Here is a 57,671-nt window from a genome sequence, read left to right as displayed (position 1 = left end):
CGCGGTCCAGCAGCACGCAGCCGAGCTGGTCTTCCAGCCGGCGCACCTGCTGGCTGACCGTTGACTGAGTCAGGTGCACGCGCTGCGCGGCGCGGGTAAAACTGCCGCTTTCCGCCACGGCGACAAAGCTCTGCAGCAGTACGGGATCGAGGCGAGGGTCCTGCATGGCCGGTTATCCATTAGTTTCTCCACTGCCGGCGATTTCATCATTTAATTTCCCAATTACCAAGCCCCGGCGTACAGTTGCACGCTGCCCCGGCCCGCGTCCCACAACTGCCGGGCAAGCCCCACGAAGACCCATGCCGCCCGACTCGCGAGCATGCACTCACTTCTTTGCCAACCATGACCACTCACCAGGAATTCATGCGCGAGGCGGTTCGCCTTGCCGCGGCCAACCGTGACCGTGGCGCGCGCCCTTTCGGTGCCGTGCTGGTGCTCGACGGCGAGGCCGTCGCCACCGGCGTCAACGACATCGTCCACAGCCACGACCCCACCACCCATGCCGAGATGGAGGCGGTGCGCGCCGCCGCGCGCAAGCTGGGCCGCCCCGACCTGCGCGGCAGCGTGGTCTATGCCAGCGGCCACCCCTGCCCGATGTGCCTGGCGGCGATGACCATGGCCGGCGTGCAGGCGGTCTACTACGCCTTCGACAACCACGATGCCGCGCCCTACGGCATGTCGAGCGAGGCCGCCTACCAGGCACTGCGCCTGTCGCTGAACCCGCCGCCGCTGCCGCTCACGCGGGTGGCGGTCGACCTCTCTGCGGCGCAGCTCTACGGCCCGCGCGCGCCCCGTGGCTGAGGGCGCGCGCGGCACCACCCCGCGCTGGCTGGTGCTGGCCGCGGTCGCGGGCATCGGCCTGAACCTGCGGCCGTTCCTGACCGCGGTGGGGCCACTGGCCCCGGCCATCCGCAGCGGCACCGGCCTGAGCTACCAGGGCATGGCCTGGCTGACCTTGCTGCCGATGCTGCTGATGGGCGCGGGCGCGTTCTTCGGGCCGGCCATCCGCGAGCGGCTGGGTGCGCGCACCGCGGTGCTGGGCGCGCTGGCCTTGCTCGGTGCCGGCTGCGCGCTGCGGCTGGGCGTGGCGGACGGCACCTGGCTGATCGCCTCGGCCGCGCTGTGCGGGCTGGGCGTGGCCGTGGTGCAGGCCGCCTGCCCGGGCCTGGTCAAGCAGGAATTCCCGGGGCGCGTGGCGCCGGTGATGGGGCTGTACTCCGCCGCGCTGATGGGCGGCGGCGCGCTCGGCGCGCAGCTGTCGCCCTACGTGACAGCATTGGCCGGCAGCTGGCGCGATGCGCTGGCGCTGTGGGCCGTGCCTGCGCTGGCAGCATTGGCGCTGGCCTGGGTGGCATTGCCGCGCACCGCGGCGCGCGGCCCCGCGGTGCCGGCAAGCCGCCCGGCGAGGGCAACGCGCGCGCTGTTGCGGCGTCCGCGCACCTGGCTGCTGATGGCCTGCTTTGGCGTGATGAACGGCGGCTATGCGTCGCTGGTGGCGTGGCTCGCACCGTTCTACCAGGACCACGGCTGGAGCGCTTCGGCGAGCGGGTCGCTGGTGGCGCTGATGGCGGTGGCGCAGGCCGCCGCGGCGCTGCTGCTGCCGGTGCTGGCCGCGCGCAGCCTGGACCGCCGCGCCTGGATGGCGCTGGCACTGGCCATGCAGGTGGCGGGCTTCGGTGGACTAGCGCTGTGGCCCGACGCCGCGCCGCACGCGTGGGCCGTGATCGGCGGCGCCGGCCTCGGTGGCTGCTTTGCCTTATACCTGGTGGTGGCACTGGACCACCTGCCGGACCCCGACAGCGCCGGCGCGCTGAGCGCCCTGATGCAAGGCGGCGGCTTCCTGCTGGCGTCGCTGGCGCCCTGGATCACCGCCATGCTGCACGAACGCACCGGCGGCTTCGCCGCCGGCTGGTGGTACCACCTGGCCTGCGCCGCGCTGGTGGGCGTGCTGACCATGCGCCTCGATCCGGCGCGCTATGGCGTGTCGCTTGCGCTGCCGCCCGTGCGCGCGGTCGCCCATCAGTAAGTCTTGTAGGGCAGGAACTTGCCCGACATCTCGATGCGCACCCGGTCCCCGTTGGGATCGGGCTCGCGCTGCAGGTCCATGCGGAAGTCGATCGCGCTCATGATGCCGTCGCCAAACTCTTCATGGATCAGCGCCTTGAACGTGGTGCCGTACACGCTGATGAGTTCGTAGAAGCGGTAGATCAGCGGATCGGCCGGCACCTGCGTCGGCAGCGAGCCCTTGTACGGCACCTCGCGCAGCCAGGGCTCGGCCTCGGGCGGCAGCCCGAACAGCTCCATCACCGCGCGCGCGCCGGCGGCGTCGAATGCCATCTGCCCCAGGCACGCCGCGGTTGTCCATTCCTTGCTGCGGCCGACGCGTTCGGCCACCTGCGCCCAGGCAATGCCGCGGGTGACCTTGGCTTCGATGATGAGGTCGGTGACGTCGCTGCGGTTCATGCTGACTCCATGACAGGGGTAGGTTGGATGGAACCACTCGGACTGCCACGGCGGCAGGGTAGTCATACCACCCCGGCGTCAGCCCATGTCAGCGTGTCAGCGCGGGTTCGACGATGGCCGCGGCATCCGCGGGCGCCATCTCCTGCGGCAGCGCGAACAACGCCGCGGCGGGCGGCGACAGCCCCTGCAGCCATTGCAGGGCAAGCACGATGAGCATGACCGGCATGACGCCTCCTTCAAGCACACGAGGCCACTTCCGACTGGTATAGCCCATGGCGCAAGCTTCATGCCATTTCCGCCCCACCGATTTGCGCGACTGAACGCACCGTGATGGCGCCGCGACGCCACCAGTGCGCCCCCAACCGGGCCATGCCGAGGCATCGCGCACCGTTGCAGCGTACCCGTTTCTGCGTGCCCGGCCAGGCCGCCCACAAAGGGTGCGGCGCCTGCTCCGGGATCCGTTGCCTTGCGAGAATCATTTCCCGTGTAACGTCACATTACCTCCAACCCGGCACGCGCAGGCCACGCCATGGGCCTGCCGCCATGCGCGCAACGCCTTGATACGCAAGGGCTTCCGGGATGCCGCGCGCCCGGTGCGGGGCTGCGCCCGCTGCAAAACCCCTTGTGAGACAGCCTTACAAGTGCAAGCACGCGCAGCGGGGCTGGCTCGCTACATTGAAGCCATGTCCAACGCGAACCCGCCAGGAGCCCATATGAAACGCGCCCTCTCGCTGCTGGTGCTGCTGTCCACCACGGCCGCACTGCTGTCCGCCTGCATCGTAGTGCCACCGCGCGGCGGCCCGCCGCCGCGCCACCACCACTACGACCGCTATTGACCGAGCCAGCGGCTTCGAACCGCTTCCAACCGCCCCAAGGAGAATCCACATGAAACGCCAGCTCCTGATTGCCGCAGCCGTCCTCGCCACGGTCGGCACCTTCGGACTGACCGCCCCCGCCGAGGCTCATCCGGTGGCGGTCGCCCACGGCTATGACCGTCCGCCCCCGCCGCCGCGCTATGAACCGCACCCCGCCGCGCGCCGCGGCCAGGTCTGGGTGCCGGGCCACTGGACCGCCACCGGCGGGCGCTACGACTGGCGCGCCGGCTACTGGAAGGCGCAGCGTCCAGGCTACCGTTATGTGCCCGAGCGCTGGGTGCGCGGTCCGCACGGCTGGGTCATGCGTCCCGGCCACTGGGCCCGCTGACGCCTGCGCGGACGAACCTGCCGGCCGGCCCCGGGCCCGCCACCCTGTCCTCCCGGCAGGCGGTGGCAAGTCCGGCGCAGGTCGGTGCAGCCGGCGCCGCAGCGCTCATCCCGAGGTGGGAGACGTCTCTCATCCAGAAGCACTAGGCCATGCGCCCGACCTGCCTGAAAATCAGGCAGGCCTATTTCGAAAACACATATGAAAGCGGCGTTTCATGATTGGAGCAATCCGCCGCAGATATATTACCGATACCCCACGATGGGGTTAAGAATACTACTTTCAGGGGGTACAGATAATGCTATCTGTTTCAATGCTGCAACCAAATTAAATCCCGATGTCACATCCGTGAAACCTCCTGGACCCCGCATCAGCGCGGCGTTTGCGGAACCTGGACCGGTGCGTTCGGATGATTTTTGAAAGGATTATGTATGTCCTTTCATTCCCACCCACACTCGTACCAGACCGGCTCGCTTGCATTCCATTCAACCAGCCCATAAGATGAATTTAAGCCGATTTAGGAGCGAGAATCTTTCGGGTTCGGGTTCGGGTCAACCTTCCAGCCACCGACAAGTTCCATCCAGAAAAACGGGACTGCCGGAGCATGGAAGCATGGGGGTCAGACAAGCAGCCAGTCGCCGCAGGTGACTGCTGTCCTGCAATGCCCTCCATACGCAAAGCGCCCCGCATTCCGCCCCCGAGTAACGGGGAGTGAAGTCAATGAACGCGTTGCTGATCGAGGAGCATCCACTGCTCCGGCTCGGGCTGTTGCAGATGCTCGAGAACATCCAGGAGTCTGCCCAGGTTGCCGCCATTGCGCCCGCGGACATCGCCAGGCTGGACACCCGGCACCACAACGCAGACCTGCTCGTATTCGGCATGCCCGCCGATGTGGGGTCTGGCTGGCCGCAGCTCGAACAGGCCCGCGAAGCACTGTCGCCGCAACGCATCCTGATCCTGGCAGACATCTTGCCATTGCATGTGCCCAACGCGGACAGCGCCCGCGGCGTCTGCGGCTGCCTGCCGAAATCCGCTTCGCTGGCGGTGATCGAGGCGGCCATCCGGCTGGCGGTGTCAGGCGTGCAGGGGCTGCTGTTCTCGGCCGAAACCGGCTCGATGCCGTCGGCGTCGCGTTCGGCCATGCCGGCCGTGCAGTCGCTGGCCTCGGCCGCGCCGCTTCCGCTGAACCCTGCGCACGCGCTCACAGGCGAGCAACTGTCGCTGGTGGCATGCGCCGGCACGCCCGGTGCCGCACGCACCACCGTGGCGGTGCGCGACCTCACCGGCCTCCGGCCGGGGCAGCCGCTGTCGGCCCCGGCTGCCACCAATGCAGCCCCGCTGGTCGAGGAAGAGCCCAGCTACGACGAAGCCGAAATGCTGAAGATCACGCCGCGCCAGTACGAGGTGCTGGTGCTGCTGGCACGCGGCTACCCGATCAAGACCGTCAGCCGCATGCTCAATATCTCGGTGGCAACTGTCAAGAGTCACGCCTGCACGCTGTACCAGCGCCTGAAGGTACGCAACAAGGGCGAGGCCGTCTATGCCGCCCTGCAACGTGGCGCGACGCTCGAGTGGGTCAGCGGCGATGAACGCTTCACGCGCGGCAGCACCGCGCGCCCTGTGGTTGCGTCCCGCACCGGCGAAGCCGCGCTCCAGGCCGCCAGCCCGGTGCTGTAGTTCAGGACCTTGCGCCGCGCCCGCACCAGACGGGCCGGCGCAGGTGTCTGCCATCTGCCGAACATTGGAGGGGTCACCATGCCGGCAAGCTCGTTCCTGCCCACCGTTTCGGTGTGCATCTACACGTGCGACCATCCCGAGCAGCTGCGGCACACGCTGCAATCGGTCGCTGATTCCACCATGCCGGCGCACCAGCTCATCGTCACGGATGACAGCAGCGGCTACGACACGCGCGAGATGATGCGCCGGGACTATCCGGACATCACCTATCTGGAAGGCCCGCGCCGCTCCAGGGCCGCCAACCGCAACCGCGCCCTGCGCGCGGCCACCGGCTCGCACGTACTGTTCCTGGATGACCAGACGCTGCTGGGCGCAACCTTCCTGCAGCAGATGACCGAGTCCGTTGCCGACGACCATCTCCGGCGGGCCACGGCCGGCTGCGCGACGCCGCTCATCCTGACCGGGACCGAGGTCTGCCAGGGGCGGCGCGGCGTTCCGCGCAAGCCGGCGTTCCTGGGCCACCCGACGCTGGACTACCGCCGCGGCGAGCGCCTGTGCTCGGTGCTGTTGCACAGCGCGGTGTTCCCGCGCGAGCTGTTCGAGAACCTGTCGTTCGACGAGCACCTTGCCGTCGGCTACGACGACCTGGAACTGGCCGGACGCGCGGTGCAGGAATTCGGCTACCGCATCGAGATGGTCCCGAGCGCAGTCAACCAGCGCTTGCCGTCGGTGTCGGCCGACCGGCCATGCTCCGCCAGCGACGCCTCACGACTGTATGTGGCCTGCCGGCGCTATGACCATGGCCCGCAGCACCCACTGAAGACGGCAGTGTTCCTGCTGTTGGCCCTGCCGCACGACCTTGCGCACCATCTGCGCGCAGCGGGTCTGCGCGGCGCCGGCACCTTCTATGACACGGCGACTTGCCTGTGGCAGCTGCTGCGCGGCCCGCGAGCCGCCGGGCGCCAGGGTGCCGCCGGTCTCGGCGCACCGCTGCCGCGCGACTGACAAGCGCACAGGCCCGGGGAGCGTACCCATTTCTGCGCTGCCCGCCCACGCGTGCGCGGCGGCGCACCTACTCGAGGGGTGAGGCGGCCAGCGCCGCGCTGGAATGGTTCAGGGTAGACGAATGCACGACACGCAGCGTGCGCTTCCGCGGAGGCAACCCCGCACGGCGCGAGGCGGTCAGCGGCCTGCCAAACGGCCGGCGCGGCGTTCTGCCCCGGGCACGGCAGGCGCCAGCCCGATACGGCCCCTTGCATATGCGGCCTACCTCATCTCTACCTGATTTTCGTCGGTGCAAAATACCAGATAATTAATGATACTAATGTGCAACCTGTTCTGCCCCACATCACCGCTGTTGTTAGGAATAAAACTGCCATTTTCTGTTTTTAAACTGATGATGAGAGTGCCCAATCATGTAGTTTGCGTCGAGAGCAAGCTTGGTGTCCGGGTAGATGTTCCTGTTTTCGATGGTGTGAGTAAACGCGGCGCCTGCCGGCCCCGCTTCGACAGGCACGACCGCTTGCGCACGGTGATGCGGGTCTCGCCCGTCACCGGATCGGCGTCGATCTGCCGGTAATGCCGCACTGTGCCGTCCTGCCACGGTGCCGCGTGCTCCCACATTGCGGCCTTGACCGGGTACAGCAACCCGCGCACATTGACAAAGACGAAGGCGCCGATGCCAAGCGCAGCCACCAGCACGATCTGCGGCGCCGGCCCGCGGATACGGATGCCCGCATTCAGCCACGCAACCACCAGCCCCACCGCACCACCCAGCAAGGTCTCGGACAGCGTGTGGTAATTGCCGGACACCAGTTTCACCGCCATCGCGAGCCCCAGCGCCAGTCCCGCAAACCAGCCGATGCGTGCCACGCGCGGGCTCAGCGCCGAACCCAGCAGCATCAGCAGCACCGGATACGTCGCCGCGGTCAGCATGGCGTGGCCGCTGACACTGTACAGGCCGAGCTGCGGCAGGTACCAGCCGCCGTAATCAAACGCGAACTTGGCAGCCCCCACCAGCGCGGAGCCAAGGCTGAACGACACCAGCCATCGCAGCGCGCTGCGCCATGCGCCCCCCACGGACAGCGCTAGCGCAATGACCAGCGCAACGGGCACCAGCAAGGTAATGGTGCCAAGCTGGATCAGCGACGGCCAGTGCATCATCGCCGCATGGCGCCCGCGCAGTCCTGCGCCAGGCCGGGCATCACCCCGCCGTCGGCGTCCCGCCCGGCACCGGTCGGCAGCGTTGCACGAAGCATGACCTCGCGCAGCACCTGCGCAGTCAGGGCAATCTCGGCGTCGGTCAGGGTGGGATGCACCAGCAGCATCAGGCTGTTTTCACCCAGCAGCCTGGCGTTGGGCAACCGGTGCGGCGGGCGCCAGCCCGTGTAATCGAACGCCTTCTCGAGATAAGCCTCCGAGCAGCCGCCCGCATAGCAGGGCACGCCGCCTGCCTGGATCTCGGCCACGATGCGGTCACGGCTCCAGCCATCCCTTAGCCATTCCGGGCGGACGAATGCATAGAACTTGTACCAGGCTGATTGTGCATCCGGTGGGCAGGCGGGCAACCAGACCGCAGCACATTGCCGAAGCGCGCCGGCAATGACCTCCGCATTGGCAGTGCGCTGCGCTGTCCATTGCTTCATGCGCGCAAGCTGGATGCGCCCGATCACCGCCTGCATTTCTATCATGCGCCAGTTCGTGCCGAAGGATTCGTGCAACCACCGGAATCCCGGGGGGTGCTGACGCTCATAGACAGCGTCCCAGCTCTTGCCATGGTCCTTGTACGACCACATGCGCAGCCAGAGGTCCCTCGCGCTGGTCGTCACCATGCCGCCCTCGCCGCCGGTGGTCATAATCTTGTCCTGGCAGAAGGACCATGCACCCACGTCCCCGATCGAGCCGACCGAACGCCCTTTGTAGCGCGCACCATGTGCCTGGGCACAATCCTCGATCACCTTGATGCCGTGCTCGCGCGCCAGCGCCATGATCGGGTCCATGTCGCAGGGTATGCCGGCAAGGTGCACGCATATGACGGCTCGCGTCCTTGGCGTCAGAACCTTGCTGATCGTCGCCGCCGAAAGATTGCCGCTCGCAAGATCGACGTCTGCAAATACCGGCTTTGCTCCCGCATTCACCACGCTTGAAATGCTGGCGATGAACGTTCGCGGCGTCACCACGACCTCGTCGCCAAGGCCAATGTCCAGCGCCTTCAGCGCGACATCGAGCGCAAGTGTCCCGTTTGCCAGCGCGATCGCATAGGGCGTCCCGGCCCACCTGGCGAATTCCTCCTCGAACTTCCGGCATTCAGAGCCGGTCCAGTAGTTCACCCGGTTCGACAGCAGCACCTTCTGCACGGCAGCCGCCTCGTCGGCAGTGAAACTTGGCCAGGGAGAAAAACTGGTATCCAGCATGGTGGTCCACCTCAGTAATGAAAGTCGGAGCGGGTGCCCTGCACGAACCCGACCGGGTACCGGGAACGCATCCATCTAACCAGACTTGCATGGGCAGGTGAAGGCCGCCATGTGGCCTGGATCACTCAACTAAGGCGCAAAGGGCGCGGCGGGCGCCACGCCCTTTGCGCCACCTGCCGCTGCGTACGCAAACCCACGTTGCTGCGTTGCCAGGGACGCACCAACAACAATAATTGTTTCAGTCGGGAATGGTGTCGAAAGCACCCAGTCGCTGACGGGTAAACGGGCAAATCGGAAGCCTCTGAAAGGGCATGTCCCTTCCAGAGGCCACCAGCCGGTGGAGCTGCCCATAGAAGAAGCCTTAAGACAATGCATAACCGTGCGCAACCTTCTTTGTCCGCCCCGCAAATGGGGCGTCCCTATCGCAGCCTGGTCGCCGCCAGGCCCCTGCCCGTTCTGGTGCGCGGAGGTTCCGGCCAATGACCAAACCGCTCTCGCGCTGGCTGATTGCCCTGCCAAGACGTCGCAAAGTCGCGCTGATGATTGCGGCGGACCTGCTTGCGCTGCCGCTGTGCTTTGCTTTCGCACTATTCCTGCGCGCCGGCAACTTCGAGTTGCTGGCACAGTACGGCATCACGCCGCCGCTGATCATTGCCGCCTGCACGATTCCCGTGTTTTCGCTCAGCGGACTGTATCGGACCGTCGTCCGGTATTTCGACCTGAAAGTCCTTTGGACCACCGGCACCAGCCTGGCCGGCATCGTCGGACTCACCTATGCGCTGTCGTTCCTCATGCACCTCGACCGGCTGCCTCGCACCGGCCTGCTGATCTACTGGTTCATCGCCTTTTCCTATGTCGTGATCTCGCGCTTCGTGGCGCGCGCCTTGCTGACGCGCACGCGGCAGAGCCTGCAGGCCCGCAACGAGCGCGCCAGCTTGCGCGTGGGGATATTCGGCGCCGGCGAGGCCGGCTTCCAGCTCGCCATCGCCATGCGCGCCAGCCTGGGCCACAAGGCCGTCTGCTTCTTCGACGATGACTTCGCGCTGGAGGGCAAGGTCGTTGCCGACCTTCCAGTCCATCACAGCAACCACGTGCGCAAGGAGATCCAGCGGCACGCCATCAATGAAGTCGTACTGGCCGTTCCGTCCCTGCCAATCGAGCGCCGCCGCCAGATCGTCGACAAGCTGCACCGCTATTCGGTCAGCGTGCGCACGTTGCCCTCTCTTCTCGAGCTTGTGGATCGCAAGATCACCGTGCAATCGATTCGGGATATCAGCGTGGAAGACTTGCTGGGCCGTGACATCGTCCCGCCACGGGTAGACCTGTTCGCCAAATGCACGCAACGCAAGACGGTCATGGTGACCGGTGCGGGTGGCTCCATCGGCAGGGAGCTGTGCCGTCAGATCGCTTCGCAGGAACCCCAGCGCCTAATTCTCTTCGACCACTCCGAATATGCCCTCTACGCGATCGAACAGGAACTGCGCCAGCGCTACCCTGACCTGCAGATCACGGCGCGGATCGGCTCTGTGTGCGACGCCACTGCCGTGTCAGCCGCACTGCGCGGCCAGCAGGTCGACACCATCTATCACGCCGCCGCCTACAAGCATGTGCCGCTGGTCGAAAAGAACATGCCCGAAGGGATCCGCAACAATGTGCTGGGCTCCCTGACCATTGCCGATCTGGCAGACCATTTCGGCGTTCAGACCTGCGTGCTGGTTTCCACCGACAAGGCGGTACGGCCCACCAACGTGATGGGCGCCAGCAAGCGCATTGCGGAACTCGTTTTCCAAGCCGCAGCCACGCGCCCCAACACGCGGACAACGTTCGCGATGGTGCGCTTCGGCAATGTACTGGGCTCATCCGGGTCCGTGGTACCACTGTTCCGCAAACAGATCCGTGAGGGCGGGCCCGTCACGATCACGCATCCGGACGTCATCCGCTTCTTCATGCTGATCCCCGAAGCAGCCCAGTTGGTGATCCAGGCCGGCGCGATGGCCAAAGGTGGGGAAGTCTTCGTGCTGGACATGGGCAAGCCCGTCCGCATCATCGACCTGGCCCGCACGATGATCGAGATGTCCGGCCTGACGGAAAAGACGCGCAAGAACCCCGCCGGGGACATCGAGATCAAGGTCGTGGGGCTGCGCCCGGGAGAGAAGCTGTTTGAAGAGCTCCTCATCGGTGGTGAGGTGACGGCCAGCGAGCATGAGCGCATCTTGTGCTCGAACGAACCGCTCATCGCGGAGGCAGAGTTGCACGAGATGCTTGAGCGCCTCTTTGCCGCCTGCGATACCCGTGACGAACTCGAGATCCAGACCGTCATTCAGAGCCTGGTAGTCGAGTACGCGCCGTACAGCTCACTGGAGTCGCCGGGCCGTAAGGTGGCGGCGCCCTCGCAGCGGGAGCCGAGCCAGCCGTTGCAGCATGCACTGCGCGGGGTTGCATCGCGCCAGCAGCCGCCCCCGGAGATCGGCACCGACCCGCAACTCGCAACACTGTCGAATTCAAGCAAGGCGAGCTGAAGCCGACCGGCATGAGCCAGTGCGAGCCAATCCTGCGTTCGCTGACACACGCGGGCCCGTTGCGACCGCACTACCACGCGGGAATAATTCCTTTAACGAAAAAAGGAAGGCCTCGCAGGCAAATGCTGGGGCCGCCAGGGGCAATATCTCAAGGCGAGTGTTTCTGAGAAACCAACTATGGAGCGTTGTGAGGAATCATGAGCCAAACCAAGCCCGTGCCAGCTATCACCGCTGAAAGCGAGACCAGGAAGGCATATCGCACCATATGCTCGGAAAATCCGCAGATAGCGATCTCATCCAAAGACTGGTGGCTTGACTCAGTCTGCCAGAATGGCGAATGGGACGCGGCGATTGTCATGAAGAATAACAAGCCAATTGCCGCACTCCCTTACTACACCGAACGCAGGGGGCCACTCATAATTCAAAGGATGCCAAAGTTGACGCAAAGCTTTCAGCTCTGGCTAAATTATCCGTCGAATATATCCGAGCACAATCGCATTGATTTTGAAATGGAGGCAGTCAGGGAAATCGTGGCACTGCTCCCAAAATCACATGTCGTTAGCTTCAATATTCATCATTCCCTCAGAAATCTATTGCCATTCTATTGGAAAGGATTTTCCGAGGCTGTACGTTACACTTACGTTATCGATGACATCGCCGATCTGGACGGTGTCTTCAGCCGGTTCAACAGCGCCGCGCGCAACAAGATTCGCAAAGCAGAGAAAATTGTCAAAACACGCTTCACCAATGATGTATCAGAATTCTACGCCATCAACAAAAAGACCTTTGATCGCCAGGGCATGAAAATGCCATATTCCTTTGGCTTTATAGAAAGACACGACCAAGCCTTGCTGGAAAGAAATGCAAGAAAGATTTTCACGGCCGTCGACGATGACAACCAGATACATTCCGCGCTTTATTTAACGTGGGACCAGAAGTCCTCTTATGTCCACATGGTCGGCGAGGACCCGAAGCTGCGCACAAGCGGTGCCGGAATAAAACTAATCTGGGATGCCATTCAATATACCCGGAACGAGTTGAAATTAAACTGCCTTGATTTCGAGGGCAGCATGATTCAGTCTGTTGAATCGGTGAGAAGAAGCTGCGGAGGACAGCAACGCACGTTCTCCAACATCTCAAACCGGTTGTTCGCAGCATTACATATGGCTCGCGGTGTATTTCGCCAGGCAAAATAACAGCCAGAACCGTTGCGCAGAACTCGTGGCCGCCAGGAGACGGATTGGCAAAAAGTCGCGCTACCTGACGCCGGGTGCCCCACGTGCCGCGCTCAGGCCTGCTTCGCCGCGCAGCGGTACTCGTTGAGATAGCGGTACTTGCCGTAGTGATTGTGCGAGCGATACCAGCGGCCCTGGACGTGGAGACCGTTGAACAGCACGCCCTCGACCTCGGCACCCGCCCGGCGGATCGCCTGTTGGGAGGCCCGCAGCTCGCCCGCGGTTGTCATTTCCGCGCGCGCCACCAGAAACACCGCGTCTGCCTTGCCGGCGAGAATGCCGGCGTCGGCAGCAGCCAGTACCGGTGGCGTATCGATCACAACCAAGTCATAGCGCGACCTCAGTGCATCGAGCAGGGCGCCCATGCCCGCGCTCTGCAGCATGTCGGCCGCGTGCGGTGCTTCCATACCGGTCGCGATGAAATCAAGGCCCTTCACCACCTGACGCCGCAACGCCCGGTCCGGCGGCATGCCCATCAGCACGTCGGCCAGACCGGGGCTGCGCTGCACGCCGAAGCAATGGTGCAGGCCACCGCGGCGCAGGTCGGCGTCGATCAGCACCACGCGGCAACCGCTGGCGGCAATGGCGGCTAGGTTGGCACAGATGAAGGACTTGCCGACGCCCGGCGACGGGCTGCTGATCACAACGACACGGTTGTCGCTGCCTGCCAGCGCGGACTGCAGTACGGTGCGGAAAATGCGCAGGCTCTCCATGGCAGGATCCTTAGGCATCACGCGCGCCAGCAGGCCCGCATCCTCCATGCCCGCCGACTGCACCTGTGCCTGCTGTGCGCTGAAGGGAATGGTCGAATAGACGGTCATGCCAGTCTGTCGCTCGACCTCGTCGGCGTCGTTGACGCCGCCATCCAGCGAGTGGCGCGCAATGATCACCAGTAGACCCGCAAAGAGGCCGAGTACTATGGATAGGCCGGTGATCAGTGGGCGGTTGGGACTCTCCGGCTTGACCGGCACGCCGGCGGGATCGACCAGGCGTGCGGTACCGACCTTGCTGGCCTTGATCAGCTTGAGGTGCTGGATGTCATTGAGCAGGGACTGCAGCATTTCAGTGCTGACCTTGACATCGCGCATGAGGCGCAGCACGTGCTGCTCGACGTCGGGAAGCTTCTGGATCTGCCCGGCAATGGCATTGATCTGTGCGTTGAGACGACCGATCTGGCCATCGATGGCTTCAAGTGCCGGGTGGCCGTTGGTAAAGCGCGTGGCCAGCTCCTGGCGCTGCCGGTGCAGCTCCTGCAGCCTGGTCTGGATCTGCATCGACTGAACCAGGACCAGCTTGGATTCCTCGCCCAGGTCGATCGTGCCGCGCTGGCTACGCATCGCGTTGTAGCGGGTTTCGGCTTCCTCCACCTGCTCTCGAAGCTGCGGCAATTGCTGCTCCAGGAAGGCGAGTGACTTCTCCGCTTCGGCGGCTTTGCGGCGAACGTTCTGGTCGACGTACGCACCGGCGATCTCATTGAGGATGGCCGCGATCATCGTCGGCGAATTGCCATTCAACGATACGCCGATCACGCCGCTCTCCTTTCCGCGCTCAGAGATCATCAACTGTTCTTGCAGCCTGGCAATGGCGGTGGCGCGTGGCAGGCGGCGCAGCACAAATTTGCAGCCGGCGCGGCCATCGAGATGGCTGACCAGCAGGGTAACCGTGCCGCGTCCCGTAGCAATCGTCAGGGGCAAGCCCACGGTGCCCGTCACCTTGGTATCGTCGCTGTCAAAGGTGACACGGAACTGGTTGCCCCCCAGCGCGGTGAGGTAGATCTTGCTCCCCTCCATCTGCGGCGGTACTTCGAGCCGGGCCACGCTGATCGATTCCTTGCCCCACGCGAAGCCGCCCCAGCCGAACAGGCCGGGCGTGGACAGGCCGGAACTGAAGCTTGCGAGGCCCCGGCCGATCAGGGGGAAATAGCGTGCTGCGGCCTCGATATCGAGGCGCAGGTCGTCAACCGCCTTTCCTACCACCATCCGGGACCGCAGCAGTTCAATCTCCGCCGCTGCAACCAGCTTGGCGTCGAATATCGGCGAGATGTTGGTTGCCAGCCTGCCAGCGCTGGCATCGCCATTGATGTCTTCCACTTGCACCAGGATGTCGGTGCGATAGAGAGGCGTCGCCAGGAGGGCATAGAGCATTCCGACACAGATGAACATGCCTGCCACAGCGAGAAAGGTCCAGCGGTAGCGCAACAGCACATCGACATGGACGGTCAAATCGAGCGGGTCGCGCCCCTCGTCCCCGGCATCCGGAACGCTGCCATGCATGTTAACGACTTTCATGTTCCCTTCCTGTGACGATGGCTGGCACTACCCCTTTGCTCATTGACCAGATAGTACGGATACACGCTGACGCTGGTGCGCTCTTGTTTACTGCGCATTGCGTCATGCAAGCTGCTCACGCATTCGCCGCAGCACCCATCCCACGATAGCCGCATCCTAGAAAGCCATGTCGCCGGCATCGGTGCGCCTTCGCACATTGATTGGAAGTGGCCCGTCGCATGCAGTCTGGTGCGGCACGGCTCCATCGATTGGACGATAGCCGTCAGAACGATGTCGCTTTCGACTTCGATTCCATTAGTGTTGGCAGCGACATCTGGGCACGCCGGAATTAGCGACAGGAAATGGTTCATGTAATTGCCCGCATATGTGTGGGTCACAACAGTCTTCACCCGTCTGGAGATATACGGACTCCTACAATCGATAACACGGGTCATCCGCCCAGCTCTGTCATCTCGTCGCCGGTCCGACCTTATCGTCCTCTTCGATTCACCACAACGAAGCAGATTCCACCATGCCGAGCCCAATCGCCAAAGACCTCATCGACCGGATCAAGAACCGGGAGTCCATTATCGGCATCGTCGGCCTGGGCTATGTCGGCCTGCCTTTGATGCTGCGCTACTGTGCGATTGGATTCCGCGTGCTGGGTATAGATATCGACGGGAACAAGGTCGACAAACTCAATGCCGGCGAGAGTTATATCGAGCATATCCCCGCACGCGGCATTGCCCATGCCCGCGAGACCGGATTTGAGGCGACTACGGATTTCGAGCGCGTGGGCGAGTGCGATGCAATCATCCTGTGCGTGCCGACGCCGCTCAACAAGCATCGCGAACCCGACATGAGCTTTGTCATCAATACGACGGATGCCATCAAGAAGTACCTGCGCATCGGGCAGGTGGTATCACTGGAAAGTACCACCTACCCCGGCACAACCGAGGAAGAATTGCTGCCGCGCTTGCAGGAAGGCGGGCTGGAGGTGGGCAACAACATCTTCCTGGTCTATTCGCCGGAACGCGAGGACCCGGGCAATGGCAAGTTTGAAACCCGCAGCATTCCCAAGATCGTCGGCGGACAGACGCCGGGCTGCCGCAAGGTCGGCATTGCGCTGTATGAAGCGGCGATCGACCGTGTGGTGCCGGTCAGTTCGACCAAGGCGGCCGAGATGACCAAGCTGCTTGAGAACATTCATCGCGCCGTGAACATCGGCCTGGTCAACGAAATGAAGATCGTGGCCACGCGGATGGGGATCGACATTTTCGAAGTCATCGATGCCGCCTCCACCAAGCCATTCGGTTTCACCGCGTACTACCCGGGGCCGGGCCTGGGCGGGCACTGCATTCCCATCGACCCCTTCTACCTGACCTGGAAGGCCCGCGAGTACGGCTTGCATACCCGCTTCATTGAGTTGTCGGGCGAAGTCAACAAGGCCATGCCAGAGTATGTCGTCGCCCGGCTGACGGAGGGGCTGAACCAGCAGGGCAAGGCGCTCAAAGGCTGCCGGGTTCTGGTGCTGGGCATTGCCTACAAGAAGAACGTCGATGACATGCGCGAGTCTCCCTCTGTCGAGATCATGGAACTGATCCGCGCTCGGGGCGCGACGGTCGCATACAGCGACCCGCATGTCCCCGTGTTTCCGAAGATGCGCGAACACCATTTCGAGCTATCGAGCGTGCCGCTTGACGGCGAATCGCTATGTGGCTTCGACGCCGTGGTGCTGGCCACCGATCACGATAGCTTCGACTATCTTCTGATCCGCCAGCATGCAAAGCTCCTCGTCGACAGCCGCGGCAGGTATCGCTCGCCAGAAGCCAATGTTGTCAAGGCCTGAGCATACGGGGAGCGCTATCGTGAAGCGATTCGCACTGATCGGCGCGGCCGGCTACATTGCGCCCCGCCACATGACGGCCATCAGGGATACCGGCAACCAGCTGGTGTCGGCCTATGACATCAATGATTCCGTGGGCATCATCGACAGCATCTCGCCCCAGAGCGAGTTTTTCACCGAGTTCGAGCGCTTCTATGACCATGCCTGGCGACTGCGTCGCCAGCCCGGCGCGGCGCTGGACTACGTCGCCATCTGCTCGCCGAACTACCTGCACCAGTCTCATATCTCAGCCGGCTTGCGCCTGGGATGTGACGTGATCTGCGAAAAGCCGCTGGTACCGACGCCCGAGTTGCTCGATGAGCTTGCCCTGGTCGAGCGAGAGACCGGTCGGCGCGTGTTCAACATCCTGCAGCTGCGCCACCACCAGGCCATCCTCGACCTCAAGGACAAGGTCGGCCGTGAGCGCAACGGGCACAAGCACGAGGTCGAGCTGACCTACATTACCTCGCGCGGCAAGTGGTATATGGAGAGCTGGAAGGGCGACACGCGCAAATCCTTCGGCCTGGCCACAAACATCGGCGTGCACTTCTACGACATGTTGCACTTCATCTTCGGGAGGGTGCAGCACAATGTCGTGCACCACAGCACGGACAACAAGGCGGCCGGCTACCTCGAGTACGAGAATGCGCGTGTGCGCTGGTTCCTGTCGGTCGATGCCGGCGACTTGCCCGCGGCGGTGAAAGGCAGGAAGCCGACCTATCGCTCGATCACCGTGGACGGCGCGGAGATCGAGTTCTCGGAAGGCTTCACCGACCTGCACACCGTCAGCTACCGGGAGGTACTTGCGGGCCGGGGCTACGGCCTGGATGACGCGCGCCACTGCATTGAAACTGTCAATGCGATCCGCTCGGCACGCCCGGCAGCGCCCCGCGACGGCGAAGCCCATCCTTTCCTGCAGCAACTTCTTGCCTGAGGCTCTAATGACCTACCAGATACATCCATCTGCCGTCATCGATGAGGGCGCACAGATCGGAGACGGATCGCGCGTCTGGCATTTTGCGCATGTTTGCGCCGGCGCGCGCATCGGCAGGCAGTGCTCGCTCGGCCAGAACGTGTTCGTTGGCAACCGTGTCGTCATCGGCGACCACGTCAAGGTGCAGAACAACGTCTCCGTCTACGACAACGTCACGCTGGAAGATGGCGTCTTTTGCGGTCCAAGCATGGTGTTCACCAATGTATATAACCCTCGCTCGCTGATCGAGCGCAAGGGCGAGTACCGCGACACTCTGGTGAAGCGGGGCGCAACGCTGGGCGCCAACTGCACCATCGTCTGCGGCGTGGCGATTGGCGAATATGCCTTCGTCGGCGCCGGCGCTGTCATCAACAAGGACGTGCCCGCCTACGCGCTGATGGTCGGCGTGCCGGCACGTCAGATCGGCTGGATGAGCGAATTCGGCGAGCAGCTCGACCTGCCGGTGCGTGGTGAGGGTGAGGCCGTCTGCCCGAACAGCGGGCAACGCTACGTCCTGGATGGCGCCAAGCTGCGCAAGGCTGCCGCCTGAGGTGCCTGAGGTGCCTGAGGTGCCTGGGACAGTGGCCAGGCTTGCCCGAATGCCGTCTGCAGAGGAGATCAGCAATGATCGAGTTCATCGACCTCAAAACCCAGCAAGCCCGCATCAAGTACAGGATTGACGCCGGCATCCAGCGGGTGCTGGCGCACGGTCAATACATCCTGGGTCCGGAGGTCGAGGAACTGGAGCAGCGGCTGGCGGACTATACCGGCGCCAGGTATTGCATCAGTTGCGCCAACGGTACGGATGCGCTGCAGATCGCCCAGATGGCGCTAGGGATCGGCGCCGGCGATGAAGTCATCATGCCGGGCTTTACCTATATTGCCACCGCTGAAACCGTCGCGCTGCTGGGAGCAAAGCCGATCTATGTAGACGTGGATCCGCGCACCTGTAACCTGGACCCGGCGGCACTTGAAGCCGCTATTACGCCACGCACCAGGGCCATCGTCCCGGTCAGCCTGTATGGCCAATGCGCCGATTTCGACCCCATCAATGCCATTGCCGCGCGCCACGGCGTACCGGTCATCGAGGATGCCGCGCAGAGCTTCGGCGCCTCCTACAAAGGCCGCAGCAGCTGCAATCTGTCCACGATAGCCTGTACCAGCTTCTTTCCCAGCAAGCCGCTGGGCTGCTATGGCGACGGCGGGGCGATCTTTACCAACGACCACGAGCTGGGCAAGCGGATACGCCAGATCGCCCATCACGGCCAGGAGCGGCGCTACCACCATGTCCGCGTTGGCGTGAACAGCCGCCTGGATACATTGCAGGCGGCCATCCTGCTGGCGAAGCTGTCAATCTTCGATGAGGAGGTGGCGATGCGCCAGCAAGTGGCGGCGCGGTACGGAGAGCTGTTCCGCCGCGGGGGAATCGAGGCCACGCCGCATATCGAACCACACAACATCAGCGTGTATGCGCAGTACACGATCCGGGTGCCCGATCGCGAAACCTTGCAGGACCGGCTGAGGGCCGCCGGGATCCCCACCGTCGTGCACTATCCGCTGCCGCTGAACCGACAGCCCGCGGTGGCCACTCCCCATGCCCGCCTGCCGATCGGCGACGCATTGGCGCGGCAGGTGTTGAGCCTGCCGATGCATCCTTACCTCGACATGACGAGCCAGCAGGCCATCTGTTCGGCGATTCTCCAACATGTCATGTGCCAGCCGGAGCGAGTTTTGCCTTGAACAAACAAACGCTTGCCACTGAGCCCAACGCGGCGGCGAAGCCGCGCGTGGGCAGGAGCGTTGGCCTGCTGGTCGGCGGGCAGGCCACCGCGCAGATACTCACCCTTGCGGCAGCGCCGATTCTGACGCGCCTTTATGCACCGCAGGATTTCGGCGCCGCGGCGGTCTTCACGGCCCTGCTGGCATTCTTCGGCGTTGTTGCCTGCCTGCGCTACGACTTGTCGATCGCGCTACCCGCCAACGATCGCGATGCCGAGAACCTGGTGGTGTTGTGCCTGCTATGCGTTGCGTCGACTACCGCGCTATGCGGGCTCGGCGTGCTGTGGTTCGGCGATGCGCTGATCCTGGCCCTGAATTGGTCGATCGACACCAACGTTCTCTGGCTGCTTCCCTTCGGCGTTGCTTCGGCCGGCCTCTACACTGTGATTGAGAGATGGATGGTCAGGATGCAGTACTTCGGCCAGCTGGCGCAGACCAGGCTGCTGCGGTCCTTGATCGGGAATCTGGTTCAGCTGGGCGGCCACGGACTCGGCGTCCTTGCCTTGATGGGCGGAACGGTGATCGGCAATGGCACCGGCGGACTGTTCTTCCTGATAAGGGAAGTCCGGCGCAGGCAGGGCCGCAATATCAGGCTGGTCCGAATCATTGCCCTGGCTCGCCGCTACAAGGACTTTCCGCTGTATTCCACCTGGACGGCCGTATTCAATGTGGCGGGCCTACACCTGGTCCCGTTGATCTTCTCGGCATTGTTCGGTGCTGCCGTGGTGGGCCACTTTGCCTTTGCACTGCGCATGGTGTCAGCGCCGATCACGCTGATCGGCGCCGCTATCGGCAGCGTCTTCTTCGCCCAGGCCCCGGCCGCCAGGCGGGCAGGCCGCCTGCCGGAGGTGGCCGAGGAACTGCGCCGGAAGCTGGCCAACGCCGGTGTCCCGGCGCTGGTGCTGCTCATCTGCGCCGGACCGGACCTGTTCGGCACCGTGTTCGGTGAACGGTGGCGCATGGCCGGCCACTATGCGCGCTGGATGGCACCCTGGATCTATTTTCAGTTCCAGTTTTCCCCGCTGTCGTGCCTGCCTGATGTGATGGAACTGCAGAAGCTGGAGCTGACCGCGCAGTTCAGCACCTTCGCAGTTCGTCTGGCCACGCTGGCGGCGTGTTACGGATTCAGCGTTCCGGCGGATCAAAGCATCGCCGCGTTCTCGGTGGTAAGCGCCTTGGCCTATCTCTGGATGCTGGCCTTGTTCATGTCGCGAGTAGGGGTAGGTCTCAGGGCAATGGTGGCGCACGATACGAGGCGGATCCTCATCTTCTGCGCCTTGGCGCTGCCGTCGTTACTGCTGTACAGCGGCGCGCCCGACTGGCGCTCCCTTGCTTGCGCGATTTACTTCCTGGCGCTCTCGGCACTCTGGCTGCGGCGTGCCTTGCGCGCGCCGCACGCCGGCACCGGTCGGGCATGAAAGGGCGACAACGATGGACATAAGGCAATTGCCGCAACGCGATCTGGATGCAAGTGAGTGCGACGACGCTCCCATCTTCAGGCAAGCATGCCCGTTTGTTCTCGGGTAGGCGATGGCCGGCGTCAAGCCTCGACCCGCGAGCAAAACGGCCGCCCTTTTTTCAGAGGGTGTCGTGGCGATGTTAACGGAGTAAAAACGGAGCAGAAGAAGTGCAGAGTCCTAACGTAGCCCACCTCACCTCCGTTCATCCACGCTACGATGATCGCATCTTTCTCAAGCATTGCCGTAGCCTGGCGGCCAATGGCTATCGGGTCTCGCTGGTGGTGGCCGACGGCAACGGGGACGAAAGCCGCGATGGGGTGCTCATCACCGATGTTGGCACCTTGCCGGGGCGTGTGAACCGCGTCTTCAGGACCACCGCGCGCGTTCTGCGCCGGGCGATCAAGCTGAATGCTGATATCTACCACCTGCACGACCCGGAGCTGATTCCCATTGGCTTGAGGCTGAAGAGCATGGGCAAGCGTGTCATCTATGATTCGCATGAAGATGTGCCCAAGCAATTGCTCAGCAAGCCCTACCTGGGACCGAGGCGCTTACGAGCGCTTGCGGGTGCCTTTTCCATGTATGAGAGGCAGGTCTGTCGCAGATTCGACGGCATCGTGGCAGCCACACCCTATATCAGGGACAAGTTCCTGCCGATTAATCCATGCACGGTCGACATCAACAATTTCCCCATACTCGACGAACTGGGCGGTCCCGTGCGCTGGGAAGATAAGCGTGCAGAAGTGTGCTATCTCGGCGGCATAAACTCAAGTCGCGGTATCCGCGAGACCCTCATGGCGCTGGAGCTGATGCGATCCGGGGCCCGACTGAATCTGGCGGGACGGTTCGGCGACCGGGCCCTGGAGTCCGAGGTCAGGGCGACCACCGGCTGGTCCAGCGTCAACGACCTCGGGTACCTGGACCGGGCCGGGGTGCGGGCCGTGCTGGAGCGGTCAGTGGCCGGCCTGGTGACGCTCCACCCGATCATCAATTTTCTCGATGCGTTGCCGGTGAAGATGTTCGAGTACATGGCAGCGGGTATTCCGCCCATTGCCTCCAACTTTCCGCTCTGGCGTGAGATTGTCGAGCAGAGCGACAGCGGCATATGCGTGGACCCGCTGGATCCGAAGGCGATTGCCGACGCCGTCGACTATCTGGTGACGCACCCGCATGAGGCGCGCCGCATGGGTGAGAACGGCCGCCGCAACGTGGTCAGGAAATACAACTGGGCGATCGAGCAAGACAAGCTCCTGCAATTCTATGAACGGCTTCTGGCGTGAAGTCCGTCGCCGACGCGTCGTTGCCCATCTGTGTGCACTCCGGCCGGCGCGTCCTGCGTGTGCCAGCGGGCTTGCCCGCCTGCGCAACCGCGCTCGCCAGAGCGGACCGGATTTTCCGCCAGAAGCAAACCCTTCCAGTCCGGGCTGCCATACCGCTGTGTGTTGGGTTGGACACGCACTGCGCTACAAAAGTAGCGGCGACTTTGATTAGATGGATAGGACGGCAGCAGACATCCGTGGCCGGGCCTTGCATGCGGAAAGGCACTGTCCGCGGCTTGTACGCCAGCGACTTCCACTGGCTGATAAACCGCGACGGATGCAATAGCGATCGGGAATTCCGTCCGAATTGACGACCAACACGGGAGGCAACAGGGCAATCATGAAGCGCAGGTACCTCTCATTCTGCGCCGGCGTGGTCTTCGTCACCCTCTTTCCGGGTTACTTCTACTATCACACCGCGGTTGCTGGCGGTTTCTTTCCGCCGGTGCTGGGCGGCTTCTTCGGCCCGATGTCGGTCGTGCTCGGTGTCCCGCTGCTGGCACTCGGCGCCGGCGCGATGATAGTCGGGCGCGAACGGTCGCTTTTTATCGATCAAGCTTTCATGCTGTATTTGCTGTTTGCCGTGGCATGGTCAAGCCTGCATTTCCTGCTCGGCATGGGGGCGCAGGGATCCCCCGCCGTCTATTTGTATAACCTCGGCGCGATGTTCCTTTGGCTGGTGGTCTACGCGGCAGTACGGAGCCTCGATCTGGACGGGAAGTGGCTGCGCTGGATACTTTCCCTTTCACTGGTCTACTTCCTGGCGATCGCCGCATGGCAATCGAATGGCCAGTTCTACGATACCGAAAGGCTTGCTGGTGATGCGGTGCGGGTCTCGGGCTATCAGGGGCTGGCCCGTTCTGCCGCCGTTGTCGCCCTGGTCCTGCTCGCGATGAATGCGGGATTGCGAGCAGCACTGATTACAGTGATTGCCGTACCCCTATTGTTCCTGTTAGGGGCAAGGTCCGAGTTTATGGCATTCCTCGTGGTGGCCGCAATGCTCATGGTGGTTCGGGAAGGCGCGTCGCGGACCACGCTGATCTGGCTTCCGCTGGGCGTTGCTGGTATCGCCTATCTCGCCATCAGTTTCCAGATCCTCGAGGGCAACTCGCGCATTCTGCAGCTTCTGGCGATCAAGGAATCGGCTTCCTATCAGGCAAGAAGCGAACTGATGCAGTACGCCGTCAGGATAATCATGGAGCATCCGCTGCTTGGAAGCTATGCTTCCGAGATGGAGATCGGCGAAATGGGAAGCTATGCGCACAACGCACTTTCGGCCTGGGTCAGCTACGGGCTCGCGGGCTTTCTTGGCTTTGTACTCCTGCTGGGCTGTGCCTTGGTACAGTCGGCCTGGCTGGCCAAAAAGGGCGGCGCATCGGATCCGCAGGTTGCACTGGCGCTGGCCTTCAGCCTCTATGCAGTGACGTTGGCGGCCACCGCCAAATCCGTCAACGACCCGATCTTCGCCCTGGCGTGGGGCGCGACGGCTTGCGCACTAGACAAGCGCCGGCGCACAAGCACGCCATCCCTGACACAGGCAGGGGTGCGCAGCCGCGAAGCAGAGCTGACAAAAGTCCGCTCTCCATCCCTCTGAACGATATCGTCCTTCCGACGGCTGATCGCCATCCGCACGATGTTGCGCCTGCCATGGATCCGCTAGTCTGGAGACGGACAACGGAAATCAGGTATGCCGACACTTCTCGGCCGCCGATTCGGGTGTGCAACCAGCAGAAGTATAGAGAGCCCTGCGCGATCGAATGCTCTGCCCTTTTTCCAGTCAGGCGTGGTGGCTGGTCGCCACGATCGGCGCTGAACAGCCGCGCGTTCACAAGGAGATGCTGGCATGAGGCTCGTCCGCCGCCGTCTTGCGTCAGCGCTACTGGGCGCCTGCGGCCTTGTTGTACTGCTGGCCAGCACTGTGCCGGCAGCGCAGGCTCAATCCGGCGGCCTGATGCCCGACGCGCTGAACTGCGACGGCCCGATCGAGTACGCCGTCTGGCGCCGCTGGAACCAAGGCGGCCTCGCCTTCGTGCGAGAGGAGCTGATCGCGCAACGACTGGCAGCAGGCGATACTTACGCGCTATACCATTTCGAGATCTACTTTCACAACTTGCTGGCCATGGCGCAACGTTGCCAGCGGATCGACCGGCTGTACCAGCTGGCCGAACTCGTCTCCAGCACGTACGCGAAGCTGGAGCCTGCGCCCGGCAACCGGCCGGGGCGAGCATGGATATGCCGTGGCGGTCCTGAGTGCAGCCACAACATCCGGCTCCGCAACACCGAGGTGATGCTCAGCAGCACGCAGTTCCTGGCATTCGCGACCAGCCTTGCCAACAGCTTGAGCCGGGCGCGGCCCGAGGCTCCCGGCGATTTTGTCGAGCAGACCGCGCGCATCGCGCGCGAGCACCTGGTGCGGTGGAGTACCCCTGCGGCGCAGGGTGCGTTGCGCAAGCAGATCGCCGCCCGGCCGGAAGATGTGAAGAATGGCTCGTCCGAGCTGTTCCTGACCGACAAGGAGCTTTGGCAGATCTCCATCTACGCGGATCTGGCCGGCATGCTGGCCGTGCGGCCTGGGCTTGCCCTGGACCAGGATGATGCCGGCTTTGCCACCATGAAGGCGCACCTGGACTTGCTGCTGGGCCTGGTTGCGGCGCGTATCACTGTACAGGTGCCTCCCGGAGCGAACGGTAAGGCCGGCAAGAGCGCCATGGTGGCTGACCTCGACGCGGGATTCTGGCGGCTCTATGACGACAACCGGTACGCGGGCTACACCGGGCGCGACAAGCCGGTGGTGTGCAAGCGCGATCCGGCCAGGCCCGATGTTTTCGTGGCGCAGACGCAAATCCCTGCCGAGCGCTTCGCGCCGGTTGCCAACCTCGGCTGGGACATCAGCCATGCGCGCCGGCTGGTGCATTTCTTTGAAGCCATCGAGCGCAATCGCGCAGAGATGGTGCGGGTATACGGCATCTCCCCGTCGAGCCTGCCCTCGCACGACAGCATGGTCGCTTTTGCGCGCCAGCTGCGTCTTCACGTGTGGAACCAGGACTGGAACCGCCCGCTGTTCACCAATTACTTCAGCGGCGCCAATGGCTGGTATCGGGTGAACTACGACAATGGCACCGGCAATTGCTCGGAGGGCTACCCACCCTATGGCCAGGCGGAGTCATTCCCTACCGGTGGCTATGCGACATGGCCCGGACTGCATGCGCTGGGTGTGCGCTTGTACGAACTGACGCAGTCGGCAAGCGTGGACGACCGGGACTTCGTCGCGGCGTATTTTCCGAGCTTTATGGGGCGCTACGGTCCTAGCAAGCGTATGATTGCCGAGCTGATGTTCTGGCCTACGCTGGTTCGCCGTGGCGGCTCGCGCTGAAGGACAAAAGCATCGCCGCGGCGCTGTTCGCCTGCGGGCGAGGGCGGCCCTGGCGGGTGCGGACCGGCTGCTTGCCAATGCGATGGCTGGTCAGTGCTCAAGCACCGCCTGGTACAGATCCCGTTCTTCGGCACTGCCGAGCGATGAGTTATGCCAGAGCATCGTGAAACAGCCGTTCACCGCCTTGCAGGTATCCTTCAGTTCCCGGAACTTCTTCCAGGCTGCTTCGCCGGTTCCAAGCCCCATATAACCAATGACGCTGCCTTCCATCGCAATCAGCGGACGGATGCGCAGGTTCAGCGCCGTTCCCGCGACCGGGTCGAAGGCCGGATACTCGAAGCAGGTTCCGCAGCGGAATCCGGCGTGGTCGGCGTAGGTGAGCGTGCTGTCGTAGGTCATGCCTGCCTGCTCCCAACCAAGCATGGTGGTGGGGTGTTCCCAGCGCAGGTAATGCATGCGGCCGCCCCATGCTTCCTGTTCGATATTCTCCTGCTCGCATATCCGCCGCAGCCGCTTTGCCTCCGCCTGGAGCTTTTCGGGGGCGCGATAGGTATTGAAGCTCGGATGCAGGCCGATTTCGTGGCCGCGGGCATGGATGCGCTGCATCAGTCCACATATGGCGGGATGCTCGGGCTCGTAGTCGGCATCCTTGCTGGGGTCGGTACAGCCACAGATGAAGTAGAAAGCGCTGACCAGTCCATGGCGCTCGGAAACATCCATGATCCAGTCGAAGGTATTGACCCGATCCGTCGGATGCAGCGCGGTCCGGGTCTTAAGCCGTATCACGGGAGCCTGCAGCACGCTTTTCACGTCCCGGCGTATCAGTATGTCGCCCGCCATGCGGCGGATGATTCTCGCCGCAGAGGCAAAGCCATAGCGGCTGGGCACATCCACGTCATGCGACACCTTCATGCTGGCCCGCTGCTGCCTGAGCTGCAGTTCGGGCCATAGCCGGCTGATCACCTGGCCAAGGATATGCAGCCATTCGTCCACCACCGGCCGCTCCAGATAGCCATGTTTCCCGGCATGCGACGCGCTGGCCGGGAAACGACCGTAGCTGTCGAGGTCGGAGCGGCCGACCTCCTCCTGGCGCGACAGCATCCAGTAGCTTAGACCGAGAACGTCATAGTGGATGCGATAGCCGGTAGTGGTCGCCTCGATCAGCGGTGACGGTGCGCGCGCGAGGCCTGGCGCTGGCAAGGGACTGCCGAGGGCCGGCTGCCAACCCTCGGCAAGCGCGTCCCAGCTCGTGAAGGCGAGCTCAGAGTCGGCGCGCCGGAAGGTGCCGGGATCTGCGGCAATCTCAATCGACCTCTGGCCGGAACCAGCAAGGCACAGGTGGACAAAGTCCGCGCCAGCAGCTTGCAGGTGAAAGCCATGGCCGAATCGCTCGGCCAGAATCCGCTGTAGCCAGGAAAGGGCTTCCGGGGTCATATGCCTCATTCAGATTTCCAGTGTGAATATGCCAATGCTCCGATGGGAATGATGGCTGTCAGTTCCACGAGCCGGTCCTGGATCGGCGCCACGCAAGCCGAATGGCCGATACTCACAGGATTGGGCCAGTCGAGAAAATTATCGGGACTTCGCAGTGCACTAACAATGGCGCTGGGTGCGACGCCGAACGCAAAGCGAATACATTGACCTGGTGGACCAGCTGTCTTGAGCTTGCTACGGTGCGCCGTCGAGCAGTGTGGGCCGGGCCACGCTATGCGCTTCCCTTTAGCTGCGGACTTTGATTAGATGTATTTGACCGGATTGGCAAGTACGCCGCAGACGACGGCAAGGTATTCCAGTTTCCGGCCCGTGACCATGTCCTTGTGCGGCGACAAGTGGTCGCGAGGGGGGAGGTCCTTGGCGGGCCCGCATTGCTCTGCTGACCTACCAGACCGGGAGGGCAACTGGACGAGCTCTGCCGATGACATCCGCGCCAGCATCCAACGATCCCGTCCATCCATGAAGCATGTCTGGATTCTCAATCACTATGCCCAGGAGCCCGGCGGCACAGGCGGCACGAGACACTTCCATCTCGCAAAGCACCTGAGCTCGTCTGGCTGGCAGGCGACCGTCATCGCGGCCACCGCGATCGGCAGCGGCGAGAAGCGGCTAGAGGCGGGCGAGTTGTCGCGCCTGGACAGTATTCGCGATGTGCCCTTCCTCTGGGTACGCACGCCCATATACGAAGGCGATGGCGCCGGCCGAATGCTCAACATGCTGGCCTACAGTTGGCGTGTATTGCGTCGGCGCACCACGCACGGCCTGCCGCGCCCGGACGTGGTGATCGGCTCCAGCGTCCATCCCTTTGCCGCGGCGGCGGGCGCCCTGCTGGCGCGCCGCTTCAAGGTGCCATTCGTATTCGAGGTGCGCGACCTGTGGCCGCAAACACTGGTGGACATGGGCCGTCTGCGTGAAGGGGACTTCCTGACCTGGGCATTGCGCAAGCTGGAGACGTGGTTGTACCGACGTGCCGCTCGCATCGTTGTGCTGTTGCCGCATGCGTGGGAGTACATCACGCCGCTCGGCATCCCGAGGGAGCGCATCACCTGGATACCCAATGGCGTGGACCTTTCGCTGTTCCCGCCCACGCCTGAGCGCACTGGGGAACCATCCGGGCGATTCACGCTGATGTATTTCGGCGCCCACGGGCAGGCCAACGGCCTGGACAACTTGCTGCAGGCGATGAAGCTGGTGCAATCGCGTCCGGAGGGACGGCACATCGTGCTGCGCCTGGTGGGGGATGGCCGCATGAAGGCTGCACTGATTGAGCAGGCGCGGCAGCTCGGCTTGAGCAATGTCAGCTTTGAGCCCCCGGTGCCGAAATTCCGCATCCCTGCCGTGGCGATGGAGGCGGATGCCTTTGTCATCGCCGTGCGCGACCTGCCGCGGCTGTACCGGTACGGGATCAGCATGAACAAGTTGTTTGACTACTTGGCTGCGGCCCGCCCCGTCGTCATCGCCTCCAATGCCGCCAACAATCCGGTGGCCGATTCGGCGGCCGGACTGACGGTCGGCGCGGAGCAGCCTCGGGCACTGGCCGATGCCATCATCAACATCGCCGCGGCGCCGCTCGAGGCCCGCCTGCGCATGGGGCGCGCCGGGCGGGAGTACGTCGAACGCAACCACAGCTTCCAGCAGCTGGCGCAGCGTCTGGCTGTCGTGCTGGACGAAGCATGCGAAGCCACAGTTTAGTGATTGGGTCAGCGCCAGGAGCAAAAGCAATGGCGTGGTTGAGTTGGATGGCCATGCCGCGATCACCGGGAAGGGGTGTGTGCGAAGACCGGCGTGCAAGCCGGCGCGGAGCGGCCTGGCGCTCGCAGAAGCGCGGCTCTCACGTGCATGTACTGACTGTGCGCAACCGCACCGAAGCATGGAGCAGCCGCTCCTACTATGCATTCGTCGGGGGACATGGCATGTGCGGTGCGATGTCCGCTGCTATCAGCAAGGAGACCGCCGTGAGACCAGTCAATTGGCGCATTCAATCTCGGACCAGTCTGACAATACTTGTGGCCACCGGCCTGCTTGCGGCTTGCGCCGCATCGCCCGGCATGTACTTCGACAACAAGGCGGTAGTGAGCGCGATCGGGCCGGAAGTCGTGCCCAAGGTCACGCCGATCACCCTGGACCTGGTGAAAGCGCAACGCAACAAGGCCCGTACGGACAACGATCGGGTCCAGGAACTGTTCGCAACGCCGCAGCCTTATCGTATCGGCCCGGGGGACATCATCTCGGTCGTGGTATGGGACCATCCGGAACTGGTCTTTCCCACGCAGACTTACAGCATCGGCGCCTCCTTCGAAATCCCTTCGTCGAGCGGTGGCGCCAACGTGCCTGGCTATGTGGTCAGCGCACATGGCGATATTCAGTTCCCCTACGCCGGTGTCATGAAGGTGGCCGGAAAGACGGCAAACGATGTTCGCGACCAGATGGCGCGTGTGCTATCGCGAGTGGTCAGGAATCCCCAGATGACCGTGCGTGTGCTTGGCTTTCGCAGCCAGCGTGTCTATGTCGACGGCGAGGTCAAGCTGCCTGGCATGCAGCCCATCGACGACGCGCCCATGACGCTGGTGGAAGCGCTCAATCGCGCCGGCGGCGTGCTGAATCTGACCGGTGACAACAGCCGCATCCGTATCACCCGAGGCGAGCGCAGCTGGTATGTCAACATCCCCGCGCTGCTCGCCAAGGGCATCGATCCATCCCGCATTCTGCTGCGCTCCGGCGACATCGTCCGCGTGGAACAGCGCGAAGACAACAAGATCTTCGTCACCGGCGAAGTGGTGCGTCCGGCTTCCTTGCTGATGCGCAACGGGCGGATGACACTGAACGAGGCACTTGGCGATGCCGGTGGGGTCAATCCGAATTCCGGCAATGCGGAGCAGATCTACGTGATTCGGAAGGCGGTGGATGGCGAGCCCAATGTCTTCCACCTCGATGGCAACTCTCCGGCGGCGCTGGCTATCGCCGAGGGCTTCGAGCTGGAACCGAAGGACGTGGTTTATGTGAATGCACGCGAAGTGGTCCGCTGGAGCCGTGTGATCAACCAGTTGCTGCCGAGTACACAGCCCGTTTTCAGTTCGGCCACGGCATTCAAATAGTGGGATGCGAGAGATGGTTCACTCAATCCTGGTGGTGTGCATCGGCAACATCTGTCGCAGCCCGATGGCGGCTTGCCTGCTGGGCCATGTCCTGCCTGCTTGCGAGGTGGTTTCCGCCGGGCTCGCACCGCCGGTCGGCGCCCCCGCTGATCCGAACGCTGTCAGGCTGCTTGCACGCGAGGGGTTCGATATCGTCGGTCACCGCGCACGCGCCGTCGATGACGCACTGGTGGCGGCGGCAGATCTGATCCTCGTGATGGACAGCGAGCAACGCGACGAGCTCGAGCGGGTTTTCCCGCACGCGCGCGGGAAAACCCACCGGCTTTGCGAATATACGCACACGGATGTGCCGGATCCGTATGGATGCTCGCCGAAGATGTTCGGCATCGTGCTGGAACTGATCAAGCAGGGCATCGCATCATGGTCTACACGGCTGGGGGCTGCTGCTGCACCCGCACATGTTCAAGGAGAGGCATCATGAAACCGATCGGTACGCGATACCAGGCCCCCGCTGGCGCGGACGAGCGCGAGCCGGCAGTGGACCTCACCTCCTATCTCGATTTGCTGGCCCGCTATCGACGGACCTTCCTGTCCGTCGCCGGAGTCATCATCGGCCTCGGTCTCATCTACGCCATCCTGGCAAAGCCGGTCTACCGCACCGACATGACGGTACAAGTGGAGGACTCGAGCGGTAACTCGATAGGCAAGCTCGCAGCCGGCGTCTCGCCGGCTTTCGACGTCAAACCCGCGGCTTCTGCGGAGATCGAACTCCTGCGCTCACGGATGGTAGTCGGCAAGGCGGTCGACGACCTGCGTCTGTATATCGAAGCCGCACCGCGCTATTTCCCGCTGATTGGCCCGGCAATCGCCAATTTCAATCCTGAACTGTCGCACCCGGGGCTGTTTGGATGGGGCGGCTTCGCGTGGGGCCATGAATCGATCACCGTGGCCCAGCTCGACGTGCCAGCGCCCATGGAGGAACGCAAGATCACGTTGACCGCGCTGGGTGACGACGCGTACAGGGTGCGGTTTGCCAGCGACAATGTCGAGGCTACCGGCAAGGTGGGATCGCCATTGACGATCAGCACGGCCACCGGGACGGTCACCATGCTGGTCAGCCAGATCGACGGACGCCCCGGTGTCCAGTTCGTACTCCGTCGCCTGCCGCGCGGCGCGGCCATCACGCGATTGCAGGAGAAGCTGGCGATCAGCGAGCGTGGCAAGCAAAGCGGCGTGATCGGCGTGTCGCTGGAGGGAATCTCGCCGGACATGACGGCAGCTGTCCTCAACGAGATCGGTAACGCCTATGTTGACCAGAACATCCGCCGCAAAGCCGCTGAAGCCGAGAAGTCGCTGGCCTTTCTCGAGGGACAACTGCCGCTGCTCAGGCAGCAGGTCGATGTGGCCGAGACCCGGTATAACGCGATGCGCAATCAACGCGGCACCATCGACCTCAGCGAGGAGTCCAAGCTGATCCTGGGCCAGTCGGTACAGATCCAGACCAAGCTTCAGGAATTGCAGCAGAAGCGCCAGGAGCTGGCTGCACGCTTTACCTCCAATCACCCGGCGATCGCACTCATCGACAACCAGATTGCCGGCCTGAACGGCCAGCTGAACGGTGTATCCGGGCGGATCCAGAAGCTGCCGGATGTGGAACAGAATGTGCTTCGCCTGATGCGCGACGTCAAGGTCAGCACTGAGTTGCTTCAGACGCTGCTAAACGAGGTGCAGCAGCTGAAACTGGTCAAGGCAAGCAAAGTGGGAACCGCGAGGATTGTCGACCCGGCCGATGTGCCGCTCAAACCAGTGCGGCCTGATCGGGCGATGATTGCGGGGATGTCGCTGGCCCTGGGCTTGCTTGCCGGCCTGCTGGCGATCTTCATGCGCCATATGCTCGATGGCGGCGTGGCCGACGCGGACGAGATCGAGAGGCAGACAGGGATGACCGTCTATTCGACCATCCCCTTCAGCAAGCAGCAGTCAGAGCTGCCATCCGGCGGCAACCTGCTGGCACTACAGCAGCCGGACGACCCGGCCGTGGAGAGTCTGCGCAGCTTCCGCACGGCATTGCGTTTCGCCATGGCTGGGAGCAATAGTCGGACGGTGATGATCACCGGGCCCGCCCCGGGCGTCGGCAAATCCTTTGTCTGCGCGAACTTTGCCGCGATTGCCGCCGCTGGCAGCCGCGTGGTGCTTATCGATGCCGACCTGCGCCGCGGCAGCCTGCAGAGCCTCTTTGATGCCAGGCGCGGGCCAGGCTTGACCGAACTGCTGATGGGCGCGCCGCTGGAACAGGTTTTGCAGCGGCAAGTGGCGCCCGGCCTGGACTTTATCTCGACCGGCACGCAACCACCACACGCGGCGGATTTGCTGCTGACTTCCAGCATAGATTCCCTGCTTGAGCAACTCAAATCGCGCTATGACCTCGTGCTGATCGATACCCCGCCAGTGCTTGCCGCTGCCGACGCGAGCATCCTGGCGAGCAAGGCTGGCGTAGTGTTCCTCGTCGCGCGTGCCGAGAAGACCACCACCGACGAGTTGATCGCGGCGCAACGGGCCATCCAGCAGGCCGGCGCCGACATCAAGGGCGTGCTCTTCAACGGCCTTCTGATCGAGGGACGCTGGTACCGGTCCCACAACTACTTCGGCAAGTATCGCTATCTCGCCGAATACGGCAATGGACAGAGCAAGCGGGCCTAGCTAAAGCGGCGGTCGGTGTCGTCCCCGGCTGTCTCCCAGCCGTCGGCCGCCACCACCGCCGACTTTCACACGGCTTCACCGGAGGGCCCATCAGCCATGCCACTCGTTCACGCGTCTGCCGTCTCTTCAGTGGTCATCGCCGGCGCCGGCGGGCTCGGGGTGGAACTCTATGATTATCTGCAGGCAGAAGCATTGTGCGGCGGACCGGTTGTAGCGGGCTTCATCGATGACAGGCCGGGCAAGGTTCCGGACGGCATAGATCTGCCGCATCTGGGACCGATACGTCAGTTCCGCCCCGCGTCGCACCAGGCAGTGCTGGTCGCGATAGCTGCCACCCAGGCACGGCAGGACGTACTGTCTTGGCTCTTGCAAATCGGGATCGAGGTTCCGCTGTATGTACACAGCACGGCCCTTGTCTCGCCTTCCGCCCGCCTGGGCGTGGGTGCACTGATCTTTCCATTCACTGTCGTCAGTCGGGGCGCAGTGGTGGAGGATGGCGTGGTGGCCAATGTCTTCAGCGGGATCGGCCATGGTTCCCGGGCGGGCGCATGCTCTGTGCTGTCACCTCACGCGGTCCTCAATGGCAACGCCACCGTCGGACCGCGGTGTTTCCTGGGGACACGTGCAACGCTCTACCCAGGCGTGACAATCGGTGCCGATTGCGTTGTCGACTCTCACACCGGCGTTTCCGCCAACGCCAAGGACCGGCAGTTCATCACTGCCGGTACCTACCAGATTACGGCACGCCGGATCCGTGATCAGTGATGGTGAACTCCGTCGTCGCAGCTCAGAAGGTGTCAGAACATGCCCGGTAAGACGGCAAACGGCACTGTTCGACATTCACCACAGTCCGGCCGGAAACCGGATCGGTGTCGATGGATCTGAAATAGCGCTCGGTGACACCGAACCAAAGCAACCCATGGGACCACAAGCGAGTTTTGATAGGATGCAGCGCGGCCGGCATAATAAGGACCAGGAAGCCGCAAAGTGCCAGCCGGGCAAGCATCGGCGTCTGACCGGCGCGCGCAAGCGGACGAGAGGGATGTAGGTTGAGCCATGCCACGGTCAACCCCACAGCCATGCCGATCAGGGTTTCCGCCAGCGTATGATAGCGACCGACAATCAGGGCAACCGCCACCACGACCGCCACCCATACACCGGCAAACAGGCCGAACCTGGCTGTGCGCCTGCCCCATGTCGATCCCAGCATCGCACAGAGCACCGGGTAGACCGAAGCCGTAAGCATGGCGTGCCCGCTTATGCTGTACACGTTCGCCGATGGTATTGACCATCCCCCAATTTCGAACGCGAGTTTCCCTGCAAGAATGACGGCCACGCCGGCCCCCAGCGACAGGAGCCAATAGCATGCCTGCCTCCAAAAGCCCAGGTAGACCAGCCGCAGCGCAATCATGGCAGCAAGGGGGAACGTGAGTGAAGCGCCGCCAATATGGACGATCAGCACCCAGGACAATCGCATTGGCGGCTCCAGATCATGGAATGGTCACTCGCCCTTGCGTCTCGAGCGAGCATCCGACATGTCATGCGGCATCGACATCCGGGGCACTCGGCTTGCTTCCCTTGAAGCGGGGGGCGGAGAATTCTCCCGCGGCACTGATCCCCTCGCGCGCCACGACCTTGGTGACGGTCTTCCACAAGATCACCATGTCCAGCCATACCGATACATGGTCGACGTACCAGACGTCCAACCGGAATTTCTCCTCCCAGCTGATAGCGTTGCGTCCACTGATCTGCGCGAGTCCGGTAATACCGGGACGGACCAGATGGCGGCGTGCCTGCTCCGGTGTGTAGAGCGGCAGGTATTCCATCAGCAGTGGCCGCGGCCCGACCAGACTCATATCGCCTTTGACGACATTCCAGAGCTCCGGTAATTCATCAAGGCTTGTGGCGCGCAGCAATGCTCCGAATCCTGTCAGCCGCTCCGGATCGGGCAGCAGTTCGCCGTCCGGGCCGCAAGCATCCGTCATGGTGCGAAACTTGACGATGTGGAATGGTTCGCCATGAAGTCCCGGCCGCACCTGCCGGAAGAAGACCGGTTTGCCCAGCCTCAGGCGCACCGCGCCCATCAGGAACAGGAGAGGAATGGCGAGCAGCAGGATGGCCAGCACGGCCAGGAGGATGTCAAAGATGCGCTTCATCACATTCGCTCCGAGAAATCCCGCCCGTCAGGGCGGCGGCGTAAGGAGCGCCACCGGCAGGCGGCATCCTTCCTGGAATGGCCGGCACGTAGGTCCAGAGGGGGTAAGCGTCGAATGGGGGAGGGAGCCTGCATGCCGCGCCGGCACTTGCCGGGCCGGGCAAGTCATTAGTGGCCGCCACACGCCACGCTGGCTCAGTATAGTTGCGGCGGAAAGCGAACGTTGCACTGCTATGTGGCGATGACCACAGAACGCACGCCACCTCCGCTATACCCCTCGGTCTCGACCTGCCGGCCGCGCCGCCGGCTCTTCCGGTCTTCCGCTACCGGAAGCAGGAACTCTCCGAAGACCCTGGCGAAGCTTGCCCAGTTTTGCGTCAATTCTTTTCTCGACAAGTCGATAAGTAAGCAACGAAACCATCATCGTCGCAATCACCAACAACACGCATGCAATGTCGCCTGGCAAGACCCTGTGCTTGTCCATCGCGGAGAACAGCCGGGCAAATGCCGGAACCGTGAAGGCCTGCAACAGATATAACGAGTATGAGGAATCGCCAATGCCCTGCAACCAGCTACCTCCTATCCAGCCCTCGGCGCTCTCCCAGAACACCATCCCGGAAACCAGCAGCGCCGCGGGGATTCCCGCAAAGACCACTCTGTCCTCCATCGAAGAACCGGGGGTCAGCACAAGGAAGCCGAAAACTCCGGCCGCGATCAGGGAGAAAGAAGCCCGCCTGGAGATCCGATAGCCGAATTTGTAGAGCCAGGCAACCAGGCAGCCGAGTACGAATTCCAGCAGCAGGGGGGAGGTCAGGAACCTGAAGATATATAGCGTTGGCCTGGTGAGCGACAGTACCGAAAGCCCTGCAAAGAAGGCGGGCAAGGCCCAACGCATGCATCGCTCCGAGAAGCAGATCGAGATGGCGAAAACCGCATAGAAGAACATCTCATAGACCAGCGTCCAGCCGACATAGAGAATCGGGTAGGCGTTACCGTGCTCTTTGACCTCGTATGGGATAAAGAGATAGGAGGTCACAATTTGCATCGCCGTGAACTCGGAATTCTTAAGACTCGGTACCACCCACACGACTGCCAGCATCAGGCTGGTGAGAATCCAGTACATCGGTGCGATTCGCATGAGCCGGGCAACCATGAAATCCTTTGCCGCCTGCGCTCCGCGAAGCCGGCCCGAGGTCGTGGCCACCATCACAAACCCGGAAATGAAGAAGAAAATATCGACGCCGCTCCATCCCCACTCGCTCGCATGGCTGAGAGCACCGGGCGTCCACCCGAAGATCCTTATCGTGGCGGCCGAATGATAGGCGACCACCGCCGTCGCCGCGATGGCGCGCAGCGACTGCACTGTTGATAGCTTTTGCCCCATGTCGTGCTCCCGGTGCGTTGCTCTTCGGCCCGCTGTCCATCCATTGGCACGCGAATCCGGATGGAGCTTTGAGCAATTCTGTCTGCAAGTGTGCCTTCGCACCGTTGGCTATCTCACATTTGGGCCGCCGCTCGAGGGAGCACTCCCTGCACCGCTCTCGACCCAGCCGAAAGGCCTCCGAGTCTGTTGGAGAGCGCACCGAAGAGCGAAGGCCAACTCGCTAGATTTGGAGTCCACACCCAGGCCGGCAGACCACGCCTTGGGACATGACAGATGTGGAGGACCGGACATGAAGGCAAGCACAGCACGCAGCGAGGGCGGCGGCGGATTCGGCGCCACCCTGCCGGCGATTGCGGATTCCCACCCGCTGCATAGCGCCGAGGCCATCTGGCAGGAAACCAACTGCTACATCGACTTGTGGGTCGAACTGCTCCACCGCTGGGGTCTCGAACCGCGCGCGGGACTGGCTTTTACCGTGGCGCAAGACTTTGAGGGTGATCACTTTACCTTCTTCAAGTATCCGCAGTTGGACCTGGAGACGCTGTACGGGACGGTTGTGCAAGAAATGGCGGTCTACGACACGCTCCAGGCGCACGTCATGGCCCAGGTCGAACGCGGTCACACCGTGCTGCTCGAAGCCGACAGCTACTATCTGCCCGACACGCATGCCACGGCGTACCGGCGCGAGCACGTCAAGACCACCGTCGCCATTGACCGCATTGACGGCCAGGCGCAGCGCCTCTGGTACTACCACGGCCTCGGCTATCACAGCGCGCAGGAGGAGAACTATCGCGGCCTGTTGCGGCTTCTCCCTGATCTCAGCGGCAACGGCAACATCTTGTTCCCCTATGCCGAATGCGCTAAGCGCGTGCGCCCGCCGCTCGCGTCATCCGCATTGGTCGACGCTTCGGTCGGCCTGCTGCGCTACCACCTGGGCAGACGCCCTGCAGCCAACCCGGTGGCCTGCTGGCGACAGGTGTTCGGCGAGCATATGGATACCCTGCTGGCGCGTGACGACGCCTATTTCCACCTGTACTCCTTCAATTTTCCGCGTCAGCTCGGCGCCAACTTCGAAATGCTGCACCACTGGCTGGCCTGGCTCGGCGAGCAAAAATACAATGCGCCCAAGGCTGTGGCTGACGCCGCACGCAGCATTGCGACCGAGAGTAAGGTCTTGCAGTTCCGGCTTGCTCGAGCGGTCGCGCGCCGGCGGGTGGACTCCTGCACGGATTGCCTGGACACGCTGGAGTCCTGCTATGACAGGACCATGGAGGGCTTGCTGTCGGCGTTCGGCACGTCCCACCAAGTCTGCGCATAGGGCCGGGGGTGCCCGCCATGTTCTACGGCGGGCATCCCGGGGCATGAGCGCCGCAACAGCAACGGCGCCCGGCTCGGCGGTCAGCCATCATAGCCAAGTGGATGCTCCGCATTGACCGCGTGGATCTCGCCGGAAGGAATCGCGGGAGCGTGCGCGCCAGCCTTCCCCGCCTCATGCACCAACCGCAGACGCCGGCTGCTGCCGGGCGCGAGATGGAACCAGTTATCGGTCGCTTGAAAGGCATGATCGTCGATGTGAACCCAACGTGCGAAGCGCTGCGCGGATACCGTCAGCCACCAGTCACCGTCGACTTGCTCGAGCCTGGCTCGCAACCCGGGGGGCTTCAGCGCGGCGGCACGGCGGTCAGGAAGGTAGACGGCCTGGCTCAGCGGCTCGCCGCTGTCGGCAGCATGCAGCGTGACCACGACCACATCGTGCGTCGGCGGGCCGAAGCGATACGCATAGGTGAAGTCGAAGAAGCGGTCCAGCAGCGCCGCTGCTTCAATGCGCGCCGCGCCACGCGCCGGCAATAACAGGCTGTGCCGGGCTTCGGCCACAACTGTCTCGCCGTCGCGCAGGCAGCGCAGCGTCAGCGACAGCGCGTGCGGTTGCGGCGTTTCGTTGATCGCATGCACGTGCAGTCCGTTGAGCCCTTCATCGGTAATCAATACCTGCAGCGGTTGCCAGACCTGCCGCAGGGCATGCCAGGCCGACTTTGGCCGCCCGCACGCATCGACGATGCCCCAGCCGGCTCCGGGCACGAGATCCTGCAATTGCCAGATCAGTCCGCCGGCACAGCTTGACCCGACCCGGCGCCATTCGCTGAAGACTTCTGTCATCACCTCCGCGACCACCGCACGGGACAGCACCAGGTAACGCTGCGGCTGCTCATATCGTAGGCGCGGTGGATCCACTTCGTACAAGGTTCGCAGGTAGTACTCACGTACATCCTCGAAATCCCACGGTGCGCCCGCGTCGCGGGGTATTGTGGCTTTCCAGCGGGGCGAATGCAGCGGCTGCGACAAACCGTGTTCCGCCAGCGTGCGCTCGCAGGGCACATTGGCAAATGCCAGACATTCGGAAGCAAAGCGCACTTGCGCCAAGCGCGCATCCGCCAACGGTCGCTGGTAGGCTCCAACGCCGTAGTAATGACTCACACCAGTGTCCGGCTGGAACGGCCACGCGCCGCCAGTTGGCGAATTGCCGACATACACTACGTCCGGCCGCTTGGCGGCAACCAAGCCCCGGATCAGTTCGTCGAACAGTGGCTGCTTCCAGTCGCTGCGCGAGACGCCCATCATTGCCGCCTGCTGCTCTGCCTCGCTGCCGCCACACAGCACGGCAATGCTCGGATGGGTTAGGGTGGCGCTTAGCCAGTCGCCAACTTCGCGCGTGATGTCCTCGGTGAGGCCGAGGCCCGGTCCGATGCTGCCATAATCAAAATTGGCGAACATGAAATCGTGCCAGACCAGCAAGCCAAGTTCGTCACATATCCGGTAGAAGGCCGCGCCCGGATAGCACGTGACGCCGCTGATCCGCACCATGTTCATCCCGCCCCGGCGCGCCAGCTCCAGCCAGTGCCGGGATGCTTCATCCGTGTCGGCAAGGCCGTGCAGATCATTGCTGGAGATGCACGCCCCCCGGCAGAACAGCGGCTCTCCGTTGATGCGCAGTGCGAAGGCCCCGGCATCGCTTGAACAATCCAATGATATGGTGCGAAAGCCAACCCGTCCGCAGTGGATGGCGCGTCCCTCGATGGTTGCATCCACACGGTAGAGGTGGGGTTCACCGTGCGTATGCGGCCACCAGAGCTTTGGACGTTCAACGCAGACTGTGCCTTCGAGTGTGAACCTGTCGGTACGCGACAGCGAGCCCGGATAGATGCATCCCTCGCCGTCGATGGCCTCGAACGATCCAGACGCTGGCGCGGATGCCGGGAAGTGCAGGTGCAGGCCAATCACACCGCGATCTCCTTGCACCCGCCCCCACAGATCAGCGCGCACGCCATGCAGGATGTCGTCACTGGCCGGGTCAAGCAGTTCCACCGGCCGCCAGGGCCCAACCGCATGGACCGGCGGGCACCAGCCCGGCATGTGGCCAAGCAGGGTCGTGCGAATCGCCCGCAGGTTTGGTGGCACGATCATTCTTGGCTTCCACCGCACCGGGCCGCGCTGCTTGCGCAACCACGGATGGAGCGCACGGAAGCAGAGGTGCATCAGGTTGTCGCCGTCCAGGTCGACCTCGACTTCATGAGCGACAAACATATGCCGCGCGCTCAGCACAAGCTTTCCGTTCAGCCAGGCTTCGACCACCGTGGCGAGCCCGTTAAAGCGCAGCACGCGCCGGCCGCGGCCGGCAAAGTTCACACGATACCAATGGTCATACTGGTGCAATGGCGGCGGCATTGCGTCGTCCCATCGCCCGGCGGCGCGCAGCGCGCTGGCCACCGTGCCGGGCACTGGGGCCGGCAGCCAGCCTGCGGCAGGATCCAATGCAGCGGGGCTTTCGGCCGCGCCGGCGGGTGTCTGCACCCATGTCCACTCGCCGCCGAGCGCGGTACTGCCGATGGCAACGCCCGGGCGGCCGCCGGGGAGTGCTTGCTGACCGGACGCAAGAATGCTTGTGTCAGGATAAGTTTGCGACTTCATGGACTGCCTCTCCCGTGACAGCCTGCCCGTGCTGGAACGCTGGCCACGCGGAGCATGCCTCGCTGCTCCGGGCGGCTGCAGAAGTTCGATGCAGGGCGGACCACCAGGCGTATCGGTCGGCACTGCATCTGCATGGGCCGAATGGATGCGGCATCTGCTCACGTCTCAATGCCGCTCCGTCTCAGATGCCTCCGAGCACGTCACGCACCCGCTGGGGCCAGTTCGCCGGCTTGAAGCCGTGGTGACGCAGCAAGGCCAGCGTCAGGCGCTCGATGCCAAAGCCCACGCAGCCGGTGTGCGCCGGCGCGCCGTCCGCGGTACGCAACGGCCATGCGTGCGCGAAATGGTCCATGTGGTAGTTGAAACTCATGCAAGCCGTGGGCGGCGCGCCATCATTGATCGGCACCAGCAACTCGAACTTCAGCTTGAGCTCGCGCTGGCTGTCGGCCACGATCTTGCCGCCACGCCCAAAGAACGGATCGTTCGCCACGTCAACCTCATGCGGCAAGCCAAGCAAGCTGGCCAGTTGCGTGCCACGTTCCATCCAACGTTGACGGAATTCCACGATCTGCTCGGCCGTGCCGAGCCGGACATATTCGCGCTGGCGGAACATCTGCATGCGTGCAGGGTCGATCGAAGGTTCATGACGGAAGCAATACGTCAACACGTCAACCACCAGCCCTTCCCGAGGCATCGGACCGCGGCTGGCCACCACAGGGTAGACGGGATAGCACGCCGCGGGCGCCAGCACCACATCGGTGGGCTGCTGCTGATCGGCCCATTCCTCACCGCGCTCCAGGCGCGCCAGGAGTCGATGATGTTCGCGATCGCCGCCACAGAAGCAATGCACCGTCCCTGCCAGTTGGGGAAAGCCCTTGAGATACTCGCTCGCTTCGAAATCCTTGCGCGGCATGGCAGGAGGAAATCGCATCACCTCCGCGTCCTGGTCGGCGCCCAGTTTGCTGACGGCGTAGTTCAAGCCGTCGGCAATACTCTCGAACAGTCCGCTACGGCCATAAATGCCATCGACCGTCGAGGGAAAGAGCACGCGGGCGTCAATCAGCGCCTGCCGGTAAGCACGGCGGCCCGTGTCAGGATCCTGCGCCGGCCTGGCCATGGCAGAATGGTCACCCGGGGCAACGGATGCGTCGTCGCCTGGCACGTAAGCGTTGCTGGTATCGTCCATGGACGGCTCCTCAGGCGGACCGGTCCGCCAGTAGCAGATTGGCGGTATTGGTCAATATGCGATCGTTGTTGATCATCAAGGGGGCGGACCACAGATCCCGCAGGTGGCGTCCCAGGCTGAACGGCGTGCCATGCTTGTAGCCCGCCATGCCGCAGACCAGCATCGCGATTTGCACCGCTTCGAGCGCCAGCGACGACACGCTGGTCTTGAGCCCGTTCATTTCCGCCGCCAGGTTGAAAATTGCCGACACACTCTGGCTTGCATGACGCTGGCGTTGGTGAGCCAACGCCAGTTCCAGCCGCCCCTCCAGCATCTGGATAATGGCAACCGCTTCGGCCACGCGCGTAGCCGAGGGCGGAAGCGTGCCAGGCCGGGCGCGCGCCTGGCCCTGGAACAGCACCTTGGCGCGCTGAACCGCATCCGCGGCGATACCGGTCCACAAGGCAGACCACAAGATGTGCGACACGGGGGTCATGGTGACGTCGGCAATCTCGCCGAACGACACGGGCAGGATCTGATCGGTATGCCCGCGGGCTTCCAGCCGGAATCCATTGCTGCAGGTGCCGCGCATGCCCAGGGTATCCCAGGTGGAGAGACTTTCCAGTACGTAGTCTGGCTTGAGCACGCTTACCATGACCTGGTCCGATGGCGAGGCATCGGGATGGCGGCGTGCCGTGACGAGGATCCCGTCGGCATGGGCGCCATAGGAAATGGTCGGAGCCATCTTGAGCAAGTACAGGTTGCCGCCATCGGCGTTGACCGCGCAGCCGCTGCTGCGCAGGGCACCGCCAATCGCCTCTTCGGACGTGGCCGAAGCCAGCAGCAATTGTTCGCTGGCCAGGCGCTGCAATAGCTGCGCGTGCCACGAGCTGGTGCTCGCATGATTGACCAGGCATGCCACCTGTATCTGGTGCATGGCGTAGATCATTCCCGTCGAGGCACAGGCACCGCCCAGCACGCGGCAGACCGCTGCGATCGTTTCCAGCGACGCGCCATCACCGCCACAGGCTGGCGGCACCATGGCGCCCAGCAACCTCTGCTCACGCAAGACTGCAAACGCCTGGTGCGGAAAACACGCATCGGCGTCGACCTGGTCTGCATGCCTGGCTGCTTCTGCCGCGGCCAGGCGCGCTCCGGCCAGCAAGTGTGCGGCGTCAGCAGTCTCTGCGCGCGGAAAGGCCTGCTCGACGCTGGCGAGGACCGGGCTCATGCCGCCTCCTGCTCTTGTTTGATCTGCTCGGTCGCCGCAGCCAGTGTGCTGATGCTGCGGAACAGCTGGCGAGTCAGCATGCGGTCAGGTATCTCGATGCCGAAGGTATTTTCGATCGCGAGCATGACTTGCACCGTTGCCAGTGATGACAGTCCCGCTTCGTATAGATCGGCCTGGTCGTCCAGCGATTCAACTGGTACGTCAAGTCGGGCCACTTCCAAAAGTATGGTGCGTATCGCTGCTCGCATGGTGGGCTCCAGGTTGAGGTACAACGCCTTGGTGACCTATTGAGCCTGAACGTCGCACGCGCATCAGTGCGTTTTCACACCAATGCGTGTGCTCAGAACGTCCGCCAAACGCTCGCAGAAACAGGTACACCCACACAAATGGCGGTGCGGTTTCTGGCGTGCTTTGGCATGCGTCAGTTTTTCCCTACCCGATCGGCTTGACCGGCCAATGCGGGAGGCTTCGCTACCGCTCGTGGCAACGGCATCCCCAGATAAGGATTGATGGTATTGAAGTCCGCCCGGTTGCTGCGCCGGGGCATGACACCGTTGAGGATGCCACCGGCCAGCCTGGCATTGGCGTGCGCCAGGCGCTTGAGGGTTTCATCGACCTGCGCCGTCGCCGTGACATCGGCGCGCACCACCACCAGCGTGGAACCCGCCAGGTTGGCCACCAGCGTGGCATCGGCCACCGCCATCACCGGCGGCGTGTCCACCAGCACCAGGTCGAAGCGCCCCGCGCACAGCCGCAGGGATTCCGCCAGCGCGGGCAGCATCAGCAGCTCGGACGGATTGGCCGGCACCGCGCCGCGGCTGAGCAGGAACAGGCCATTGACCACGCTCGGCTTGACCGCTTCGGCGATCGCGCTGCGGCCAGCGAGCACTTCTGCCAGCCCGGGCTCGGCAGGCAGGTCGAACCAGTCCGCCACGCGGCCGCGGCGCAGGTCGGCGTCGACCAGCAGCACGCGCTGGCCGGCTTCGGCGAACAGCACCGCGAGGTTAACCGCGGCGAAGGTCTTGCCGGCGCTGGCGGCGGGGCTGGTCACCGCAACCACGCAGTTGGGTGCATCGCGCAACGCGAAATGCAGCGCCGCCCGCAGCGTGCGCAGGCCTTCCACGGCAAGCGAATGCGGGGCGCGCCGCGCCAGCAGGAACTGGTCGTGCAGGCCCTGGCGCAGCAGCCGTTCGGCGCGCGCGCGTTCGTCCTCGGGGGCGGCGGCCGTGGCGGCGTCGATCACGCTGGTGACAGACTCCGGCCGGCCGAGGCGCACATTGGGCGGCAGCACAAAGCCGGAGGCGATGCCCAGGCGGCGCTTGGCTTCGACCAGCCGTTCCAGCTCGGTCTGCTCGTTGCTGAAGGCGATATCGCCCAGCATGGCCATGCCCAGGCGCTGTTCCGCATCGGCGGCGCTGGCCACCGACGGGCGCATGCGCTGGCGCAGGTTGATCGCGGCCACGCCCAGGCACAGGCCGAGCAAGGCGCCGGCGGAGGCGAACGGCCACGCGCCGAGACCGACCGGTGTGACCGGCGCGATCGCGGCATCGACCACGCGCATCTGGGTAGAGCTGTCGGACAGCATCAGCGACAGCTGCTCGACCTTGCTGCGCAAGGACATGTACATGTCCTCGGCCACCTTGACGTCACGCGTGAGCGCCACCGATTCGCGCTCGGAGGCCGACAGGGTCTGCATACGCGCGTCGATCTCCGCGCGCTCGCGAGTCATCTGCTGGATCTGGCTGTCGACGGTGCGGACCTCGTTGGCCTCGGGCGTGAAGCGCTGGAGCAGCCGCGTGCGCTCAAGCTTGAGCGCTGCGATCTGGCGCTGGTACTCCATGCTGTTGCTGAGGAACGACTGCGCGTCGCGGCTGGGCTGCAGCGAACCCGTGCGCGCGCGGTAGCGCGTGAGCGCCTCTTCGGCGCGCGTGAGTTCGCTCTGCACGCGCGGCAGCTCGCCCGAGAGGAACGCGAGCGTGCCGGCCGCGTCCTGGCGGCGCTTGTCGGTCTGGCCGTCGATATAGGCGCGCGTGACCCCGTTGACGAGTTGGGCGGCAAGCTGGCGGTCCGGGTATTGCCAGCTCACGCGCACGGTGCCGCCCGGCGCGGTCAGGGGGTCGGCCGCGCCGCCCAGGCTCGCCGGGGTTTCACTGCGTTCGCTTTCCACCGTGAGCCCGCGGCGCACGGACTCGGCGGTGCGGGCCAGGTCGTGCCGCGTGAGCTGGAAGCGCGTACCGGGCCCGGCCTCGATCTTGTCCACGCGCAGCACAATGCCGTTGGCCATCGCAGTCTCGCCGGCCCGCCCTTCCAGCAGCAAGGTGTCCTGCTGCATCAGGCGGTAGCGGCCGTCGCTGCGCACCTCGAAGGTGAGTGGCTGGTCTACCAGCGCCTCGGGCACGGTCATGCTGGCGATTACCAGACGCTCGCCGCCCCAGGCATAGCCCAGGCTGGCAGGCCAGGTGCCGCGCGGCTGGCCGGGTGTGGAAAAGCGCTGGACCAGCGCGCCCAGCAGCGGCGCACGCAGCGGCTGCGCGGTGATATCGAGCCGCAGCCGCTCCACCACCGGACCGACCACGGCGCGGCTCTTGAGCAGGCCTGCGTCGAAGGCCGCCGGGCCCTGCATCTGGGCGACGCTGCGCATGCCGCCATCGCGCCCCTCAACCTGCACCAGCGCCTGCGCGCGATACTGCGGCGGCGCCGACAGCGCCACCAGCAAGCCTGCGGCCGCACCGGCCACGCCAGCCGCGGCAATCCAGCCGAGGTGGTCCATCAGCGCGCGCGCCTGCGTGACGCCCGGCTGGGCCTCACGGCGCGGGGTGGCGCTCTCAGCCGGGCCACCGGCATATGACAGTCTGCTCACGACTACAGCTCCTCAAATGGGATCGGCGCGGCGTATGCACGCCGCGCTTCGCAGGCCACACGCGCCGAAGCGTGCCGCTCAGGCGCTGGCCAGCGCGGGCAGCAGGCGGTCATACTCGCGCTTGACCAGCTTGTAGCACTCGCACGAATGCTTCTCCAGCCCGCAGCGGTCAAGCACGGTGATATGGCCGCGGCTGTGGTGGATCAGGCCCAGGTCTTCCAGCTTGCCGGCCGCTTCGGTCACGCCTTCGCGGCGCACGCCGAGCATGTTGGCGATGACCTGCTGGGTAATCACCAGCTCGTTGGAGCTGAGCCGGTCGATGGCCAGCAGCAGCCAGCGGCACAGTTGCTTGTTCAGGGAGTGGTGGCGGTTGCAGGCCGCGGTCTGTGCGATCTGCGTGAGCATGGCCTGCACGTACAGCAGCGTCACGCGCTGCAGCGTGGGCAGGCGCGGCAGGTCGCCGCGCAGCAGGCGCGCGGGAATGCGATAGGCCATTCCGGGGCTGCGCACTTCCACCCGGCTGGGCATGGTGTCGCCGCCGGTGACCACCGGGATGCCGACCAGCCCTTCGTTTCCGACCGCGGCGATCTCGACCGTCGCGCCGTCCTCCAGCAGCGACAGCAGCGATACCACCGCGGTGGTCGGGAAATAGACATGGACGATGCGCTGGCCGGAATCAGTCAGGAGTTCGCCGGCGCGCAGACGGACCAGCTCGAAGTGCTGCGCCAGCGTCTCCCACTCGCCGCGCGGCAGCGCGCTGAGCAGGTGATTGACATGCAGATCCGATCGATGCGTAATCATTTTCGTACCCCCTGTCCAATCCCGAGTCCGGGAACAACGCTCTGCCGGCCTGGCTCGGCACGACTGCTTTCCGAGAACCGGCTGGCTACGCCGCCGACCCAGGTGCGGCGCTCTTTGCAAGCCAGTGCCTCTATTTAGCGTCATGGCAGCGCGCTCCGACAGTAGGCGAACGGCTGGGGAACGGTCATCCATCGGGAGGTTGGACGGAAAGGCGAGAGTGAAGCGGGCGCTGACAAGGGCGCCATGCGCCGCGGCGGCTGCGATGTCCGCCGCCGCCATACGAGGCGAGGCGGCACGGCAGATGGAAGCTGTTACGGGCTAGTCAGTCACGGCAGGCACGCAAGGCTGGATGCATGGCATGCCCTCCGCTGTCGGCATGAGACCCGGGATATCGTGCAAAAGGCGGATGCACCGGGTTGCCCCCGGCGCCGGATCGAACCGGTTCTGTGCCAGACGCCGGAGGCGGCACACCAGCCAAGTGTTGCCCGCTGCAGGCAGGATCTGCCGACTCATGGCTTGAACTCGCCGAAATGCGCGGCCAGCAACGGCACGCTGGCCAGGTATGAGGCTTCGAGCTGGTCCAGGCAGTCTTCGCAACGGTCCGGCTTGCGGCTGATGACCGCGCGCATCAGGCGGAACTGCATCACCATCGCCTCCGAGGCCATGGTGTAGCAGGCTTGTGCCGCCTTCTCGGGCACCTCCTGCCCGTGCATCACCAGCCAGCGCAGGTAGCGCGCCAGCAGCTCGAAATTGGCGCCGAGCTGGCGCAGCACGCCCGACGCGTAGTGGTGAAAGCCCGGTTCCCCGCGCGCCATCAGCCGCTCGAGATGCTGGGGAAATACCGCGCGAAACATTGTGACGGGGTTCTCGCGCGGACGGTTGCCCAGGTGAAAGCGCAGCAATGCCAGCGAGGCCTCGAGCAGCGTCTCGGCAGCGTGCGGATGCCCGTTGCGGCGGACCACATCGGCGTGCATGAAGGGCAGCGCGTCGGCACTGCGCACGCCCGGTGCCAGGCGAATGATGGCGGCGTAGTCCTCGCCGGTCGCGGTGTGGTAGCCGTCGGAGTGGTAGTAGCCGACTGCGCCGGCTTCGGGGATCAACACATCGATGGCAATGCAGGTGGGCATGCAATGGCGCAGGTAGCCGGCGCCGCGGGGTGGCGGCAACTGGCTGCTGTCCAGTTCCATCACGACGATATGGCCGCGCGAGGTCTGTGCCGCAACGTGCGACTCGAGCGAGTCGTAGAACGTCAGGGCGTGCACGGTGAGGCCGTACAGCCGCTCCAGGTCGGCATCCGGAAAGCGGCACTGCGTGAAGTGGTCGGCCTCGAAGTCCTGCCGCACCGCGCAGGCCAGTGCCGCGACCGGCGGCAGGTCCAGCCCGTGCAGCAGCTCGATCCAAAGGTCGATATGGCAGTTGACGTGCGACCACACCGGATTGCCGCCGCGCAATCCTGGTCCGCCCCGTCCACGCATCCTGGTGTCGCCGTGCACTAGTGACCTCCGCGCCTGCCATGCCGCTTCATGAGCGGGTACGGACGGCCCATGCCGGGCCCGCGCGCGTGCCTGACGAGCGATACGGCAGGCCGAGCGCTGACACCAGTCATTTTTCCGTCTCCCCCTGAACCCGAGCCAGATACTTGCTGCCATTGGCCATGATGGCGATCTTGGCGCGCGCGGTTCTGGCCAGTCTGTTGGACGGCGCACAAACCCGCAAAGGGTTCAGGCGGTTCAGGGGCACTCAGCCGCAAATATGCGCGCATGGTGCTTCTGGTTGATGGAGGACTGCGAACTGATTGGTTATCGTCAAGGAGACGTGTGGGCGGGCAGTATGGCCCGCACGCCTTCAAAGCCCGCATGGTCCCCCGGTCGGCGGGCTTCTTTTTTGGCTCGCCGGCTGGTGTCCTGTTCCGCAAATACCTTGCCATGAAATCGCCCCAACTGGGCGATTTTCATTTTGGCAAGCTGCGCGACGACGAAGAGAATGACAAAGGCACAGTGGCACCCGGCGAGGCCGCCGGGTGCCACTGTGCCTGATTCTCGCTGGATGCCTGCTGGTTCAGGCCACGAGTGGTGGCGGCACGCGATGCCGATGCTGAGCAATGATCAGCGCCCTCAGGCTTTCCACACGCAGCCGCGCTTCGCGCTCGCCGGCCGCGCGGGCCGCGTCGGCGGCGGCCAGCTCGCAGTCAAACTGACGCCCGTGCAGTTCACCGCGATAGAGCAGCGGCTCATCGCTGCCCTCGTTGGCACCCGCGTGGCAACCATGGTCAAGGCTGGCAGCCAGCCTGATCTCGAAGCAGCACGCCCACTTGCCTCTGCCTTCGCGCACAGCAAAGCCGCGAACGACGAGAAATTCCAGTCCGGCCTCCATATGACCCCCTTACTTCCCCAGGGCGGCCTGCCTGCAAACTGGGCTGGCTTCTGCCTCCGGGCGAATCAAGCATAGGCAATCAGGTGCGATGCGCACTCCTACGGTGGATGTAGGTCTGCTCGCTCAAAGGAGGGAGGCGGTGGCCCCGTTGGCGCCCGTCAGTGACAGCGCCATGCGCGGAAAGCACTGGCCGCCGGCCCACACCAGCGCGGTGGCGGCGCAGACCAGTTCAACCGGTGCCGGCAGCGCGAGACACCCGCTGGCACCGAGCAGCGCGGCATGCAGCATCAGCGAGGCATCGAGGCGATCGGACAGCACCAGCCAGCGCCGTGGCGCCAGGCGTGCCTGCAGCTGGTCCAGCAACGCACGCGGGTCGCCCTCCAGTGCGCTGCAATCGATCAGCGCGATATCGGCCGGGTCCGGCGATGGCTCCGATGACGAAGCCTGCGTCGATGCGCGCGCCGATTCATGCAGCCACTGCGGCGTGCGCCACGTGATCGGCTGCGGCACGTCCAGTGCGTTCAGGCGACGCGCCAGGACACGGCACATCATTTCATTGCTGGCGATGAGATAGGTCGGCATTGACTCGGTCTGGCAGCTGGCCCGGGCCGCAGATGCGCTTGCCACCGGGTCGGGATCCGGGCCGCGGGGCGGCCCGCCTTGCAGGGCATCAGGGCAGCGCCGGCCGCCGGAAAAAGTGTCTGCAGATGCCTTTCATCACAAGGTAGCAAGCCGCCGCCGCCATTGCCTCATGCTTTTGGCCGAGAGCCGCACGCCAGAAGGATGAGGCGCGACCCGTGAACGCCGCGCCGCCACCCGTCACGCAGCTTGGCAGGTGGGATCAGGTGCCGGCACCCGGGTCACCGGATTGACGGGCGTGGCGGGCCCGGCCCAGTTGAGCGTGGCACCCTTCTGCAGGGCAACGTAGACGGCTTCGCCCTTGTTGCGTACGTGCAGGCGCTGGTACAGCGTGCAGGCATGCGTCTTCGCGGTGGCCACCGAGATATTCAGCATGCGGCTGACCGTCTTGATGGGATAGCCCCGAGCCAGCAGCGCCAGCACTTCGTACTGGCGTTCGGTGATGTTCAGCAGGTGCGCGCCGGCCGACGGGGTTTCGTGGTACGTCGCGTGCGCCTGGAAATGGCGCTGGGGCGCGGGCACCGCATGCTCGAGCACGGCCTCGCCGATGCCTGCGCGCAGCGCCACGACCCGGGCCTCGCCCTGCCCTGCGCTGCTTGCCACCGGGGTATGGCCGGCATCGAGTTCCGATTGCCAGGCATGGTGGCTGCCCTGGGCACGCGCCGGGAAGCACTCGCCGCCGGCCAGCACCAGGCGCACCGCGGCATCGAGCGCATCCGCACTGCAGCTCTTGGCCACGCAGCCGCGCACCGGGTCAGGCAAGCCTGCATCCGGCAGCGATGGGGCCGCCTGATCGCTGAGGACCAGCACGCGCTGCGGGCGTAGCCGCTGGCACAGTTCCTCCAGCATGGCCCAGCCGCCGGCGTGATCGGCTGGCAGGCCATAGATCAGCAGGTCGGCATCGTACAGCCACAAATCTGAATCGACTGGGGCGAGGGGATCGATATCGATCAGGTCACCAGGAATATGTGCTTGGGCCAGCAGATGGCGCAGACCCAGGCGCAGGAGGGGGTGAGGCTCGATCAAGAGGATGGTGGCCATGGCCGCTCTCTTATTATTGCGGCAAGTTCGGACCCTGCGACAATCCGCGCTTGCTTGTCGGAAATGCTCCGCTATCTTGCGGTTGCACTTCCATACGATCCGCCATCGCTCCAGACCGCCCGCAGCCTTCCCGTCAGGCTGCAGGTCCGTCCTTCCCGTGGAGATACCGGATCGCCCCGTTTTGCGTGTTAAGACGCTTATGTAGAAAGAGTCTTAGATGCGACTGAAGTCTGATCTAAGTATTTATAACTCCTGACCTGCAGCATATGAAACGCGTAGGTCGAATGCAAGGTGATGGTGCGCTGCGGCGGGTTTTCCCGAAGCACTGCCTGACACCAGCATACGGATGCCACAAGGGCAGCGGGGATGACTTTCCAGTGAAAACGCGCATAAAATTATCGGCATTGTATTTATCTATGCATTTCGGGCCGGATGAATTCTCGCTCGCTTCAAGTGCCTTATAAATCAAGAAGTTAGCCATTCAGCGCATACCTGCCGATGATTCCTGGAATGATGATGGTCAGCCTCACCCGCAGCGAATTTGCGGCGGTACGCGCCTATGTGCAGGGCATGCCGGCGGCCATGGTGGTGCCCCGCTACCTGGCCGACGAAGCCGATGACGACGAAGCCGGGGCCGAGTCTGCGCTGCGGATCCTGCTTGCCCTGCGCGACCGGATGGTCCAGCTCGCGCACCTGCACGGACGGGCGGACCTGGCCGAACTGCTGCTGGCCGGCCCTGGCCGCTCCAACCGCGGCATGGATCGCCGCGTCGACGCGCTGGCTGAGCTCGAACGGTTGGGTACGGCGGCGCCGCGCCCCCAGCACGGCGTGGAGTTGTGGTTTGCGCCAGCCTTGGCGCGACGCTTGCGCAAGGCTGAAATTGTGACCCTTAATTCTCTTTTTGAGCTTGCAAACCGACGCGGCAGCGCCTGGTGGCGGGCCGTCCCGCGCATTGGCGCGCTTGCCGGCGCGGCCGTCAACCGCTGGCTCAGCGAGAACCGTGCTGCCTTCCGGGACCCGGACGGCAAGCCGCTGCTGGGCGCGCACGTCGGCAACCGGACTCTGCTCGAGCGAGGCAGGCTGGGACCAGGGATGCGCCAGCCGTTGCCGCTGGAATGGATGACCGCGTCGCCCGCGTTAGCCGCTGACGCCAGCTGCCCGTACAGTCAGGGCCTCGACGTCGTCCAGGCCTGGCTGCGCGATGCCGCCGGCGACAGCGGCAGCACGTTCTCGGCCTACCGCAAGGAGGCGGAGCGCTTGCTGCTATGGGCAGCACTGGAGCGGCGCAAGGGCCTGTCGCAGCTCGATCTGGACGACCGCCGGGCCTACCTGGGCTTCCTGGCGCAGCCCGAACCGGGCAGCCGCTGGTGCGGACCGCGGGCACCGCGCCACCTGGCCGGCTGGCGTCCGTTCACCGGCCCGCTCAGTCCGGCAAGCGTGCGGCATAGCATGCGGGTGCTGGCCGCCCTGTTCCGCTGGATGCATGCCAACGGCTACCCGGTCACAGCGCTCTGGCCAGCCCGGATCCCGGACGGCACCGATGCCTCGGCGGCAATGGAGGCGGCGCGGCCGGACACCTTGCAGGTTCCCGAGGCCAGCCTGGCTCCCTTCCTGTCATGGCTGGAACACCGGGGCGGCGACGACGATGGCCAGCGCTACCGGACCGCCCATGCGGCAATCCTGCTGTTGCGGGAACACCGGCTCAGCCTGGACCGGCTGACCTCGGTCACGCGGCGTTCGCTGGCGCCGATGCAGCAGCCTGCGCGGGTTCCGGAAGACGGTGTGGAAAGCATTGTGCCAGACGGAACGCCCGGCTTTGGCCTGGCCACGCAGCACGCGCTGGCCCGGCATTGGCGTGACCGCAACCTCCAGTGGGACGGTGCGGGCACAGAAGACGCCTCGCTGATCGGTCCACCGGCCGCGCCGCCGACCCGGCGCGCGCAGCGCAAGCTGGCGGCATTGCCGCTGGCCGGCTACTCGGTGCGTGGCCTGCATGCCCTGCTGTCCAGCATGCTTGAGCGCTACCGCAAGACCTGTGATCCGGAGTTTGGCGCGCGCTCGCCGCGCGACCTGCTGGCTTGAGCGCTGCGGCGGCAATGCTGCCGCAGCGGCGCCATGGCTTGCCTGCCCGGCTCAGAGCAGCGTGTTGTCCAGCCCGAAGCGGGCCTTCAGGGCCTCGACCAGCGCCTCGCGGGCACTGCGGTCGCTCAGCTGCACGTCCAGCATCACGCGTCCCGAGTCCCATTCCTTGATGGTGCCCAGCAACTGGCCGCTGTCGGTCCGGATCTTGTATTGCCGGCTGATTTCCTTGACCTTGCGCGCCTTGCCTTCCTGCGCGTGCTTGCGGATGGCTTCAACCTCGCGGCTCGACAGGCCGTCATTGATGATGCGCGCCGCCAGTTCGCGCGTGCGCTCCTCGCCCGCCAGCTTGCAGTACAGCGTCAGCTCATAGCCCGCGGCGATGCCGATCGCGCTCGGGCGCTCGCGCATCACGCCCAGCACGGACTCGGGCAGGCGCAGCAGCGCCAGCGTCTTGTTCACGGTGCCGGCCGACATGCCGGTCAGCTCGCAGATTTCCTCTTCCTTCTGGACCTTGCCTTCGTCCAGCAACTGGCGCCAGGCGATCGCATTGTCCAGCGCTGACTGGTCCGAGCGCTGCTCGTTGAGCATGAACGACAGCCGGTAGAAGTCCAGGTCGCTCAGGTCGTTTTCGACAAAACATTCCATCTCGAGCTTGCCGGCAGACGCCAGAGCTCGCTTGCGGTAATGACCGTCGATCAGGATGTAATGGCCGGGGCGCGCCGGATCGGGCGCGGCCAGGCCGGGGGTCTTCTGGCCGTGCGTGGCAATGGATGCCGCCCGCTCCTGCACCACGGCGGGATCGTAGAGGCGCCGCGCGTTGAGAGGATTGTCGTGCAGTTGCTCCAGCGGAATCCTGATCAGCTGCCGGCCCGCGGCGGCTTCGCCAAGACTTTCAGCGCTGAAAACGGGCGCGCCATCGGCTCCCCTGCCCTGCAGCAATCCATTCGGATGCTGGGAAATGGCCGCTTCCGCGCGAGCGAAGCGGTCCAGCGTATCGTTGCGGGTCTTTTCGGCCGCCATGCCGGCCAGCATGCCAGCCTTGAGGCTCTTCAGTTTGGTAGCCATACCTAGTGCTCAATCAAAGACAGTATTTCGTCGACCATCATGTCGACCTCCTGCACCGCCTCGCGTGCGCCGGCAACGCCGTGCACGGTGCAGCCGATCGCCTGGCATTCCCGGAATGCCGAGCGCGACCCGATCATCGAATTCAAAAGCGGTACGTCGCCGTCGTCGCCAAGGATTTCAATGGCCTGGCGCGCGATCGAGACGCGGCGCTGGACCATATTGGCCATCACACGGATCAGCAAGGACTCATTCTGGACTTGGGCGTGCTGCGCCAGCGTCTTGGCCGCTACCGCCGCCCACAGATCCGGCGGCGAAGGCACCACCGGAATAATGGCAAGGTCCGAAATCAGCAGCGCGCTCGAGGGCGCTGCCGAATGCACCGCCGGCGGGCAATCCACGACGATGTAGTCATAATCCTGGACGAATTTGCGGACCTCACGGTGCATGGCGCCGCCCGAGGGCGCCAGGCCAATCACGGAAGCCGGGAACGGCCGCTCGTCGCTGGCCTGCGCCGCCCAGCGAGTGGCGGTGCCTTGCTCGTCCATGTCGACCAGCATCGAGCGCGCGCCGCGCAGGCCAAGCGTCCCAGCAAGGTGCATGCTGACCGTAGTCTTGCCGCAACCGCCTTTCTGGTTAAAGACTGTGATGATTTTGGCTGGCACTGCGACCTCTCTTTCAGCGCTGAAAGCGCGGTTGATTCTTAAGGCGCAACTGTAGCCAAAAGCACGTGATGCTTCAACCGTTTTCCAAATTTACAAAATATATATTGCCGATGCAGAGAGCAGAGGCCGCCATTTGGCAGCCGGAAACGAGCCGTACCGTAAAATTGCTTGAAAAACAGCCCGGGATGTGCCTAAAGTATCTATAGTGCGCATTACGCCGCACATGACACCGCAATCCAAAGTGGTTATGATGCGCGCTACAGTCGAGTCAAGTCGTGTCAACCTCGTCGGCTTCCGTTCGGTATCTACGAGAACTCAACGTGCTTGAACGGTTGTTTGCGTTGTGTACAAGAACTTGCTTCGAAAAGGAAATTCCTATGGCAACCGGTACGGTCAAGTGGTTCAACGAGACCAAGGGCTTTGGCTTCATTACCCCGGACGACGGTGGTGCAGACCTGTTCGCGCACTTCTCGGAAATCCAGGGCTCGGGCTTCAAGACCCTGAAGGATGGGCAGCGCGTGACGTTTGAAGTCAAGCAAGGCCCGAAGGGCCTGCAGGCTTCGGCAATCAAGCCGGCCTGACCAGCCTCGGCTGACCCGCCCGTTGCGGATCCGTCCGCGGCGGGCAAACAAAAAAGGCAAGCGTTCAACGCTTGCCTTTTTTGCATTCGGGGCCAGACATGGTGTCCGGCCTCAGTTCCGGCGCGCCCGGACCTGCTGATGCCGTCCCGAGAGCACGTGCAACGGCGTGCGCGGATCTCCCCGGGCGGGAAGCTGGCAAATCAGCCCAGCTTGCGCACGCTGGTCCGGGAAGGCTGCAGGATCAGCGCCTTGGACGAATCCGCATCGACCTTGGCACCGGGATACACCACCAGCACATCCTTCAGGGCCTTGCGGAACAGCGCACGGAACTTGCGCTCGCTTTCGGTCTCGGTGCCGAACTGCATCTGCAGCGCCTCCCACGGGATTTCCGTGCGGCGCTGGATGGTGAAGAAGCGGTAGGTCAGCCACGAATACACGTCCAGCGCGAACGGCGACTGTTTCAGCGCCTTGAGCGCGCGCATGTCGACCGGTACGGGGCGGTTGACCAGTTCGTTGAAGAACGGCTCGGACAGCACCACGAAGCTCTCGAACATGGACCCCTGACCAGGCTGCATGGGGTCCCACCAGGTCGACAGTTGATCGGCCAGCAGGTAGCCCACCCGATCGATCGACAGTGGCTCGTGGTTGGGGTTCTGGTTCTGGCTCGGCGTCGACTTGTTTTGCACGATAGCGATGGTCGCCGAGAACAGGCGGATCATCTGCTGGCGTACCAGCGTCATCGTGCCGCGCTTGCCGCCGGTGGCCATCGGAATGCCGAGGTTGTACATGAACTCGGACAGCGAATTGCCCAGCGAAATGCGCCGGTCCTCTACCGTGCCGGTGAATTCGCCGCGCTTTTTCTTCGCCATGATCTCCTTGCCGATCCAGGCCAGCATCAGCCGCGGATAGGAGCCATAGGGGTAACCCAGCGAGACGGTCTCGGACACCAGCTTCTGGCGGCCGTTGGCGGCACGTTCGGAGCGTTGCTGCGTGAAGTAGCCAGGCTGGATCATCAGCGAGATATTGCCGCTGGTGCGGGTCCATACCGGCGGCGCGCCCTTGGGCGCGCGGTAGGGCAGCGTTACCTGGACGCTGGCGCGGCTCAGGAAGCCGACTTCACCGCTTTGCCAGGCGTCTTCACGCTCCATGGCCTGCGCTTCGTCGAACAGACGCTGGAATTTCTCGGACGGAACCAGGTTGTTCTCGTTGCCGGGAACAATGATGCGGGAGGGTTCGGCGTCCAGGTCGAGGACGCTTCGATCCCCCGTGGTGGCCGGGGAGCGTTTGATGGGCATATTGGCGTGCTTCGGATTACCCGCCTTTGTACTCGAAGCCGCAAAGGTTGTCACGCAGAAACAGGTACGCAAAGCCTTTGCGTTGCTCGCCCTGTTTTCTGCCGGCTGGGAATCTCACGACTGGTCGCATGGTGGCGGACGGTGGGCAACCCGCCAGGGTTGTCCACGGTTCGCCAGCCATCCACTACCAGTAAACGATACCGATACGGGTTAACTACTTGTAAACCGTATACGTGAAGTTCAGCGCCTTGATTCGTAAGGGAAAAACCAACCCCGCCGAACCCGATTCTGCGGGCAACCGTACTCGATTCTGCGAAGGGCCGAACCCGTATCTGCGGCAAGCCGAACCTGTATCTGCGGGTGGGGCGAACTGGTTTCTGCGGGGATAACTTGCAGGTTCCACAGCCTTTTCCACAGCGGCCACTCCTCAAACCGTACCCGTTTCTGCGAGCGAGCGCCAGGTATACGCGGCTTGCGAGGGTTCCAGTGCCTCTTTCCCGCAGAAAGTACGGCCAGAGCCCGGTTATCCCCGCAGAAACTGGTTCACTTGCCGGGCTGCTGACGGGCGCTTTGCGCGCCAGGCGTACCCGTTTCTGCGTTCCGAGACCTGAAACCGTACCTGTTTCTGCGCTGGCCTGAAAGGCCGCTGCCGTGCTGCCCCAGCGTACCTGTTTCTGCGGCGTACCCATTTCTGCGTGCCGACCCTGGCACCCTGGTGCGCCGCGAAGCGTACCCGTTTCTGCGTATCTCCTGCCGGGCTCTTCCGGGTCATGCGTACCCGTTTCTGCGCAGACCCATGGCGCTGTTCTGACGGAACTATCACCAAGTTTCCATTCTACATGAGAGTTGCAGAAAAAGCTAGCACTCACACTCAACGTATACGCGGGAGACTCGCGGCGCTACGCGCCGTACCTGTTTCTGCGCAGACAGATCATGGATGCCGAAGCTCGGCCGGGTAGCCACCCGCCTTGCATGTCGTTGGCGTACCCGTTTCTGCGTGGCGTTGAGTGGTGCGCCTGTGCCCGTGGGCGTACCTGTTTCTGCGAGAGGTGCCGGCAGCCTCAGGGCTTCCGATGGTTATTGCGTTGCAACATTAGCCGTACCCGTTTCTGCGTCGTCGGCCTGGCCCGGCTTTGTGGATATGTAGGAGGAATGCGGGCCGGAGAACCGCTGCCATCGGCCGAATCCAATTCGAAAAAAATTTTTGGGCGTACCCGCTTCTGCGTGCCAGAAGGCTCCTGGAAAGACCCCAGTGCCGCAGGGCGTACCTGTTTCTGCGTACCCGCTGCCCAGCGCAAGCAGGCCTGCCAGGACAGACCGTACCCATTTCTGCGAGGCTCACGGGCCGTGCCTGACCTCGTGCGGTGCAGCAGGGCGTACCCGATTCTGCGTGGAGCGCAAGGCTGGATGGTGAGCGGGAAAGTGCGCCGCGCAAGGCCAGGCGTGCCGGCTGGCGGCGGCATGGGCATGCGGGGGGCTGGAGCGGAGCGCCTGGCGGTCTGCATGACCGGGGCAGGCG

48 protein-coding genes (1 of these 48 running past the window's edge) are annotated in these 57,671 nt (G+C 64.0%); 25 read left to right on the top strand and 23 right to left on the bottom strand.

Translation table 11 applies throughout. The features are described 5' to 3' along the window. On the bottom strand, positions 1-166 hold the 5' end (the start) of the coding sequence (locus AC3WQZ_RS16530) for a LysR family transcriptional regulator (protein ID WP_010811101.1). Its footprint begins 737 nt before the window's first position; the window shows 166 of its 903 coding nt (coding positions 1-166); the start codon lies at positions 164-166; its stop codon lies off the left edge, out of view. A 176-nt stretch (positions 167-342) separates the two neighbouring features. On the opposite strand from AC3WQZ_RS16530, the gene AC3WQZ_RS16525 reads away from it, so the two are divergent. Both AC3WQZ_RS16525 and AC3WQZ_RS16520 read left to right on the top strand, forming a co-directional pair. Further along, complete coding sequence (locus AC3WQZ_RS16525; protein ID WP_081225744.1) at positions 343-801, top strand: nucleoside deaminase; 459 nt, start codon at positions 343-345, stop codon at positions 799-801. Further along, complete coding sequence (locus tag AC3WQZ_RS16520) at positions 794-2,026, top strand: cyanate transporter (protein ID WP_010811103.1); 1,233 nt, start codon at positions 794-796, stop codon at positions 2,024-2,026. Before AC3WQZ_RS16525 ends, AC3WQZ_RS16520 begins: the two co-directional genes overlap by 8 nt. Here AC3WQZ_RS16520 and cynS read toward each other — a convergent pair. Together cynS and AC3WQZ_RS16510 are read right to left on the bottom strand one after the other, a co-directional pair. After that, entirely contained in the window at positions 2,020-2,463 is a 444-nt protein-coding gene (gene cynS / locus AC3WQZ_RS16515) for a cyanase (RefSeq protein WP_010811104.1), read from the bottom strand. The genes AC3WQZ_RS16520 and cynS overlap by 7 nt on opposite strands. Before the next feature lie 88 nt (positions 2,464-2,551). Next, a complete protein-coding gene (locus AC3WQZ_RS16510; protein WP_010811105.1) occupies positions 2,552-2,689 on the bottom strand; it encodes a hypothetical protein in 138 nt (45 codons plus the stop codon). A gap of 487 nt (positions 2,690-3,176) precedes the next feature. On the opposite strand from AC3WQZ_RS16510, the gene AC3WQZ_RS16505 reads away from it, so the two are divergent. The 4 genes from AC3WQZ_RS16505 (at position 3,177) to AC3WQZ_RS16490 (ending at position 6,345) form a co-directional block, all read left to right on the top strand. Beyond that, the gene (locus tag AC3WQZ_RS16505) at positions 3,177-3,299 is read left to right on the top strand and encodes a hypothetical protein (protein WP_010811106.1); all 123 of its coding nucleotides are present in this window, start codon (positions 3,177-3,179) and stop codon (positions 3,297-3,299) included. Between the two features lie 49 nt (positions 3,300-3,348). Next, the gene (locus AC3WQZ_RS16500) at positions 3,349-3,666 is read left to right on the top strand and encodes a YXWGXW repeat-containing protein (protein WP_010811107.1); all 318 of its coding nucleotides are present in this window, start codon (positions 3,349-3,351) and stop codon (positions 3,664-3,666) included. A 717-nt stretch (positions 3,667-4,383) separates the two neighbouring features. Next, on the top strand, positions 4,384-5,340 hold the full coding sequence (locus AC3WQZ_RS16495) for a LuxR C-terminal-related transcriptional regulator (RefSeq protein ID WP_010811108.1): 957 nt from the start codon (positions 4,384-4,386) through the stop codon (positions 5,338-5,340). 78 nt (positions 5,341-5,418) lie between these two features. Next, positions 5,419-6,345: a glycosyltransferase family 2 protein gene (locus tag AC3WQZ_RS16490; RefSeq protein ID WP_010811109.1), complete on the top strand. Its 927-nt coding sequence runs from the start codon at positions 5,419-5,421 to the stop codon at positions 6,343-6,345. A gap of 408 nt (positions 6,346-6,753) precedes the next feature. Here the strand turns inward: AC3WQZ_RS16490 and AC3WQZ_RS16485 are convergent, their stop codons facing one another. Both AC3WQZ_RS16485 and AC3WQZ_RS16480 read right to left on the bottom strand, forming a co-directional pair. Continuing rightward, positions 6,754-7,503, bottom strand: a complete 750-nt coding sequence (locus AC3WQZ_RS16485; RefSeq protein ID WP_010811110.1) for a membrane-associated phosphatase — start codon at positions 7,501-7,503, stop codon at positions 6,754-6,756. Next, entirely contained in the window at positions 7,500-8,753 is a 1,254-nt protein-coding gene (locus AC3WQZ_RS16480) for a DegT/DnrJ/EryC1/StrS family aminotransferase (protein ID WP_010811111.1), read from the bottom strand. The genes AC3WQZ_RS16485 and AC3WQZ_RS16480 overlap by 4 nt, the downstream gene beginning before the upstream one ends. 479 nt (positions 8,754-9,232) lie before the next feature. On the opposite strand from AC3WQZ_RS16480, the gene AC3WQZ_RS16475 reads away from it, so the two are divergent. Continuing rightward, positions 9,233-11,272: a polysaccharide biosynthesis protein gene (locus tag AC3WQZ_RS16475; protein WP_010811112.1), complete on the top strand. Its 2,040-nt coding sequence runs from the start codon at positions 9,233-9,235 to the stop codon at positions 11,270-11,272. A gap of 197 nt (positions 11,273-11,469) precedes the next feature. Then, entirely contained in the window at positions 11,470-12,468 is a 999-nt protein-coding gene (locus AC3WQZ_RS16470) for a GNAT family N-acetyltransferase (RefSeq protein ID WP_081645147.1), read from the top strand. A 92-nt stretch (positions 12,469-12,560) separates the two neighbouring features. Here the strand turns inward: AC3WQZ_RS16470 and AC3WQZ_RS16465 are convergent, their stop codons facing one another. Further along, a complete protein-coding gene (locus tag AC3WQZ_RS16465) occupies positions 12,561-14,795 on the bottom strand; it encodes a polysaccharide biosynthesis tyrosine autokinase (RefSeq protein ID WP_037024992.1) in 2,235 nt (744 codons plus the stop codon). A 511-nt stretch (positions 14,796-15,306) separates the two neighbouring features. On the opposite strand from AC3WQZ_RS16465, the gene wbpA reads away from it, so the two are divergent. The 8 genes from wbpA (at position 15,307) to AC3WQZ_RS16425 (ending at position 25,563) form a co-directional block, all read left to right on the top strand. Further along, positions 15,307-16,623 (top strand): UDP-N-acetyl-D-glucosamine 6-dehydrogenase, encoded by a 1,317-nt coding sequence (gene wbpA, locus AC3WQZ_RS16460; RefSeq protein ID WP_010811115.1) that lies wholly within the window; start codon positions 15,307-15,309, stop codon positions 16,621-16,623. A gap of 19 nt (positions 16,624-16,642) precedes the next feature. Further along, positions 16,643-17,593, top strand: coding sequence for a Gfo/Idh/MocA family protein (locus AC3WQZ_RS16455; RefSeq protein WP_010811116.1), 951 nt, complete (start codon positions 16,643-16,645; stop codon positions 17,591-17,593). Positions 17,594-17,600: 7 nt separating this feature from the next. Beyond that, positions 17,601-18,182, top strand: a complete 582-nt coding sequence (gene wbpD, locus AC3WQZ_RS16450; RefSeq protein WP_492300887.1) for a UDP-2-acetamido-3-amino-2,3-dideoxy-D-glucuronate N-acetyltransferase — start codon at positions 17,601-17,603, stop codon at positions 18,180-18,182. Between the two features lie 74 nt (positions 18,183-18,256). Further along, entirely contained in the window at positions 18,257-19,372 is a 1,116-nt protein-coding gene (locus AC3WQZ_RS16445; protein WP_010811118.1) for a DegT/DnrJ/EryC1/StrS family aminotransferase, read from the top strand. Next, positions 19,345-20,829 (top strand): lipopolysaccharide biosynthesis protein, encoded by a 1,485-nt coding sequence (locus tag AC3WQZ_RS16440; protein ID WP_492300885.1) that lies wholly within the window; start codon positions 19,345-19,347, stop codon positions 20,827-20,829. Before AC3WQZ_RS16445 ends, AC3WQZ_RS16440 begins: the two co-directional genes overlap by 28 nt. A 209-nt stretch (positions 20,830-21,038) precedes the next feature. Beyond that, positions 21,039-22,151, top strand: coding sequence for a glycosyltransferase family 4 protein (locus AC3WQZ_RS16435; RefSeq protein ID WP_010811120.1), 1,113 nt, complete (start codon positions 21,039-21,041; stop codon positions 22,149-22,151). Between the two features lie 379 nt (positions 22,152-22,530). After that, positions 22,531-23,784 (top strand): O-antigen ligase family protein, encoded by a 1,254-nt coding sequence (locus tag AC3WQZ_RS16430; protein WP_010811121.1) that lies wholly within the window; start codon positions 22,531-22,533, stop codon positions 23,782-23,784. Between the two features lie 357 nt (positions 23,785-24,141). After that, the gene (locus AC3WQZ_RS16425) at positions 24,142-25,563 is read left to right on the top strand and encodes a hypothetical protein (RefSeq protein WP_136227840.1); all 1,422 of its coding nucleotides are present in this window, start codon (positions 24,142-24,144) and stop codon (positions 25,561-25,563) included. Between the two features lie 90 nt (positions 25,564-25,653). Here AC3WQZ_RS16425 and AC3WQZ_RS16420 read toward each other — a convergent pair whose 3' ends face one another. Further along, complete coding sequence (locus AC3WQZ_RS16420; RefSeq protein WP_037024995.1) at positions 25,654-27,006, bottom strand: polysaccharide deacetylase family protein; 1,353 nt, start codon at positions 27,004-27,006, stop codon at positions 25,654-25,656. A gap of 510 nt (positions 27,007-27,516) precedes the next feature. Between AC3WQZ_RS16420 and AC3WQZ_RS16415 the strand changes: the two genes are divergently transcribed. The 5 genes from AC3WQZ_RS16415 to AC3WQZ_RS16395 all read left to right on the top strand — a co-directional run bounded on the left by AC3WQZ_RS16415 (position 27,517) and on the right by AC3WQZ_RS16395 (position 33,617). Then, positions 27,517-28,749 carry a glycosyltransferase family 4 protein gene (locus tag AC3WQZ_RS16415; RefSeq protein ID WP_492293491.1) on the top strand — a complete coding sequence of 411 codons (1,233 nt, stop codon included), beginning with the start codon at positions 27,517-27,519 and terminating at the stop codon, positions 28,747-28,749. 233 nt (positions 28,750-28,982) lie between these two features. Next, a complete protein-coding gene (locus AC3WQZ_RS16410; RefSeq protein ID WP_492300883.1) occupies positions 28,983-30,152 on the top strand; it encodes a polysaccharide biosynthesis/export family protein in 1,170 nt (389 codons plus the stop codon). 13 nt (positions 30,153-30,165) lie between these two features. After that, entirely contained in the window at positions 30,166-30,633 is a 468-nt protein-coding gene (locus AC3WQZ_RS16405; RefSeq protein ID WP_011616307.1) for a low molecular weight protein-tyrosine-phosphatase, read from the top strand. Beyond that, entirely contained in the window at positions 30,630-32,852 is a 2,223-nt protein-coding gene (locus tag AC3WQZ_RS16400; RefSeq protein ID WP_010811128.1) for a polysaccharide biosynthesis tyrosine autokinase, read from the top strand. The genes AC3WQZ_RS16405 and AC3WQZ_RS16400 overlap by 4 nt, the downstream gene beginning before the upstream one ends. A gap of 96 nt (positions 32,853-32,948) precedes the next feature. Next, positions 32,949-33,617: an acetyltransferase gene (locus AC3WQZ_RS16395; protein WP_010811129.1), complete on the top strand. Its 669-nt coding sequence runs from the start codon at positions 32,949-32,951 to the stop codon at positions 33,615-33,617. A gap of 22 nt (positions 33,618-33,639) precedes the next feature. On the opposite strand, the gene AC3WQZ_RS16390 is transcribed toward AC3WQZ_RS16395, so the two are convergent. The 3 genes from AC3WQZ_RS16390 to AC3WQZ_RS16380 all read right to left on the bottom strand — a co-directional run bounded on the left by AC3WQZ_RS16390 (position 33,640) and on the right by AC3WQZ_RS16380 (position 36,391). After that, positions 33,640-34,329, bottom strand: coding sequence for a hypothetical protein (locus tag AC3WQZ_RS16390; RefSeq protein WP_492300882.1), 690 nt, complete (start codon positions 34,327-34,329; stop codon positions 33,640-33,642). A gap of 61 nt (positions 34,330-34,390) precedes the next feature. Next, positions 34,391-35,008 carry a sugar transferase gene (locus AC3WQZ_RS16385; protein ID WP_010811131.1) on the bottom strand — a complete coding sequence of 206 codons (618 nt, stop codon included), beginning with the start codon at positions 35,006-35,008 and terminating at the stop codon, positions 34,391-34,393. A 267-nt stretch (positions 35,009-35,275) separates the two neighbouring features. After that, the gene (locus AC3WQZ_RS16380) at positions 35,276-36,391 is read right to left on the bottom strand and encodes an acyltransferase family protein (protein WP_010811132.1); all 1,116 of its coding nucleotides are present in this window, start codon (positions 36,389-36,391) and stop codon (positions 35,276-35,278) included. A 289-nt stretch (positions 36,392-36,680) separates the two neighbouring features. Here AC3WQZ_RS16380 and AC3WQZ_RS16375 point away from each other — a divergent pair, with 289 nt between their 5' ends. Beyond that, on the top strand, positions 36,681-37,709 hold the full coding sequence (locus tag AC3WQZ_RS16375; protein WP_492300881.1) for a DUF1839 family protein: 1,029 nt from the start codon (positions 36,681-36,683) through the stop codon (positions 37,707-37,709). Between the two features lie 80 nt (positions 37,710-37,789). On the opposite strand, the gene AC3WQZ_RS16370 is transcribed toward AC3WQZ_RS16375, so the two are convergent. The 7 genes from AC3WQZ_RS16370 to AC3WQZ_RS16340 all read right to left on the bottom strand — a co-directional run bounded on the left by AC3WQZ_RS16370 (position 37,790) and on the right by AC3WQZ_RS16340 (position 47,889). Next, the gene (locus tag AC3WQZ_RS16370) at positions 37,790-40,357 is read right to left on the bottom strand and encodes a beta-mannosidase (RefSeq protein ID WP_492300879.1); all 2,568 of its coding nucleotides are present in this window, start codon (positions 40,355-40,357) and stop codon (positions 37,790-37,792) included. Positions 40,358-40,538: 181 nt separating this feature from the next. Next, positions 40,539-41,543 (bottom strand): amino acid--[acyl-carrier-protein] ligase, encoded by a 1,005-nt coding sequence (locus AC3WQZ_RS16365; protein ID WP_010811135.1) that lies wholly within the window; start codon positions 41,541-41,543, stop codon positions 40,539-40,541. Positions 41,544-41,553: 10 nt separating this feature from the next. Continuing rightward, complete coding sequence (locus tag AC3WQZ_RS16360) at positions 41,554-42,753, bottom strand: acyl-CoA dehydrogenase family protein (protein ID WP_010811136.1); 1,200 nt, start codon at positions 42,751-42,753, stop codon at positions 41,554-41,556. Next, a complete protein-coding gene (locus AC3WQZ_RS16355; protein ID WP_010811137.1) occupies positions 42,750-43,001 on the bottom strand; it encodes an acyl carrier protein in 252 nt (83 codons plus the stop codon). The genes AC3WQZ_RS16360 and AC3WQZ_RS16355 overlap by 4 nt, the downstream gene beginning before the upstream one ends. Positions 43,002-43,174: 173 nt before the next feature. After that, positions 43,175-45,613 (bottom strand): polysaccharide biosynthesis tyrosine autokinase, encoded by a 2,439-nt coding sequence (locus tag AC3WQZ_RS16350; protein ID WP_011616302.1) that lies wholly within the window; start codon positions 45,611-45,613, stop codon positions 43,175-43,177. Positions 45,614-45,691: 78 nt separating this feature from the next. Further along, entirely contained in the window at positions 45,692-46,414 is a 723-nt protein-coding gene (locus tag AC3WQZ_RS16345; protein WP_010811139.1) for a Crp/Fnr family transcriptional regulator, read from the bottom strand. A 509-nt stretch (positions 46,415-46,923) separates the two neighbouring features. After that, entirely contained in the window at positions 46,924-47,889 is a 966-nt protein-coding gene (locus AC3WQZ_RS16340) for a DUF1839 family protein (RefSeq protein ID WP_081050246.1), read from the bottom strand. 285 nt (positions 47,890-48,174) lie between these two features. Here AC3WQZ_RS16340 and AC3WQZ_RS16335 point away from each other — a divergent pair, with 285 nt between their 5' ends. Beyond that, the gene (locus tag AC3WQZ_RS16335; RefSeq protein ID WP_143010705.1) at positions 48,175-48,450 is read left to right on the top strand and encodes a hypothetical protein; all 276 of its coding nucleotides are present in this window, start codon (positions 48,175-48,177) and stop codon (positions 48,448-48,450) included. 22 nt (positions 48,451-48,472) lie between these two features. On the opposite strand, the gene AC3WQZ_RS16330 is transcribed toward AC3WQZ_RS16335, so the two are convergent. The 3 genes from AC3WQZ_RS16330 to AC3WQZ_RS16320 all read right to left on the bottom strand — a co-directional run bounded on the left by AC3WQZ_RS16330 (position 48,473) and on the right by AC3WQZ_RS16320 (position 50,467). Then, a complete protein-coding gene (locus AC3WQZ_RS16330; protein ID WP_010811142.1) occupies positions 48,473-48,787 on the bottom strand; it encodes a hypothetical protein in 315 nt (104 codons plus the stop codon). Between the two features lie 123 nt (positions 48,788-48,910). Beyond that, entirely contained in the window at positions 48,911-49,369 is a 459-nt protein-coding gene (locus AC3WQZ_RS16325) for a response regulator transcription factor (protein ID WP_010811143.1), read from the bottom strand. Positions 49,370-49,606: 237 nt separating this feature from the next. Continuing rightward, the gene (locus AC3WQZ_RS16320; protein ID WP_010811144.1) at positions 49,607-50,467 is read right to left on the bottom strand and encodes a helix-turn-helix transcriptional regulator; all 861 of its coding nucleotides are present in this window, start codon (positions 50,465-50,467) and stop codon (positions 49,607-49,609) included. Between the two features lie 510 nt (positions 50,468-50,977). Between AC3WQZ_RS16320 and AC3WQZ_RS16315 the strand changes: the two genes are divergently transcribed. Continuing rightward, positions 50,978-52,549: a phage integrase family protein gene (locus AC3WQZ_RS16315; RefSeq protein ID WP_492300878.1), complete on the top strand. Its 1,572-nt coding sequence runs from the start codon at positions 50,978-50,980 to the stop codon at positions 52,547-52,549. A gap of 51 nt (positions 52,550-52,600) precedes the next feature. Here AC3WQZ_RS16315 and AC3WQZ_RS16310 read toward each other — a convergent pair whose 3' ends face one another. Together AC3WQZ_RS16310 and AC3WQZ_RS16305 are read right to left on the bottom strand one after the other, a co-directional pair. After that, positions 52,601-53,614, bottom strand: a complete 1,014-nt coding sequence (locus AC3WQZ_RS16310) for a ParB/RepB/Spo0J family partition protein (RefSeq protein WP_010811146.1) — start codon at positions 53,612-53,614, stop codon at positions 52,601-52,603. Positions 53,615-53,616: 2 nt separating this feature from the next. Next, the gene (locus tag AC3WQZ_RS16305) at positions 53,617-54,276 is read right to left on the bottom strand and encodes an AAA family ATPase (RefSeq protein WP_010811147.1); all 660 of its coding nucleotides are present in this window, start codon (positions 54,274-54,276) and stop codon (positions 53,617-53,619) included. A 377-nt stretch (positions 54,277-54,653) separates the two neighbouring features. Here AC3WQZ_RS16305 and AC3WQZ_RS16300 point away from each other — a divergent pair, with 377 nt between their 5' ends. After that, positions 54,654-54,857, top strand: coding sequence for a cold-shock protein (locus AC3WQZ_RS16300; protein ID WP_006159056.1), 204 nt, complete (start codon positions 54,654-54,656; stop codon positions 54,855-54,857). 200 nt (positions 54,858-55,057) lie between these two features. Here the strand turns inward: AC3WQZ_RS16300 and AC3WQZ_RS16295 are convergent, their stop codons facing one another. After that, complete coding sequence (locus tag AC3WQZ_RS16295) at positions 55,058-56,152, bottom strand: replication protein RepA (protein ID WP_010811148.1); 1,095 nt, start codon at positions 56,150-56,152, stop codon at positions 55,058-55,060. Positions 56,153-57,671 lie beyond the last annotated feature (1,519 nt).

The organism is Cupriavidus sp. FW305-26, from assembly GCF_058787975.1.
This window is presented reverse-complemented; position numbering and strand designations above follow the sequence as displayed.

Bases quoted from the DNA above. Each gene is read 5' to 3' on its own strand.
- AC3WQZ_RS16390 (WP_492300882.1), bottom strand. From the start codon at position 34,329: ATGCGATTGTCCTGGGTGCTGATCGTCCATATTGGCGGCGCTTCACTC.
- AC3WQZ_RS16480 (WP_010811111.1), bottom strand. From the start codon at position 8,753: ATGCTGGATACCAGTTTTTCTCCCTGGCCAAGTTTCACTGCCGACGAG.
- wbpD (WP_492300887.1), top strand. From the start codon at position 17,601: ATGACCTACCAGATACATCCATCTGCCGTCATCGATGAGGGCGCACAG.
- AC3WQZ_RS16525 (WP_081225744.1), top strand. From the start codon at position 343: ATGACCACTCACCAGGAATTCATGCGCGAGGCGGTTCGCCTTGCCGCG.
- AC3WQZ_RS16325 (WP_010811143.1), bottom strand. From the start codon at position 49,369: ATGCCGACCTATCTCATCGCCAGCAATGAAATGATGTGCCGTGTCCTG.
- AC3WQZ_RS16315 (WP_492300878.1), top strand. From the start codon at position 50,978: ATGATGATGGTCAGCCTCACCCGCAGCGAATTTGCGGCGGTACGCGCC.
- AC3WQZ_RS16475 (WP_010811112.1), top strand. From the start codon at position 9,233: ATGACCAAACCGCTCTCGCGCTGGCTGATTGCCCTGCCAAGACGTCGC.
- AC3WQZ_RS16360 (WP_010811136.1), bottom strand. From the start codon at position 42,753: ATGAGCCCGGTCCTCGCCAGCGTCGAGCAGGCCTTTCCGCGCGCAGAG.
- AC3WQZ_RS16295 (WP_010811148.1), bottom strand. From the start codon at position 56,152: ATGCCCATCAAACGCTCCCCGGCCACCACGGGGGATCGAAGCGTCCTC.
- AC3WQZ_RS16330 (WP_010811142.1), bottom strand. From the start codon at position 48,787: ATGGAGGCCGGACTGGAATTTCTCGTCGTTCGCGGCTTTGCTGTGCGC.
- AC3WQZ_RS16365 (WP_010811135.1), bottom strand. From the start codon at position 41,543: ATGGACGATACCAGCAACGCTTACGTGCCAGGCGACGACGCATCCGTT.
- AC3WQZ_RS16415 (WP_492293491.1), top strand. From the start codon at position 27,517: ATGAAGCATGTCTGGATTCTCAATCACTATGCCCAGGAGCCCGGCGGC.
- AC3WQZ_RS16370 (WP_492300879.1), bottom strand. From the start codon at position 40,357: ATGAAGTCGCAAACTTATCCTGACACAAGCATTCTTGCGTCCGGTCAG.
- AC3WQZ_RS16490 (WP_010811109.1), top strand. From the start codon at position 5,419: ATGCCGGCAAGCTCGTTCCTGCCCACCGTTTCGGTGTGCATCTACACG.
- AC3WQZ_RS16445 (WP_010811118.1), top strand. From the start codon at position 18,257: ATGATCGAGTTCATCGACCTCAAAACCCAGCAAGCCCGCATCAAGTAC.
- AC3WQZ_RS16380 (WP_010811132.1), bottom strand. From the start codon at position 36,391: ATGGGGCAAAAGCTATCAACAGTGCAGTCGCTGCGCGCCATCGCGGCG.
- AC3WQZ_RS16500 (WP_010811107.1), top strand. From the start codon at position 3,349: ATGAAACGCCAGCTCCTGATTGCCGCAGCCGTCCTCGCCACGGTCGGC.
- wbpA (WP_010811115.1), top strand. From the start codon at position 15,307: ATGCCGAGCCCAATCGCCAAAGACCTCATCGACCGGATCAAGAACCGG.
- AC3WQZ_RS16355 (WP_010811137.1), bottom strand. From the start codon at position 43,001: ATGCGAGCAGCGATACGCACCATACTTTTGGAAGTGGCCCGACTTGAC.
- AC3WQZ_RS16300 (WP_006159056.1), top strand. From the start codon at position 54,654: ATGGCAACCGGTACGGTCAAGTGGTTCAACGAGACCAAGGGCTTTGGC.
- cynS (WP_010811104.1), bottom strand. From the start codon at position 2,463: ATGAACCGCAGCGACGTCACCGACCTCATCATCGAAGCCAAGGTCACC.
- AC3WQZ_RS16375 (WP_492300881.1), top strand. From the start codon at position 36,681: ATGAAGGCAAGCACAGCACGCAGCGAGGGCGGCGGCGGATTCGGCGCC.
- AC3WQZ_RS16320 (WP_010811144.1), bottom strand. From the start codon at position 50,467: ATGGCCACCATCCTCTTGATCGAGCCTCACCCCCTCCTGCGCCTGGGT.
- AC3WQZ_RS16510 (WP_010811105.1), bottom strand. From the start codon at position 2,689: ATGCCGGTCATGCTCATCGTGCTTGCCCTGCAATGGCTGCAGGGGCTG.
- AC3WQZ_RS16400 (WP_010811128.1), top strand. From the start codon at position 30,630: ATGAAACCGATCGGTACGCGATACCAGGCCCCCGCTGGCGCGGACGAG.
- AC3WQZ_RS16505 (WP_010811106.1), top strand. From the start codon at position 3,177: ATGAAACGCGCCCTCTCGCTGCTGGTGCTGCTGTCCACCACGGCCGCA.
- AC3WQZ_RS16345 (WP_010811139.1), bottom strand. From the start codon at position 46,414: ATGATTACGCATCGATCGGATCTGCATGTCAATCACCTGCTCAGCGCG.
- AC3WQZ_RS16465 (WP_037024992.1), bottom strand. From the start codon at position 14,795: ATGAAAGTCGTTAACATGCATGGCAGCGTTCCGGATGCCGGGGACGAG.
- AC3WQZ_RS16420 (WP_037024995.1), bottom strand. From the start codon at position 27,006: ATGAGGCATATGACCCCGGAAGCCCTTTCCTGGCTACAGCGGATTCTG.
- AC3WQZ_RS16430 (WP_010811121.1), top strand. From the start codon at position 22,531: ATGAAGCGCAGGTACCTCTCATTCTGCGCCGGCGTGGTCTTCGTCACC.
- AC3WQZ_RS16485 (WP_010811110.1), bottom strand. From the start codon at position 7,503: ATGATGCACTGGCCGTCGCTGATCCAGCTTGGCACCATTACCTTGCTG.
- AC3WQZ_RS16335 (WP_143010705.1), top strand. From the start codon at position 48,175: ATGGTGCTTCTGGTTGATGGAGGACTGCGAACTGATTGGTTATCGTCA.
- AC3WQZ_RS16405 (WP_011616307.1), top strand. From the start codon at position 30,166: ATGGTTCACTCAATCCTGGTGGTGTGCATCGGCAACATCTGTCGCAGC.
- AC3WQZ_RS16310 (WP_010811146.1), bottom strand. From the start codon at position 53,614: ATGGCTACCAAACTGAAGAGCCTCAAGGCTGGCATGCTGGCCGGCATG.
- AC3WQZ_RS16395 (WP_010811129.1), top strand. From the start codon at position 32,949: ATGCCACTCGTTCACGCGTCTGCCGTCTCTTCAGTGGTCATCGCCGGC.
- AC3WQZ_RS16425 (WP_136227840.1), top strand. From the start codon at position 24,142: ATGCCCGACGCGCTGAACTGCGACGGCCCGATCGAGTACGCCGTCTGG.
- AC3WQZ_RS16340 (WP_081050246.1), bottom strand. From the start codon at position 47,889: ATGCGTGGACGGGGCGGACCAGGATTGCGCGGCGGCAATCCGGTGTGG.
- AC3WQZ_RS16410 (WP_492300883.1), top strand. From the start codon at position 28,983: ATGTCCGCTGCTATCAGCAAGGAGACCGCCGTGAGACCAGTCAATTGG.
- AC3WQZ_RS16495 (WP_010811108.1), top strand. From the start codon at position 4,384: ATGAACGCGTTGCTGATCGAGGAGCATCCACTGCTCCGGCTCGGGCTG.
- AC3WQZ_RS16470 (WP_081645147.1), top strand. From the start codon at position 11,470: ATGAGCCAAACCAAGCCCGTGCCAGCTATCACCGCTGAAAGCGAGACC.
- AC3WQZ_RS16385 (WP_010811131.1), bottom strand. From the start codon at position 35,008: ATGAAGCGCATCTTTGACATCCTCCTGGCCGTGCTGGCCATCCTGCTG.